Source organism: Salinifilum aidingensis (genome assembly GCF_054782015.1).
Genome location: NZ_BAAGTH010000022.1, coordinates 1 through 46,278, shown reverse-complemented (window position 1 = coordinate 46,278; position 46,278 = coordinate 1). Strand labels below are relative to the sequence as shown.

Sequence of the window (46,278 nt, the reverse complement as noted above, 5' to 3'; positions counted from 1 at the left end):
GCCGCCTGGCCACCCGATGGGAACGCCGCACCGACATCCACCAAGGCTTCCTCGACCTCGCCAACAGCCTCATCAGCTGGCGCCGACTCCCAACCCAAATGCGTTAGGGGCTCTGAGGGACGTTAGGTCACTACTCTGATCCGGTGTTTCTGCATCCCACGCATGGTGCGTTTGTGGATCTTGTCCCTACCGTTCGGCGGGCGGTATATCCACGGCCGCGTTCTTAGGGCCACCGTGATCATGGAGGGATGTTCATGAGTAATCCGGACGGCGATATGAAGGTGGTGCAGCAACCGGAGGGCACGCTGTTGACGGCTGCTGAAGAGGCGCTAGCTGCGGAGTTGGAAGGGACTATGCCGAACCAGGTATCCGAGGGCGCGTAAACGGTGCTGTCGGGTGGGCAGATCGACAGCACCCGCCCGATCTGGCCGGCTGGGGAACCTCGGCGTTCTCCCCGTCGGCCGTCGGCGGTGCTGGACCGGCCACAGCGGCCATCGAGCAGGCCGCCCTGAACTTGGGGCTGCGGCCACGGTGGCGACTGGGGGCAGGCACCGTGTTTCTGTCGGAATGTGAACTGATCGATGATGCCGGTGCTACCGCTCCAGGGGGTCGTGGCGTCGGCAAAGGACGCAGCCAGGACGAAGCCCGGCTTGGTGCGCTGGGCGAGGCGCTGGAGCGGTTCCTTACCGGTCCGGCGAGCCTGGACAGCGAGGCCATCTGCTTCATCCCCGCCGAACAGCTCGCCGGTGGCGTGCTGGCCGGAGAAGCGAGCGTGCCACTGCTCAAGCAGCTTACCGGTAGCGAAATCGCGTGTTATCCGTACGAGGCACTGCATGCTGACCGAGACGACGCGATGATCCCCCTCTATCTCGGCGCCCCTTGGTACGCAGGTGAGGATGGACGAATCCACCGGGATCGCCTCGGCGATCGCACCGACTATCAGGGTTTGTCTCGATACTCCGTGCAGTCCGGCTACGGCCTCGGCCCCGCTCAGGACCAGGCCACCCTTCATGCCTTGCTCGAAACCGTCGAACGGGACGCTTGCTCGCTCCTGAACATCCGTACCTTCATCGCGGGGCGACTACCTACCGTCATCGACCCGCGCACCTTGCCGGATGAGCTCGCCTTGCTGCACGCACAAGCCCAGCGCGACATCGACGCCACCATTCATCTCCTCGACGCCACAAGCGACCTGGGCATCCCCACCGTTCTCGCCTACTGCATCCCCCGCGACGGAGGAGTCCATCTCCGTGGTCAAGCCGCCGCGCTAGCCACTCGCGACGCCGTCACCGACGCGATCACAGAGATCCTCGAATCCCAACTCCCCGATATCTCGCCCCCGGCTGTGGATCTGAGCCTGTTGAAGCCATACCCGGCATTGCACCGCTGTGCCCGCTTCGACCTCACCGACGCTCTGCGCCGTGCGCACACCACAGCGTTCCTAGACCGCCCTGCGCCCCAAACCCCCAGCGCGCAATTGGAAGAACTTCTTGCCCATTTGGCTGTAGCCGGGTTCACCGCCTACCGATATCGCCTAGCTGCACTGCCAGGCGGGGTGAGCAGTGTACACACAGTGGTACCGGGCCTGGAACGGTTCTTCGCCATCGTCAACGGGGCACTCATTGTCCCTGGCCCCCGCGGCCGAGCGTGCTGACGCTAGGGCGACGACGAGGAAGCTTCCAGTGGGCAACGATGCTTGGAGAAGAGGGAAGGGTGCCGTCTTGAGTGCCCGTTCTTAGAGCCCCTAACGCATTGATGATCTTGCCGACCGTGTCGGCACCGCCGAGGACGCCCTGGAGCTCCTCCTGCGTCTGCCCACCCCCGACAGCGACACGACGTGACCGCCGGTGCCCGTGCTGGGCGTACTCGGTGGGTATGATCACGCCGCGGTGCGAACTTGGGGGTGGAGATGCGTTTTGAGGCGTTAGCGCAGCTCGTGGGCCGTCAGGCAGACCTCGGCACCGGGTGGGTGCCGCTGCAGGCGGTGGCGCACCTGCTGGGATGGTCGCCGCAGCAGCTCGGAAGCCATGGCCGGAGTGTACTGCCGAGAACGAGGATTCTCGGCAGTCGCTCAGCCAGCTGGGCAGTCACAACACCTGACCATGTCCTATTTTCGGCGTGTCTGGTCGCTACCCGTCGATTGTTTCTTCTCCGTGTTCGTGGTGGATGCGTCCGGGATGGCGGGGTCGTCTGGACGGGCCCGGGGCTTGAGGAACATCCATGTCGGATCGTGCGCTAAGCGGTGGTCGTGCTGGTGGGCGCCTGTGCGGCGACTGCCGCGAGTTCTGTGGTGGGCGGGTTCCGCAGATAACGCATGGCTATCTGCGGGACCTGCCTCGACGGCCGGAGCAAGAGACACGGCTCAACCACCGACCAGCAACGCTCACGGCTTAGCGCTGTCTGTCGTTCTGATGTTCCTCAACCGCCGGAACAAGCGCTGTGCGCTGGGTGTTCGCGTCTCAGGGGAAATGAGGCGGCAGTGTGGCGGTTGTCGGTTCGCGGCCGGGATCGGTCGCGGACGGTCGCATCAGGAGCGTACAGCCAATCTCAGCGGCCCGGTGTTGAGGTGTCGCCGGCGTGTTCGTGCGTCGTGCTCGGCGGGGGTGAGGTGTCGGTCTGGGGCATGCTCGTGGGCAGGGTGATGCCGGTGTCGGCGATGGCCTCGGCGACGGTGTGTCCTTCGGGGGCTTCTCCGCCGAGTTGCCAGGCCAGCGTGAGGGTGTAGAACTCGGACAGCGGGGCGAGGTCGTCGAGGATCGCGCGGAGCAGCTCGGCGAGGTCCTCGTCGTGGTCTGCGCTGCTGTGGTCCGAGTCGTGCAGGCCCCAGCGCGCGGTCCAGCCGGTGACTTCCGGGTCGTCGGGGTCGGCCAGGTGGTGCAGCTCGATGTCGACGACCTGTGTTGGTTTCGGGGCGAACTGCAAGACCGTAGCGTGGGCGGGCATGTGCTTCGCGCCGCCTCGGTGGCCTCGGGGTCCGATCATGGCACACAGCATGCAACGCTGCCGCCCCCAGTAGGGAGGGTCGGCGAGGAGGATCCACCTGCTTGCGTGACGTCATGCCGTGGCACCGGCCGGGCGCGTGAACGGTGCCCGCATTCCCGAGGGGGTCGGGTTGTCAGGCGAGTCCGTCGCGGTAGCCGTGGGTCAGCTGCTGGGCCCGGGCACGCAGGTCCTCGGCGTGCACGACCGGGCCGGTGCTCGTCGGCGTCGGCGGTGGCCAACCAGGTGAGGTAACCACCGGCTTTGGACAGATACGTCCGCCGTGTCGCCGGGGACAGGGGCGCGGCCGCGAGGGCTGTTCGAGTTCGGCGGCGCCTCCGCCGACGAGACGATCCAGCGGCTGCTCGACGAGCACTGGAAGGCCACCGCCCTGGCCGCGGTGCGCCGCGACCGCGACCGCGACCCCAACGACTGGCAGGCCCACGTCGACCAGGTCGACACGGACGCGCAAGCCGACGCCGCCATCGCCGACGGGTGGAACCGGTGAGCTGCCCCGACCTCGTGCCCGGGACCGTGTGGTTCGCTGACCTCGACCCCACCCAAGGTCACGAGCAAGCCGGCGACCGGCCCGTGCTCATCGTCTCCAGCGCGTTCCACCTCGAGCTGACCGGCGGGGACATGGCCACCGTGCTACCGCTGACCACCACCCGCCGGCCCGGGTGGGTGCACCGCATCCGCCTCGGCCAGACCAGCTGGGTGATCACCGAGCAGGTCCGCACCCTCGCCACCCGACGACTGCGCTGCCGCGCGGCCGAGCTCGACCCGGACGCGGAGGAGTACGCCGAGGTGCGCCGCGCCCTGGCCCACATGCTCGACCTGTAACCCCGGCCCCGGCCGAGAAACTCGATGCTACCCCGAACCGCCTCAACCAACACACAGTCAGAGCTGAGCCTCCGGCCGCCCGCAGCGGCGGCCGCGGCGCTGCTGATACACCATGCCGAGTTTCTACCACCCGTCCCACCCGAGCTAGGTGTCTAGAAACGACCGCTTTCAGGCAGGCGGGGCGGGGTGGGCAGCAGCGCTGCTCGGTGCCGGGGCGGAGTTGTCGGTGTGGGCTCGGGCGTGGCCGCACGCTAGGGCCAGCCCCTGGGGCGGGGCTTTGGCAGGATCCGGCGGGTTCACGGGTTGGACCGTCCCGGCTTTGGTGGAGACGTGAGCGTGTGAGGGTTAGGGGTTCGTCGGTGCCTGAGGCGACGGGTGGCGCAGTGGTGCGCCGACGTCGTGCAGGTGGCGCAGTACCTCGGCGTAGGAGTGCAGGAGGCCGCACTGGCTGTAGGAGATACCGCGCCGGAGGCAGAACTCGCGGACGAGTGGCTGGGCACGGCGCAGGTTGGGGCGCGGCATGCTGGGGAACAGGTGGTGTTCGATCTGGTAGTTCAGGCCGCCGAGCAAAAAGTCCAGCCACCGGCCGCCGAGCACGTTGCGGGAGGTCAGTACCTGCTTGCGCAGATAGTCCAGCTTCTCGCCTGGGGCCATGGTGGGCATGCCCTTGTGGTTCGGTGCGAAAGAGCATCCCAGATACACCCCCATCACTCCCTGGTGCACGGCGATGAACAGGATCGCCTTGAGCGGGGAGAGCACGAAAAACACCACGGCGAGGTAGCCGACGATGTGGACGGTCAACATCCCCGCTTCCAGCACGACGGACTTGACCGCACGTCTGAGTACCGCTTGGACGCTGGTGACGCGCAGCATCACCGCCTCCGCCAGCAGCAGCGGGAAGAACAGGAAAGCCTGGTATTTGCTCACCCACCTGAGCAACCCGCTCTTGTCGCGGGACTGCTCGTCGCTGAACGCGAGGGCGGCGATCGCGATGTCCGGGTCCTCGTCCTCGTGGTTGGGGTTGGCGTGATGCCGGTTGTGTTTGCCGACCCACCACCCATAGCTGATCCCGGTGATGGCGCTGTGCACGCGTCCGACCAGGTCGTTGCCGCGCCGCGAGGCGAGGATCTGCCGGTGCCCGGCTTCGTGGCCGATGAACGCGCACTGGGTGAACATGATCGCGAAGAACACGGCGGTGCACACCTGCCACCAGGAGTCGCCGAGGAGCACGAACGTGACGGTTCCTGCGGCCAGCAGCAGCACGTTGATCGCGATACGCACCGCGTAGTACCCGGGCCGGCGCTGGAGCAGCCCCGCGTGCTTGACCCACCGGGACAACTCCGCGAAGTCGCTGCCGCGCCTGCCGTTCGAGTGTTGTGTCTGGGATGTGGTCATGAGGCGAAAAACTTCCTCGACAAGCGGACTTTCTCGATTCGTGCAGCTGGTGGACTCGGGCCGGGTGAAACGCTAGCCGAGGAGGTTGCTGAACTGCTGTTGCACAGGGCCGAGCAGACTCGAGCTGATCAGCTGCGGCGGCAGACCCTCCTCCACGTCGACTGCCACAGGGGACATGACCGCGGGTGACAGCGGCAGCCCCGTCGGCTGCTGGGCTGAAACCGACAGGACCTGAGCCGGCCACACGCCCGGGTGCGCAGACGACCTACCCAGGATTCCCACCGGCTCTGGCTGTTAATCACGCTGCGGCCGATCACCGCTAGTTGACCACGCGACGAGGGATCTGGCCACCGCGGCGATGGAGGCGGACGAGCCCTGCCCCGCGCAGGTCACTCGTCGACGAGCTGGGCCGGACCGGCTACGGCCAGCAGGACGTGACGCTCGACCAGGTCGCCACCGTCCGAGTCTGACCGCGTTCCTGGAACGGCCCCGCCCGAACGGCCGTTCCCGTCTCGAGTACGCCTGCGTTTTCAGTGCCGACTGAAACTTCCTCGGATGCGCACCGTGCATGCGCGCAACCCGCGGAACCCGCACGCGCCCACGAGAGCGGCCGTTTCGTGGCCTCCGCGCACCATCGCGGCGCGACGCGCGATCGTCCGCGCGCGAGGGTCGGGGTTCCGCAGGGGTGCGGAACCCCGTTCGGAACCCCTGCGGAAGTCGACACACCGTGACCAACACCAGGCGCGCTCGGCCGTCAAAGCCGTCGACATAGACCTACTCGTCACCGACCGCGAGTACTGGACAGCCCTGTGCTGGTAGGTGCAGCACGCGGCCGATGAGCACGCCGCGCTCGTGCGCAGCAACCGCAACGCGGCGCTGTACCGGCTGATCAGCGACCTCCCTCTGTCGTGTCGCAGGCATCCCGCCGCGTGGCTGGCGCGGCAGCTCGACCAGAGCAGCGCCGCCCCGGCACCGGTCGAGTGATCTGTCCGGAAAGGAGTACGAGCATGACCGAAACGATCACGCGAGACACGATCGCGCATCTGCTGCCACCGCCTGAGCAGCACTCCACCGAGGACGGTGACTTGCTACGTGCCGGCCACGCCGGTGCCGGTGCAATCCTGGTGGACCTGGAGTCCGGACGTGCCGTACCTGCTGCGGCTGGACATTGGCCAGGACCTCACCGGTGCCCGCTGGGTCACCTGGCAAATCGCCCGCGCCCTGGTGACGTTCAATCTTTCCCGACTCTTCCCCAGACCCCGACCTTCGGCGGTGGTGGTGTCGATGCCGTGCTCGAGAAACCGGAAGCCCATCCCCGCGCTGGCGGAAGTCCTCCAGCAGTGAGACCAGGTGCGCGGTCGAGCGTCCGACCCGGTCGAGGCGCGTGCAGATCAACGTGTCACCGGCACGCAGCACATGGCACACCACATCCCACTGCGGGCGACTGCTCTTCGCACCGGATGTGTGGTCGACGTAGAGGTTCTCCTCGGTCCCACTCGCGCGGGCCAGCGCGTCGGTCTGCGCCTGCGGGTGTTGCTCGTCGGTGGAGACGCGGGCATAGCCAACCAACATGCGTCTGAAACTACCGCCCCGGTGGGTGTTTCCGTCATTGATTTCCGACACGTGTTTTCGCCGCTCATATCCCGGAGTGTGCCGGCGGTACCGCGAAGTGTCTGCACAAGGCCGTCTGCGTCGCCAGGAACGTGGACCGGCTCAGGTCGCGCCCGTTCTTCAGCGCCCCCAGCAGCTGCAAGCGTGTTTGGCCGAGGCCGGCGTTGGGGCATCTCGGGAGTGTACTTCCGATCTCGAAAGGGGACGTGGTCCTGATGTTCCCGGCACAGCCCCTGAACGGGGGGAGTCTTCTGCAGAGCCTGCAAAACGCGTTTAGCCAGTTCGTGAGCTATCTGCCGCAGCTGTTCGGGGCGCTGCTGATCCTGGTGATCGGCTACCTCATCGCCCGCATCCTGCGCAGCTTGATCACGAAGCTGCTCAACCGGTTCCGCATGGATGAGCGGCTCACCTCCGGTCACGGGGGCAGCTATGTCGTACGCCTGAGCCCGCAGGGCAGCCCCGCTCGGCTGGTGGGCACCGTCGTGTTCGCCGTACTCATGTTGTTCGTGGTGTCCTCAACGATCGGCACGCTCGATATCCCGGCGCTGACCGGCTTCATGAACGTGGTGATGGGCTACCTCCCGCGTGTCCTCGCCGCCTTGTTCATCTTCCTGCTAGCCGCGGCCATCGCCGGCGCTGTCGGTGGGCTGACTCACCGCATGCTGGGAGACACCCCCACCGGCCGGGTCGCGCGCACGGTCGGACCGGCCCTGGTCATGGCCATCGGGGTGTTCATGATCCTGACCCAGTTGCAGATCGCGACGGTGATTGTCACCGCCACCTACATCGCACTGGTCGGTGCGCTGGCGCTGGGCACGGCGCTGGCCTTCGGCCTCGGCGGACGGGAAGCGGCCGCCGACATGATCAACACCGGCTACCGCAAGGCCCAACAGCAGCAGGAGCAGGATCGCCACGACACGCGTGCCGGGCGCGAGCGCGCCGACACCGGCACCCAGCAACCTCAGCAGCCACACGAGCACGCCGTACCTGGCCAAGAACAACGAGGCACCGACGAAACGAACTATCAGCATCAACCCGTCCACACGGAACCACGAACGTGACGCGGGACGAGGCCCCGACGGACGCGTCCATCGGGGCCTCGTGTGCGTTGGGTGTCGGTAAGGAACGCTAAGCCCCTCTTTCTGGGCCTTCCGCGGCTTCCTCCGAGGCGACCGCGGCACGGAACCGCGCCAGCACCTGCTCCGGCGTCTCCGTGTCCCACGCGGCCGCCGGCGCGAGCGCGTGCTGGACCCGACTCGGCAGCACGACACCCTCCCGCTGAGCCTGCTCCAACTCGTCCACCAGCTGTTGCACGATGACCTGCCCCGGCCGAGGTGATACGCCCGCGTCTCGACCCGCTCACCCCGTTCGTCGTCGCTGGCCATACCGGCCAGCCTGACAGGGGTCCCTGATATTGATGAATTTCAGTCAACACTGATGGCATAGCGACATCTATCTTCTTCCTCGCCGGAGCCACTGGTCAGCGATCTGATTCCACCCGTCGGTCCCGTAACGCTCGTCCGCGTACCGGCTGACCACGCTCGCCAACGTCTCGTCGACCTCGGTGTAGCGGGCTGGGTTACTCGTCCAGTGCCTGACGTGCATGGATTGGCGGAGAAATTCCTACCAGGGCTATGAGCCCGTGCCGACAGCGTCACTCCTCGTCGGTGGTCTCCTCGGTCGCGTCGAGTTGGGCAGCGTGGGCTTCGGTGACGTCGCTGAGTGCTTGCCACGCGCGGTCGGAGGCGACCTCGGAGAGCACGGTCGCGGAGGAGCCCGCATTACCTGCTGGTAGACAGCGCACTCCGCCGATCTTGTGAACCGTCGCGATCTCCATGTGGTCGCGACGGTTGGTCAGATACGAATAACGGTATGTTGCAACATCTTTGGTGGGAGCTGGGAGAACGTGCTGGCGGTGCCTGTTTCGAGGTGGAGCTGCGCGGCTCGCCCGCGCGCGTGTGCCTCATGGACGGAGACGAGTACGAGGCCTATTGCCGTGATGACGACTACGAGGCCTACGGTGGCTTCTACAACGTCACACCCGTCGAGCTGGTGGTCCCCTACGACGACTACTGGTTCCTGGTCGTCGACAGCAACAACCAGCGCGTCAAGGTGAACTGGACCGAAATCTTCGAGGAGTGACCGCGCCCAGTGCCAAGCCCGGAAAGCGCGTCACTGCTGGGCGGACTGCGAGGATGGCAGCGACGGCCAGCGCAGGGTGAGTACGGTAGAGGCCTGCTCGGCGTGCCACCGCGCTGATGTCATGTCCACGTTCTAGCAGCCCGCAGCCTCCACGCACAGATCGTGGGCTGCGGGGCAGTGTTCGGGGGTGTTCTCACTCGTGTGCCTGCTATCCCGGTGTTGATCACCTGCGGTGTACTGGCCGGCGAGGTGATCTTGTGGCAGACCACGACCACACCGACCGCCGCGCCGAGATCCACGCGATCGCTCGGGAGCTGGCCCAGCACCACGGCCGATTCGCCGAACCGATCACTGACGTGACGCAGTGGCTGCACACCCACGCGCACCGGCAGACCGGTGCGCTGCTGGTGGTCTGGGACCGCGCAGACGCGGCCGTGCTCGAACGCGAGCACCCGGACGCGGAGGTGTTTCAGGCTGCTCCCCGGATCCGCTACCGCGAGTCCGGCGCGGATCCACCCGACGATCTGCCTCGCAGTCGCCCTCCCAGTGGCTAACGCACCGACCGGCGGTCACAGGAGCACACCTTCCGCGGGAAACAGCACGGACTGGGTCGGGCCGGACTCCTCGAGCTCGGGGCGCAGCCGACGGCACCGGCGGCAGGTCACCGTCCGCTCGGTAGGCAGCAGCTCGGCGTGTGTGCCATGCCCGGAGAAACCCTGGCGACAGGCCGGCCCCGGCAGCTCGTGCCCATCGATCCAATCGAACCAGGCGGTGGCGTGCACGACCGCGGAGCGGCCGACCATGAGCCGGCGGCCGTGGAAGGCGTGCGCCATGCTCGCTGCGATCGCGGCGGGACTGCCCCGGTGCGGGTGCGGGTCGGCCAGCGCATGCTCGGTCATGGCCCTATTCTCGCCGCCGAGCCCCGGCGACACACCCCTCTATGCGACTCCGTCGCGCGTTTCCGCGGCAGCCGGCTGGAATCGAGTCTCTGAGTGGCGCTGTCAGCGCCTGGAGCGATCGCCCTCGACTGATGACCCCGGGGATCGAAGATCGCCACATTGCCGCCTGATGTCGCCACACGATCGAACGTGCAGCGCACAGCACCAGTGCCGGTTACTGCCGTCCGGATTCGTCTTGCGTGCCGCCCCCTTCGGCCTCGACGACGGCGCGCCACCGCTCGTCCGCGTCCGCCGAGGTTTCCTGGACCCACGCGCGCAGCCGCTCGGCCGCGTGCTCGACCTCCGTCGGCAGCTCCCATCCGTTCTTGCGGGCCGCGTCCAGGGTGGCGAGCAGGTGCGCCGCTTCGGCTTTGCCGCGTCCGCGGTCGTAGATCAGTGCCTCGGCGTGGGGGTCCATGCCGCGAGCATCGCACGCGGCACTGACATCGGGGGCGGTTTCAGAGATCGGCCCGGTCGCGAGGCGGGGTGTGCCGACCGAGCGGGCTGTCTCAGAACCATGCTTGTGACACACAGGGCGGAGCGAGGCTCCCCCGGGCCGTTTTCCCTGGATCGGATGTCTCAGATATTCGTCTCGCAACTTGAGTCACAGAACCTTGTGCAACATCAAGTTCTGAGACAAGATCGGAGACATGGAGATCGGATACGCCCGAGTCAGCACCTCCTCGCAGACCTACGACCGCCAAGTCGACGAACTCACCGCCGCCGGCGTCGACCGCAGCTGCGTCTACGCCGACAAGAAGACCGGCAAGGACTTCGACCGGTCCGGACTCGATGCCGCACTCGCCTACGCCCGCCAGGGCGACACGTTGGTCGTCACCAGCCTCGACCGGTTGGGCCGCAGCCTGCCGGGCGTGTTCTCCGTGATCGGCGAACTCGACGAGCGCGGCATCAACCTGAAGTCGCTGAAGGAGTCCATCGACCTGTCTACCAGCGTCGGGCGCATGCTCGCCGGGATCTTCGCCAGCCTCGCCCAATACGAAGTCGACCTCATGCACGAACGCGCCGCCGACGCCCGTGCCGCCCGCGAAGCCCGTGGTGGCAACTCCGGCAGGCCGCGCAAGCTCACCGACGCGCAGGTTCGCCACATCCGGTTCCTGAAGGACCAGGAACAGCGCTCCGCCCGTGAGATCGCGGCCGACATGGGCGTGTCCCGCGCGACCGTGTACCGCGCCCTCGACCTGGGCGAGACGTCGCCCGCAACGACCCGCAACCAGTGACCCCAACACCCGACACAACCGATTCGGAGGAGATCATGACGGGATGAGCAGCAAGCGCGAGCGCCCGCCGATGTTCGACCGGGTCCGTGCGGATGTGCGCCGGGCGATGTCCGGCCGCCGCGCGGGACAGGCCCGGCAGGAGCGGCTGGAGCACCGCCCACCGACGGAGACGGTCATCGACCCCTCGGGCCCGTCCTCGGAGGTCGATCGGCATCAGGCATGAAAACGCCCCGGCCAGGGCGACGACCCTGACCGGGGCGTGGTTTGTTCAGTGCGTGATGCTCGAGGACGGGAGCACCCGTTGCAGGAACTCCTCCAGCACACCCCACAACACGACACAGGCAGGGCGCGAGACCAAACAGCCACAGACAGCAATGCGAGCTTCAGAACAGGCAAGCGTCCGCCGGATCACTGCCCGCTGCACACGGGCTGGATCGCGTCGAGTTGGTCTTTGAGCGCGTCCTTGGCCACTTCACGGTCGTAGTCGGTCTGCAGCCCGGTCCAAAACCCCTCGGACATGCCGAAGTAGCGCGACAACCGCAACCCGGTATCGGCGGTGATGCCGCGCTGGCCCTTGGTGATCGCGCTGATCCGCGTCTGCGGCACCCCGATGTCCTGGGCAAGCCGGTACTCGCTGATGCCCATCGGCTCGAGGAACTCCTCGCGAAGGATCACACCCGGGTGCGTCGGCGTCATGACCACCTCGTCCTCGCCGGCCATGTGTCGGCACCCCCTTTCAGTGGTAGTCCGTGATCTCGACATCTTCCGGACCGGCATCGGTCCAGGTAAAGCAGATCCGCCACTGCTTGTTGATCCGGATACTGTGCTGACCAGCCCGATCCCCGCGCAGCTGCTCCAGGCGATTGCCTGGCGGCACCCGCAGATCCTCGAGCGTTGCCGCCTGGTTGAGCATGGCCAGCTTGTTCCAGGCACGCCGTTGCACATCGACAGGCCACCGGGTGCGCAGGCGATGCCACACACGTTCGGTGTGCTTGTCCGCGAACGACCGAATCACACACCCCATAGTAACGTAGCGCGTTACTAACGTAAAGCGTCACTACAGGCCCGTCCTCGGGGGCGATCGGCATCAGGCATGAAAACGCCCCGGTAGGGAGAGGTTCCCTACCGGGGCGTTCGTGGACCGCGGCGCCGTCATTCGATGCCGGTGCGGTGCTTCATTGCGCCGAGCTTGGTGCCGTACATGTAGAACAGCGTGATGAAGATCTGCATCTCGTCTTCCGAGGACAACGACTCCAGGTACTCGGCGAGATCGTCGGGAGTCAGGTCCGCGCCGTTCTCGACGCGTCGGTTGAAGATGGTCTTGGCGGTCTCGTGCTGCTCGTCGGTGACCTGAAGCGGGTGGATCTCGCGGAGGTCGTACTCCGGCGGGAGGGGGCGTTCGGTGAGCTCGGCGGGGTAGCGGGCCTGGTAGATCCGCATAGCCGTGTTGACCACACGCTCCATCAGCGCCGAGCCCAAGTGGAACGAGTCCACCATGAGCATCAGCTCCCGCGCGGGGATCACGTCCTCCTCGATGCTGACCGGCGTATCGATGTCCGCATCCAGGCGTTCCATTGCGGCCGTGACGTTGTCCAACACCTGGCCCGGATTCAGCATGACCTTCTCGCCATCGGTGATGCTGGCGCGCGAGTGCTGCTGGTCGATGAACTCGCGAGCTACCTCGTCGGGAGTGGGCATGGGCTTCCTTCCGTTGCGTTTCCTTTGACCCGCGTGGACTGACGGCCACGCGGAGAACCTTGCCCCGTCGGGGACGAGCTGATCGACTTCCATTCGTGCGTCACGCTGGTTCGCCGCTGGGCAATGCGCGGTTCCGCAGCGGCCCTCACACCACACCGCCCTTCGGTCGGTGCGGCATGAGCGCGTTCAGAACACCGCGGGTCGCAGCCCGTCGAGGTCGACCAGGCCGAGGCCGGAGGTCGCCAGCAAGGCGACGGCGACGGTCCACGCGGCGCCGGTGATGAGCTTCTCCGCCAGGCCGCCGCCGGTGATCGTGATCAGCGGGATGCGGCACGGGTACCACCGCTCGCCGCGGTACTTCACCGGCCAGATCAGCGGCACGCCGGTGGCGGTGATCGCGTCGCCGCCGATGTGCACGACGATGCCGACCGCCGCGGCCAGGGCGTAGGGCAGCGCCTGGTCCACGCCGAGGTAGCCCAGCAGGGCCCACAGCGCCGCGCCGGTGGCCAGCGCGGCCACGCCGGTGTGCGTCAATCCCCGGTGGCTCCCACCGGCGCCGGGAGTGTCCTTCGAGGTGGCGGTCAGGGTGTACACCCCGAGGGAGACCTTGCGGATGATCCACGACAACGCCGTGCCCACCGGTCCGAGCGCGCGAGTGATCGTCGCCCGGTGGTGGTCGATGTCCGGGGCCAGCGCCGCGACGCCGCCGATGCCAGTGCACACAAGCGCGGCCAGCGGCCCGGACGCGACGAAAACGCCGACGACCGATCCGGAGGCCGCACCGGTGCTGAGATGACCTTTCTTGTTCATCGGCACCCGCCCCCGGTCGCTGCGGCGACAGCGGCCGTGACAGCCGCACCCACGGGGATTTGAAGTCCCTTGTGCGCAGCCTGATCCATGAGCGACCGGCCGTTGATGCCGCCCCCGGCGACGTCGTGGAAGCCGAGCTTTCCGGTGGCCCGGGCGAAGGCCCGCAGGGCGCGGCCGTCGTCGATCGCCGCATGCACGAGCCCCTCGGCGAGGCTGCCGGCGAGGTTCGTCACCGCGGGCACCCGCAGTCCTGCGGCGCGGTAGGCCAGCCGTTTAGTCAGGTGCTGCGTGGCCGCGTAGGACGCAGCATGCACCGCCAGAGCCCGCCGACCCACGGTGGTGCGCTGCTGCTTACGTTGGGCATCGCAGTCCCGTTGCACCAGGTAATCCCCGGTTTCGTGGCCGCCGAGGCTGCCGGCGAACGTCGTGGCGAACACTGCTGCTCGATACATCGGTAATGCGCCTCCAAGCTGAAAAAGCCCCCGCCCAGCGGCTGGGCGGGGGCTGCGGTGGTCGGTTGTCGGGTCCGTCGGGCCGGATTCACCCCAGGTCAGCGACGAACGTGCTGACCGACTCCTTGATCTGCTCGATGCCGTCCGCCGAAGAGTGCGGGAAGGTGACGAACGCGGTGACGAACACCAGCAGCGCGATCGCGACGGGCTTGGTGAAGTTCACGGGCGCTCCTGGATGTTGATGCGGCTGGTGTGCAGCTCCGGCAGGTCACGGTGGGTGAGACGGTCGGGCGCGCCGGCCAGATCCGACCGCTGGCGGCCGGCCTTGTCGGCACGAGCGGTACGAACGACGAGGCCGAGGGCGAGGACGGCTGCGGTAGCCACGACCAGGACGAACACGCCGGCGACGACGAACAGTGCGGTCATGCCGCGGCCTCCTGCTCCTCCGGGAGCAGGTCGCGCCACGGCTCGTCGCAGATCGGGCACCAGCGCTGCGTGGTGGCCCGCGGGGTGGTAGGCACGCAATCCGGACAGCGCTGCTGCCGCATGCCGTCAACGGCAGCGTCAGTACGGACCCGGACGACTTCGGCGAACTTGGCGAGCATGGAGAGCTCCTCTCGGAACGACAGTGCCCCGCCACGCGGGCAGGTGGCGGGGCACGGAGGGTTTCCAGTCAGGTTGGGGCAGGGCTTACGAGAACCCACCCCGTGCGAGCAGGGCAAACATGGAGTTGGTCTGCCCGTCACCGGTGGTGATGCGGTCTTCACGGAGTTGGCGGCGGTGGCGGGTGCGGCCGAGCGCGGCGTGGCAGTAGTAGCACCGGCCCTGGTAGATGCGGACCGGCCGGCCGTCGACGAGGTGGAACGTGCCGCTCCGCGCCCCGCAGGGGCGACCGCCGGTGAGGGTGCCGAGGCAGCGGCCGGAGCCGCATTCGCCGCGGCACCGACACGTCGCACTCATGCCGAGACCTCCGCGCTGTGCAGCCCGAAACGGAACTCGACCAGCTCGCCGCCGGTGGCGAGGTAGCCATGCCCGTGCCGAGCCAGGGAGGTCACATCCACCGGCGCGCCCATCGCATGCTGCGTCTGGCGGTGATGCAGCCAGATGCACCCGCCGGTGGACAGGCGCTGCTGCACCGACTCGGCCAGATACTCGCCGCGGGTCGACAGGGTGGTGGCTACGACAGCGGCGCCGCGCGCGTCAGCCCGGTCGAGCAGCCCATGCAGCGCGTCCTCGTCGTCGACCGCGGCCGGGTTGTCCAGCAGCACCAGCCCATTCGTGGGGGTCGCCAGCGCGTCCAGCGGGTACGGAACGAGCTCGTGGGCGTGCACGAGGGGCATCCTCGTCTCGGCGTGGCGGGCGAGATGCCGCAGCAGCACGGTTTTGCCGGAGGCCGGCCCGCCGACGATGAGTCCGTGGCGGGCCGAGCCGGGACGGTCACCGAGGTGCAGCTGCGCGGGCTCGCCGCTGGTGGTGGTGCCCAGCGGCAGCAGGGTCGGAGAGGTGACGATGCTCGTGGTCACAGGAGCCTCCTCAAGGGGTAAAGCGCAAGGGGTGAGCCGGGTGGCTCCCACAGCGCACCGCACGGATCGAGCGGTGCGCTGCGAGGACACCCGGGTTCAGGGCGTGGCGACCGCGACGGCCGAATAGGCACCGTCAGCGTCCCGACAGGCCCAGCCCTTGCTTGCGAGAGCGGCCAGGTGCTTGCGCGCGGACCGATCGGACAGGCCCAGTGCGCGCCCCGCGGTGGCGGGGGTGTGCTGCGGCTCCTCGGCCAGCAGGTCCAGCACCCGCTGCTCGGCCGCGGTCGGCTCGGCGGCAGCACCGGTGACGGCCGGGGCTATGTCCTCGCCCGATGAAGTCGCCACAGCCGCGGGCTGTTGCCCCGGCATGGCCCGACGTTGCGCGGGCGAGAGCAGCGGATCGTCCAACGAGGCTTCCTCGACGCTGGCGGGCTGGCTGCCCGCCGACGACGGTGCAGACCGCGCGGCGCTCGTGCTCGGTTTCGCTCCCGTGTTGCCGGTCGAGGCCGTGGGGTTGGAGGCCACCGACGGCACCGTGGACCCGTCGTCGGACGCGTCCAACTGGTCCAGGAACGACTGGTTGGCCTCGACCTTCGACTCGGCCTTGGCGAACCGGTCGATGTAGGCCTTGCCGATGCGTTTCTGCACCCGCTGGTCCAGCGTGGCCTTCGGGTAGGCCGCCAAATACGGCTGGAAGTCCGCATCCGCCGGGCAGCGGGCTTGGAACCGGATGTGCGGCCGGCTGCCCTGCAGCGCGTAGCCGAACCCTTTGCCGGGCAACGACCCGGAGGGCTGGCCCTCGTAGCCGGACACGATCGACGCGTTGCCTTCGCCGTAGCGCAGGATGTACGCGTTCGTGCCGCACATGCCGTCGCGCAACACCGTGGCCAGGTTGGTCTTGCCGAAGGTGTTCATCGTGATGGACTGGCTGCCGCCGAGCAGGCCCATCCCATTCTTACGCATCCGCCGGTCGACTTCGGCGAGGTCGTCACCGAAGGTGTTGCCGGTTTTCGGATTCTCGGCGCTGAAGACCTGGTGGCACTCGTCGATGATCACCATGATCGCCGGGCGTTCCGCGGTGTGTTGAAAGCCCAGCTCACCGGCGGCAGCACCTTCGGCCTCGCGCACCTCGCAGGCGGCCCACATGGCCTGCCACAGCTCGACCACGTTGGAATAGGCGCCCTCGGTGCCGTGCACGCCGCGCATGGGCCAGTCCGCCTCGTTGATCAACGCGGGGCTGGACTTGCCTTCCTGCGGGTCGAGATACCAGATCTCGATGCCGAGCTTGCGCAACCCGGCGGCCACCAGCTCGAGGAACCGCGACTTACCCGAGCCGCGGGTGCCGAGCACGAACCCGTCGTGCATCGAGCCGCGCGGCACCTGCCCGGCGGCCAGCTCCTCGGCAGTGAGCTGATCGGAGAGCACGTGGAAGTACTCGTAGCCCATGCCATCCGAGTGCGGGCCGAGCTCGATGAAGACATCGCCGCCGTCGTAGACGATGGTCGGCCCGTCGAAGTCGTTGGAGACCGGGTCGGTGATGATCGTCATCAGCACCGTGGTCTGCAGCGCACCCGGCCGCTGATCCTTGTCGAACTGGATCGACGAGGGGTCGACGTCGAGCGCGTAGCCGATCTCCTCGGCGCAGTTGCGCACGGTCTTGATGGTTTGCTTGCCGCGGTTGAGCTGCAGCTGAAACCGAAACCCGTGCGCGGTGCGCTCGGCCCGCTCGGCAATGGTCGAGCCAGGCAGCAGATCCCGCGTAGCCACATAGCTGCGGTAGTCGGCCACGATGCGCTGCACGAACTGTTGCTCCTCGGTGAGCGACTCGGCCGGGGAGCTGCCCTCGTCAGTGCCCGCGGCCGCCGGCTCAGGCACCTCCGGCAGAGGCAGCGGGTGCTCGTATTCGCGCCACCACGGCAGGGCCATGTAGGCCGTGGCCACGATCAACGAGAGCCACATGCCGCCCTGCCCCGCGTTCGGGATCAGCGGCATCAGCGTGGTCCAGGCCGTCAGCAGCCCCATGGTGGCCGTGATGCGCTGGTGGAACTTCTTCGGTGCCTTGCGGCCGAGCCACCGTCGCCAGGCCAGCATCGACGCGCCCAACGCGGTGCCGCAGAACGCGGCGGCCAGCGCCACCGGATGGCCCGAGCCGACCTCGACCGCGGCCCACCCACCAGCGCCGAGCGCGGCATACGGCGCGGCCAGCGCCCACGGGGCCAGTTGTTTCCGGTTGCGGTACAGCACCGACTTCGCCTCGGCCTTGGTGGTGCGCCCCGCCTGCCGCGCCGTGTCCTTGGCCTGCTGGCGGTACCGCTGTGAGCGCTCGTCCTTGGCGGCCTGGGCGCGGACGGCCTGCCACAGCTGCGTCTCCGAGCGGCGCTCGGCCGGTGGCTTCGTCCGCTCCTGCTGCCGCAGCGTGGTCAGCATCGTCTGCGCCAGCACGTCGATGCGCTGCTGCCGCTGCTCCTCGCGCTGCTGCTTCTTCGCCTTCCGCGACGAGGTCGGCTCGGGCTGGGTCTCCTGCTCCGCCGGCGCCGGCGGGTCCTGCGTGGTCGTACTCAACGGGATCGCCTCCTCATGTTCGGATAATCGCGCCGGTGAGCGGCCCACAGGCACCGCGACGCTCGTTCGCGGTGCCGAGTGCGGCTCACCAGTCGGTGCGGGTCACGCGCCGGTGTAGAAGCCGGTGCGGCTGGAGATGCCGCCGCCCTGGCCGGCAGCGGACAGGGACTCGGAAATCGACCGCTGCTGCGAGAAGAAGCTCGAAGCGGACTTCATCTCGTTCTGGGCGAGGTTCACTTCGTCCTTGGCCGTGTTCAGCGCCTGATCGAGCTGACGCAGCGCGGCCACAGCGTTGGTGAAGGACTCTTGACCACGGTCGAACCGGCCGGTGATGCCCGTGTCGAAGCCCTCACCAGTCAGGCTGGTGCTGCCCTGCTCCTGCTGCGCAGCCTCGGCTTCCATGCCGGCGATGGCCTTCTGAATTCCGGCGATCTGGGTATCCAGCACCGACTGGACGGTGGCCGCGTACTGCGCGGACTCGTCGGACCGCAGCTGCGCGGTTTCCAGGTCGGTGATCTCGACGGAGCTGCTGTTCGGCGTGCTCATCTCGGTACCTCCGGAGTTGTCGGTGGTGTTGGTGGATGGCTGCTGGATCTGGGACAGGCGCTCGCGGTGCTCCCGCTCGGCCTGAGCCTGCTCGGCCTCGTGGGCCCGCTGAGCTTTCTCATCGGCACGGCGCCGGTCCTCGTCCTCGCGCGCCCGGCGCCGATGCAGGTCGGCGACCGAGATCCGGTCCATAGACCGCTTGTCAGGATCGAGCAGGTAGTCCTTCTCAGGATCGGTCTTCTGGTCGGTCAGAGCGTCCTCCCCGTCCTTCTGCGCTGCGGATTCCTCCTCACCGGACCCGGTGGCCTCGGCGTCCCGTTGCCGCTGGGCGTCGAGGACGATTCGCCGTTCCGGGGTCTCGTCCGTGCGGAGCCTGTAGGTGTCGGTGTCGTGCACGACCCCCTCGCTGCCGTCCGGCGCGGTTTCCATCCGGCTGGGCCCGCGGCCGGTTTGGATATCGCGCCCGCGCGAGTCGGTGCCCTGCCAGGTCAGCGGGTCGGCCGGATCGCCGGTGATGGTCGAGTCCCCGTCGCCGCCGGGGTTCACCTCGACCTCCGTGCTGCCGTCCCCCCGGGGGCGCCGCGTGAACGACAGCACCGCCGCATCCTCACCACCGGCGTCGGTGGGCTCGGCGTCAGCGACGTCGACGTCGCCGCGGCGTTCGTTCTCCCGCCACGCCTCGTCTTCGAGCTTGCGCTCGCCGTGGGTGCGTTTCGCCTCAGCGGCCTTCTGCGCTGCGGTTTTCAACGCGTCCCACGACGATCCGCCCGCTTGGGCCATCTTGCCGCCGAGGTACTCACGCCGACGCGCCGCCCGTTCCAACTGCCGCTTCTTGCCCTCGGCGATCTCGTCGCCGTGATCACGCAGGTACTCCAGCTTGCCGCGATGCTTGGCTGCGGACTTCTCCGCAGCAGCCTCGGTGTGCTGCTGCCAGATCCGCCGCAGCCCACCCGGATCCTGGCGGGGCTGCTCACCCCGCTGGCGGCGCCGTTCTTCCTTGGCGCGCCACCGTTCCTGACTCGGGGGCGTCTGCCCGCGGGCCTGGGCGATGCCGTCGGTGGCCGCGGTGCCGGCGGTTTTCACCGTGGCCACGGTCATGAGCCCGATCAGCAGGATCGCGGAGAACGGGTCCACACCACCCACCTCCTTTCTGCGCTGGGGATTCGTGTGGCGTGCCCGCGCCGGGAGTCGAACCCGACAGCCGTCGACCACGATGTCGGCGGCACCGGTAGCGGGCTGGCGAAACCGGCCCCGAGGTGCTCACCGCCGTCAGGCGATAGCGCTGAGCACCTGCGGACCGACACCACTGACGGACTGGACGGCGGTAAGCAGCCAGGGGGCGAACTCCGCGCTCGCGACGAGGGCGAGCGGGGCGATCAGGAACACGGAGAACTTCGCCCACCGATCGGCTTTCCCGTCGATGAGGTCCGCGGTTGTGCCCAGCAGCACCAGGATCAGCACGATGGTGGCGATCACCCCGGCGCTGCCGCCGAGCAGCGCGGCGGCACCGCCGAAGATCCAGTTGAACAACGTGGCAATGCCGGTGGCCACGGTTCCGCCCCAGAACGGGAGGGGCCAGAACAGCAGCGACCAGACCCCCAAGACAAAGAAGGCGAACGGCAGCCACCACATCTTCTTCTCGTGCAGCCACTTCACCCGCTTGCAGAACCAACGCAGGATGAAGAACAACACAGCTGCGAGCAGTTGCATGAGATCCCTCCAGGTCAGGTGAGTAGTCCGTGGGCCCAGGCGGCCGGGGCCAGTGCCCAGCCGAGGACCGTGCGGGTGGGCGGGTACAGCAAGAGCGCGGTCAGCAGCACGGTGGCCACCACCCGGCGGGCCGGGTGATCCAACAGCCAATCGGCACTGCGCAGGACCGCCTTCGTGGTGGCGGCGGCATAGCTGTCGGCGATAGCGGCCGTGCGCAGCGGTCCGGCATCAGCCAGGTGCGATCCGCGGCGAGCGCGGTCCATCACCTCGTCCGGGGCCAACGGGCGCTGGGTCCACATGCCCGACTGCGGCGTGAACGTCACCCGCCCCCACGCGAGCAGCGCGGAGAGGTCCACTCGGAACCGGGACGGGGCTGCCTCGGCACCATCCGGGGCGGTGGCGCTGGCGTCAGGCTCTGCGGACGCAACCTCGTCGAGGCTCTGCGCTGTGGTTTCATCCGGCACCGGCCCGTCGTCGGGGACGGGATGTAGGTGCCGCAGCTCGGCGGCGGAGTCCGGTGTGGACTCCTTAGCGGTCGCGTCGGGGGCAACTTCGGCGGCCATCGGTGTCACCTCCTGTTCTGTCGGTCTCGGGGTGTGCCGTTGCGGTAGATCGCATCGCCGGCGGTCAGCAGCGCCTCGATCACGGGCGCGAGGTCGCCACCCGGCTGGTATTTCCGGGTTGCGCTGCGGACGTAGTCCCGTGCGGCGTCGAGTTGCCGCAGCGGGTCGCGTTCCTGCCGGATGCGGTGGTCGACCTGCGCGCGGGCACCGCGCAACGCCTTCTCGCGGCGATACGGTTCGGCCTCGCCGGCCGGGCGGTGCTGCCGCAGCCGCCGGCGGCCGTCGGTCCGTCCGGTGTCGACGGTGCGGGACCGTCCAGCCACGCACCTCACCTCCTGTGTGGTTGTCTGCGCTGGGGTTTCTGGGGTGTCGGCCGCGGGTTCCAGCGGCCTGCGCAACGCCCCGCACATTCGGTGCGGGGTGCTGCGCCGGTGCTGGACCGAGGTATGGGGTGGGTTCAGGCGGCTTCCTGGTTGGCTTGCCACGCGGCGGCCAGCGCCGTCTCCCACGTGCGGCAAGGCACGAACGAACCGTCGTGGTGGCGGTAGCCGTGCTGCACCCGGCCGGTACGCCGGCCGTGCTCGTCGCGCACGGGCCGCTGCTCAACGCGCGCGACGTACCGACGTTCAGCAATGTCTGCGAGCATGAGGAGACCTGCCTTCCGAGGTTGGTGGATGAATGCGGGGCGCCTGCCGCGTCACTTGCCGGTGTATTGGCAGGCGCTTCGCGAAGCTCTGCGCTGCGTGTTTCAGCGTTCGGAGGCGACCGCGTCGGCCACGGCCCAGCCCATGAGGCACACCCAGTGCCAGGCCTGGTCCAAGGCGGGCTGGCCACCGCGTTGCCAGTACTCGGTCTTGTCCGGCACGCCGGGAATCTTCGAGAGCTTCCGGGGGAGTTCTCCGGATTCCCGGCTGCGGTCCATGACGTAGTGCGCGACGCCGGTGGCGGTGTGGCCGAGGACGAACGGCACCGGCCGGGTGCGGATCCCGAGCGCGGTGTTCGTGGCCAGCTGCGCTGCGGCGACGGTGAGCGTGTAGCTGCGGACGTGCCGCAGGCACCGGTGCCGGCCGTTGGCGCCGGGCTGTCCCTTCTCGAGCGGATCTTTGCCGTCGGGCCCGCCTTGGGCGTACTGGTCTCCCCACTCGTGCCCGCCGATGGCGACGGCGAGGTTGGCGGCCAGCCGCACTCCGCGGCGGATCGTGCGCTCCTGCATGACGCTCTCTCCTTCTCTGCGCTGGGAATTCAGCGTCCGAGGAACGCTCGCGCGGTCTTGTCGGCCTCGGGACGGCCGATGCCGCCGAGCGCTTCACGGAGATGCTTCTCGACGCGGTTCTTCGACGGGTTCGGCTCGAGCTCGCCGTTGGCGATAGCGGTGCGAAGCAACTGGAGCCGCTCGGCCAGCACCGGATCGTGCTTGGCGCGAGCGAACATGTCGGCGACCAGTCCGGCGCACAGGTGCCACAGCACGACCGCGGCGGTCACCAGCAGCGGGACGATGAGGTGCACCAGCGTCGATGCCAGATCCCAGCCATACCGCGTTCCCCACGGCACCACCACGAGCACGATCGACGCAGTGCACAGCGCCACGTCCATCATTACGAGGCTGCGGCCGACGGACACGCCGTTGCGGCGGGCCAGCGTCTGCACCGCCAAGCTGATCACCAACATGGCCGAGGCCATGGGCTCGATCGCGTAGCCCAACCACGACCCCTCGGCGCCGACAACGCCGAGCTTCACGGTCTGGGTCATGTAGGCCAGCGCCCCACCGATCAACGCGATCATCAGCGCAGCGCAGACCGTCCACGTGCGGTGGATACTGCCGATCGCCCGAGCCGAATCATGCAGCCGGGCCCGGGTGCGCTCAGCCCGGTCGTCCCACCACGCCCGCCAACGGGCAGTGCGCTGAGCACGCACCGCGCTTTTCGCGGACCGCTCCCGTTCTTTCCGCTGCTTCCTGCGAATGCGGTCGGCGGCCTTCTGGTCGTCCTCGTCGCGGGGAGCGGCGAACGCGCCGTCGGCCTCAACCTCGGCGAGTTCCTGGTGCAGCGCAATGCGGGTGCGGGTGTCCTCCAGCCGGCTGCGTAGTGCCTCCGTGGACAGCACCTCGCTACCCGGCTGCGGATCGGTGTCGGGAGGGGGCGAGTCGTCCCGTGTGGACGGTACGGAGAGCGTAGCCCCGGTGCGGGGCCGGTCATCGAGCACGGTCATCATCAACTCCAAACGCATGATTCGTGGCTCTGCGCAGTGGTTTCAGCGGGTTCGGCGTATCGAGCGGATGGCGAGCGTGGCGGCGCCGGCGGCGATGAGTCCGGCGCCGATCTGCACAACCAGCGCGGTCGTGGCGTACACGCCGAGCAGCACGGCCAGGACGGTGAGTGCCGCAAACAGCACCACCGGCGCGCGCGAGCTGCCGAGGTCGAGGTCGAAGTCCGTGCCGCGAAAGTCGACGACGTCGTCGTCCTCGTCCTCGACAAGCTCCTCCGCCGACTCCCTTGTGAGGTTCTGCGCTGCGGTTTCGGCATCCTGGGGCAGGTCCTCCGTGGAGGAGGAGCTCGGCGCCAGGGCGGGCAGGTCAATCGGGCGGGCTGTTTCGGTTGTCGGCGTGCTCATCGGGACACCTCCTGGGTGCGCCGCAGGGCACGCCGCTGCTCGGGGGTGTATCCGCCCCAGACGCCGTAGTCGGCGCCGGTGGCCAGCGCCTCGGCCAGGCACTCGGTGGTGACGGGGCAGTCGGCGCAGATCGACTGGGCGTAGCTCCGTGCACTGGGGCTGAGCGGGAAGAACGCCTCGGGTTCGGCCACGTGGCGGCATGCGGCGCGGTCACGCCAGTCCGGGACCGTGGGTACGGTGGTCATCGATCAGACCTCCTGTCTCTGATCTCTCAACCCCGCCGGCGAGGCACCGTCGACGGGGCTTCGTGTGTGTCGTTCCGCCGCTGTGCGCTGCGGCGATGTCGTGCCCGCCCGTGGAGTCGAACCACGACGCCCCGGCCTGCTACGAGGGGCGATCCGATGCGGGCTTAAGTCCGTCGCTGTGTCTGCTGCGCGCGCCCCTCCCGGGGCTGGCCTGGCGCGGTGTCGGCGACGCCCCACCGGTGCCGTCCGGCGGGGAGCGACGGGGACGTTGCACCGCCCTTGCCTCTCGCCCGTTCGCGTGTGCGCAGCGGCGATGGAGTGGGGCGGGCGCTCTCCCTGCGGCAGCAAGGTTCGGGAGAGCGGCACGTCCGGAAAGCCACCCACTATTCGATTCATCAAGCAGCTGTAGGCCCGGTGGCCTGGGAAACCCACGGCGAGGTCGAGGGGCACGCCGTGGGCTCCCCCGGCACCGGGGAGTGCCGGGATCAGGCGGCGCGCACCCCGTCAGGGATCGCGGGGGCGCGGTGGCGCCGGGCAGCGAGGTCGACGACCTCGGCGGGTTCGACGGGAGCGATGAGGACGGACTCGAGCGCGGCTTCGGCGGCGGCTTCGTCCGCGTCGGTACGCAGGCTCGCGAGGATGAACGGGTCGAGATCGACGCTGCGCAGAGTGTTGGTGGGGGTGTCGATGGCCTCGCCAGCCTCGTACGCCTGGGCGAGGGTGAGGCCGATCTCGGTGGCGCACGGGGCGTACGCGTCGCGCGGATCAGGGCGGTCGCCGGTCGTCCACATCGCATCTCCTCGTCGCTGCTGTTTGTCTCGTATAGAGTTGCTAGCTAGCACAACTTCGTGTGCGCTAGCTGGCACAGACCATAGCGTGCCACCTAGCGCAATAGTCAAGTGCTGGCTAGCGAAAAATATGTATCTGCAGCGCAGGAGGTGTAGACATGGGCTTTGAGATCCCTGAGGACGTGCTAAGTGGCGCTGTTCTCGACAGGGCCATAGCTGCCGACCAGCTGCATGCTGAAGTAGCCGAGTTTCAAAGCGAAGTCGCGCGTCACCGGCGCGAGGCGCTGGAGCAAGCGATCAGCGAGGGGTACACCAAGTCTGATCTAGGTCGTGCGCTGGGAAAACATCACTCGCGGATCGGGCGGATCCTCTCGTCTTCCCCCGCCCCGGAGCGCGCCGTGCTCTCCCCGGACGGCAGCGAGGTCACCATTTCGCTCGGCTCCAAGGAGAGCGACGTGGGTGGCAAGCCGTCAGACATGATCAGCAGGGACGCGGCGGAGGCGTACGACATCATCAAAGCTGCGTGCGACGGATTCGGTCTGTCCTGCGCACGAGAGGTTGTGCCCTCTCCTGGCTTGGTGGACCTGAACCGCGGATCGCTGGTGGTCATGGGTTCGCCGAAGGTCCTGCCCATGATTAAGCAGATCCTCGCTAGCGACCAACACGTGCGGTTCGCCGAAGACGAGCGCGGCCGGTTCCTATTCGACCAGTCCACTGGAACGGAGTATCGGTCTCCGCAGGACAACGGGAGGGCGGGCGATTACGCGTACCTCGGTCGCCTTCCTCGTCCGGACGGACAGGGGACCTTCTTGTACCTGGCTGGGATCCACGCCGCTGGAACACACGGCGTTGCGAAGCACCTCGTCGACAACCTGGCCGAGATCTACCACGAGGCACGCGCTAGACCATTCTCAATGGTCGTGCGCTGCGAATACGACGGTGACCGAGACCGCAGCATCACGAACACCGAAGCTGCCACAGAGATGTACGTGCGCTAACCCGCACGCCTTCACCAACCGGCACGTTCAGGAGCCCTGCCATGACGACTCTGACCGGATACACGCTGACCAGCGACGACGATAAGCCGAACGAGGACTGGTGGGTCGCCAGCGAAACCGTCGTGGTTGTGCTCGACGGTGCCACCATCCGCACCGACACCGGATGTGTACACGGACTCCCATGGTTCGTGCGCCAGCTCGGGTCCACGCTTTTTTCTGCAGCGCAGAACGTTGCCACCCCACTTCCGGCGGCGATCAAGCAGGCGATCGAGCACGTCGTCGACCAGCACTCAGACACCTGCGACCTGACTCATCCAGGTACTCCGTCAGCGGCAATCGGCATCGTGCGCGACACCGGCGATCGACTCGATTGGGCAAGCCTCGGCGACGTAACCGTGCTCGTCGACACCATCAACGATGGCGTCTGCGTGACCTCGGATGATCGGGTCAGCTACACAGCACAGGAGGAGCGCGCTGAGTGCGATCGGCATCTCCTCGGCACCGACGGGAAGATGGACGCGATCCACGCGATGAAGCCGAAGGAGCTGGCGGCGCGGAACGTTGAGGGTGGCTATTGGATCGCCAGCGTCGACCCGTCTGCGGCCAAGCACGCACTTACGGGATCTGTGCAGCGCAGAGCAGCGCAAAGCTTCGCCGTGTACTCCGACGGAGTCGGTCGCGCTCTCGATTTCGGACTCGCCTCCGACGCGGGTGACCTGCTCGACCAGCTCCACCGCCACGGGCCAGCACAGACGATCAATGCAGTCCGCGAGGCGGAGCGGGATGACTCTCTTGGCAAGTCCGTGCCCAGGAATAAAAAGACGGATGACGCCACGGCTGTGATCGCGAACTGTTGGAGTTGAACCTCAAGAGAACCGCCCCCGGCTGGACTTCCGGCTGGGGGCGTTCATGTGTGCGCTCGGAGATCAGTTTCGTGTTCAGTTCGGCCCGCGCTGTCACCCAGAGGGATCTGCTCGATGGTGTCCCACCAGAAGTACCCCAGCGCAGAGCCGCGGTGCACGCTCACCAGGTCCAGCGCAGAGATCTCAACTGGAGGCGCTGATGCCGGTGTTGTCGTGTCGAGGGTGTGTTGCAGCGTGTCATCGTCTGCTTCCTCTGGTCCCGTTCCGTAGGCCAGCGTGACGTGCGGGTGTTGCTCCGGCCCTGGCGGGGGCAAAATCTCCGGGCAGGCGTCCGCGATTGCCGCGCGAGTTGCAGCGCACAGCGCCTCCCACGAGGTGCTGGTGCACCAGCATTCAACGGCGCGACGCCCCACCGTGGGCAGCCCCATGGTCAACACCATCGGAGCGAGCGTGGCGTACGCACGCCGCAGGCGGGCTGTCAGGTCCTGCAGAGCACCCGAGTCGAGTTCCTCCGGGACGGCGTTGAGGCGTTGGACGGTGGCATGTGCCCACTGCGGCGGCGACCAGGCCATTCCCCAAGGGGCGGCGTCTCCTATGTGCGCCTGCACCTCCGCGAGGTGGTTCTGCACCGGCGCCCCTGGCACTGCATAGACATGTAGCTGCGGGCCTGACCAGTCTGGACCGGAGAAAAAATCATCCATCACTGATCAGCGTAGCTGGTCACGCGTTCTCTCCGCTCCGGCTGACCGTCTGGAGCCATGCGAATGCCCCGGCCGATTCGGCCGGGGCGTTACTGTTTGTGCAGCGCAGAGCGCGATCATCGTGGTTCCGGCACTCTGGCCGCAGCCGATATGACAAGGTAACTTGGAATGCGGGAACCGCTCCTCCTGCCAAGCGCGCGCAAGCACGGCATCGCAGACGACGACATGCTGCATGCCTACCGCAACTACCTCGACGCCATCGAACAAACCGACGAGATGACCATGCTCATCGGCCCCGACCAGGCCGGACGGCTCCTCGAAGGGGACTGCTCCAGTCCGACCGCGGTCCGGTGATCGCCCACGCCATGCCCGCCCGGCGTAAGTTCCTTCGGAGGTAACCATGCCCCGTACGCTGCAAGAAATCATTGACCATCAAGAAGAGATCGCAGACGCGTTCGAACAGTACGAACCTCGCCCGAGCGACTGGAACGACCCGCAGCCTCTGGACCTGCTGCGTAACGCGGTGCGTCAGCGAGCGACCGCGGAAAGTGCCCTCGTCGACGCCGTCGCCGCAGCCCGTGAAGCTGGATACGCCTGGGGCACGATCGGGAACCTAATCGGCACAACGGGCGAGGCTGCACGCCAGCGCTACGGCAAACTCATCAACCAGTAAAGCTGTGCGCTGGGTATATTTACCACCCGAGCCGACGCCGCAGCTCCTCCCACGTGACCGTGCCAGCCGGCGGCTCGCCGGTGGCGAGCGTGGTGACCACGCGCCCGCGAATGCGCTCGGCCTCGACCAGGGACACGCCGAGGCGCTGGCACAGCTGCTCGGCGGTCGCGCCGCCGGCCGGGATGTCCGGACGGGCCATCCGGTCGGCCACCCGCTGCCACAGGTCGAGCGTGCGCTGCAGGTCGTCATCGCTGCTGGAGTTGCGGGCGCGGGCGAGGTCGCCGTCGAACTGCTCCGCGGTGGCGAGGTCGATCTCGGCGATCTGATCGCGGATCGCCCGCGGGTCATTGGACATGCGCGTGAGCGTAGCGCGGAGCGCCGACACCGCCGAGTGCTTCGATAACAACCTTAGCAACGCGAGGAGTATTGCAGCTCTGCGCAGCGAATAAGGCAGAGACACGCCAACTTGCATATTGCTATTTCGGTGCTATGATCAACCCGCCAGCAAGGAAAGGGGACGTCATGCGGGTCACCGTCAGCGAGCTGAATCAGAACATCAGCGGTGTTCTGCACCAGGCCGCCAAGTCTGGCGAGCCGACGGACGTCGTGAACGGAAAGCGACGCGGCCGCCCCACCGAAGCCGTACTCGTCTCCGCCGAGCTATGGGAGGAGATCCTGCGCGTCCCCAGCGTGCGCAAGCGGATCAAGGAGCACGTTGCCGCCAAACAGGCTGCGAACGAGGACAGCTTGAGCCAAGCGGCATAATGTGATCGAACCACGCTGCACGGTGAGCGGGTGAGGTCGTCGGCCTGCCGATCCACACCGCCGCTGAGCAGCACAAGACATGAAGAAAGCCCCGCCCACTGGGATTTGCTTTGGCCGGCATGACCAGTGGAGCGGGGCCCCAAGCCCAGCGCTGCTGGGTAACGAACGCTTTCAGTGTAAGGCACACCGCTGCGGGTGTTGCAACCGCTAGCGGCGCGCGCCACACGACGTTCACTACCTAGCAGCACGGGGCTCGGGACGGACGCACCGACCGAGAAGGACCCCGACCTTGGTAGTCAACCCCAAAAACTCCAGCGCAGACGACGCGCCCACCCCGATCCGCGGTGCGTGGATGGCCAGCCCGACCGCCGTCACCACCCCCGTATGGGTCGACTGCTCCGGCATCTCCCCTGCAGCGCGCGCCCTGGTCACCCCACTGATCATCGGTGCGCACCGTGTACACGGCGACCAGGCGCCCGTGCTCGACCGCCAATTCCTCGCCTGGTGGGTCGACGGACGCCGCCCCGACAAGCTCCAACCACTACTGAACGAGCTCGTCGCCATTGGGTTTCTGGTGATTTTCGACGGCGGCCCGGACCAGCGCGGGCGCCGTCGTAGGCGCCGTGACCCGAAGACGAACGAGGTCCTTCCGGATGTGTACGCGCTACGGTTCGACCCGCCGACACACTACGTCGGTCCGCGCGACTTGGAGGAGGCGCGACAGCAGTTCTGCGCCGACCGGGACGCAACTCCGAAGGACTCGTCGCGAGGGACTCCGCGGGTACAGCGGAGCTGGACTGGATATCTCGACCCATCTGAGAGTCCCCAGGTCACACCCAGGCCCCCACACGAGGGCCTGGACTCGGACGCCAGGCCCCCACACGAGGGCCTGGAGACGAATCCCCAGGTCACACCCAGGCCCCCACACGAGGGCCTGGACTCGGACGCCAGGCCCCCACACGAGGGCCTGGAGACGAATCCCCAGGTCACACCCAGGCCCCCACACGAGGGCCTGTCGCGCGGGCGCGGAATTGGAATTGAAGGGGAACCCCCTTCGGGGGTTTCCCCTGAAATGAATGCGAACGCGGGCACGCCCGCCGCTGCCGCGGCGGCGGGCGACCCGCTCGAAGACCGCCCCGACCTCGCCGAGCTCGTCACCCGACTGCCGTGGCCGGGTGATTCGCTGGCGCTTGCAGAAGCCCGCCAGGTCGTCGACGCCATGGTTTACGCCGAACAGCAGTTCGGCTGGGATCACGAGCGGCTGCGAACCGAGGGAGTCAATGCCCTGACGCATCGCAAGGGCGATCCGGTGAAGTTCGTGATCACGCGGTTCCGCGAGGGTCACCGGTTGGGCCGGTTCCAGCTGGCTCCCCGGTCCGAGCGGATCTCGGGCGAGCTGTCCGGTGGTGACGAGCAGCACGAGGACGACCAAACGTCCGGTGGCGGGTCCGGGCAAGAGCCGGCGGGTCCCGTGGATCGGCGTACTGGCGAGGTGCTGCCGCCCTGGTGCGGCGAATGCAACGGCGGGCATTCGATGGCGGCGGATCTGAAGCAGTTCCGGCTGGGGCGCGATGGATACCGGTGCTCGGCGTGCCACCCGGACTACAACCCTGCGATGGATGTGGCCGAGGTAGAGGAGCGTCTGGAACTGGAACGGGACGAGCAGGGCCGGCGGATTCCGCCGAAGCCCAAACGCCGGCGCCGGCCGCCCGAGTCAGCCGCGTGATCAGACACCCCGATTGCTGGGGCATGTAGCCGCTGCAGCGGCCGAAATGCTCTTAGGGCCCCCACGGGCCTCGTCAGGGGTTCAGGCAAGCCACAGAAAGCCAATTTCAGCCAGAAATGAAATAGCCCGGTCGGGACTCGCGCCAACGACCCCCCGACCGGGCATCCATCAGACCGGAAAGGACCGGCTATGACCAGCGTAGACGAACGTACCCATGACAACGACACCGCTGTGCCGCCGCACGATCTCGAGGCTGAGCAGATCACGCTCGGCGCGATGATGTGGAGCAGCGAGGCACGCGAAGCCGTGCTCGGCATGCTCACCCCCGCGAGCTTTTACCGCCCGGCTCATCAGGCGATCTACACGGCGATCGCCGACCTCGACGATGCGGCCAGCCCCACCGATCCGGTCAGCGTGGCTCATGAGCTGGAACGGCGGCAGCAGTTGCAGAAGGCCGGCGGTGCGCCCTATCTGCACACGCTGCTGGAGATGGTGCAGGTTGGTACCGATGGGCAGCACCACGCGGGCATCGTCGCCGAGTACGCCGAACGGCGCGTCCTCGGCGAGTTGGGCGAAACGTTCGGCCAGCTCGCCCGCACCGGTGGTGAGTCGCTGTCGGCGATCGTGGATGCGGCCCGCAGCCGGCTCGACCAAATCACCCACCAGCACACCACCACCACGGCCCCGCTGCTGGCGGACGTGCTGCCGAGCGTGTGGACCGGGCTGGAACAGACGCAGGAAGGCCGCGTGGCTCCGGGCCTGCCCAGCGGGTTTGCCGACCTCGATGATGTCACCAACGGCTGGAAACCGGGCCAGCTCATCGTCATCGGCGCCCGCCCCGGCATCGGCAAGTCCACCTTCGCGCTGGACATGGCCCGTGCTGCAGCAATCAAGCACAGCCAGGCCACGCTGATCTTCTCCCTGGAGATGGGCCGCGACGAGCTCGGCAAGCGGCTGCTGTCCGCGGAATCGCGGGTGCGGGCGGCCGACATGGACAGCGAAGGCGGGATGAGCGACGACGACTGGGTGCGGATGGCCCGCACCTACTCCCGTGTCGTCGAGGCGCCGCTGGCCATCGACGACACGGCCAACATCACCGTCGCCGAGATCCGCAGCCGCGCTCGGCAGCAGGCCCGCACGATGAACCTCGGCCTGATCGTGGTCGACTACCTGCAGCTCGTCGGCTCGTCGGGGCGAGCGGAACGGCGCGAACAGGAAGTCGCCAGCATCTCCCGCGGACTGAAGCTGCTGGCCAAAGAGCTGGAGATCCCCATCATTGCGGTCTCGCAGCTCAACCGCGGCGCAGAGAACCGCACCGACACGAAACCCCGGTTGGCGGATCTGCGTGAGTCCGGCGCGGTGGAGCAGGACAGCGACGCGGTGCTCCTGCTGCACCGGCCCGACGCGGCCGAGCGGGATGATCCGCGTATGGGCGAGGTGGATCTCATCCTGGCCAAGCACCGTGGCGGGCCCACCTCGACGGTGACCGTGGCGCACCAGCTGCACTACTCCCGCTTCGTCGACATGGCACCGGAGTAGTTCCGCGCCCACCCGCCGGAAGGGCCGCCCGGATTCCGGGTGGCCCTTTTGCGTGTTTGCCAACGCCGTACACCGGCCGGGGAAAGCGCATGTGCTCAGGGGATTCGGCGGAGTGATCACGAGTGTCGGTGATCGCTGGACACTTCGGGGCGGCACCGAGATCGCTCAGGAGGCCAGCATGGCGTTCACCGCCTACGCGACCCGCCCACCCGACGGGTTCGGTGAGTACCTCGCCGGGGCTGCCGTTGACGACGCGTCGCAGTTCGACACGTTCCACCGCAATGAACTCGTCGACGCGCGTGTGCCCGACTGCGGCCAGCCCGACCGTCCGGAGTTCCACCAGGAGGCGTTGCACGAGAAGTCGCCGAAGAACTCCGACGGCCAGTGGTTCTATCGCGGCCGTCGGGTGGTGTTCTGCCCCGATCAGCACCCGATGAAGCTCGACCGCAACCCGCACGGGCCGGGGTTGCACTTCCGCCATCACCGAGGTGAAGGCGACGGGAGCACGTGCCGCTACGACGAGCCGGCACCCGAATCGGACAAGCACAAGCAGCTCAAGCGCGTGACCGCCGACGCGTACGACCGGGCCGGCATGACCGTGGCCATGGAACGCAAAAGCCGGTCGTTGCGCAGCCAGCCCGACATCACCGCCGACTACGACGGGCGGCGCTACGGGCTGGAGATCCAGCTCTCGTCACTGGCCGCGGGAGCTGCGTCGCGACGCACCCGCCTGTTACGGGAAGACGGCTACACCCCGATCTGGTCCAGCCTGCGCGACAGCGAACGCTGGCAGAAGTTCGTGCCCTACCTGCACGCCCTCGAGCGACGGAAAGGGCTTCGCGGAGACGGCTGGCAGCGCACCCTCGAAGAACGCACCAGCGAGTACGGCTACCACGTCGTGGTCCAGCGCATCGCGTTCCGCACCTGTGACCGCACGCAGTGCTGGTACAAGCGTCTCACGCGAGAGAAGGCGTGCCCTGGGCATTTCCAGAGCGACTTCACGCTCAGTGGCGAAGACGTCCAGCACGGGCGCCAGGAGCGACGCGTCACGATTCCGCTGGAGGAGTTCGCCCGCATGGTCGCCCGCGGCGACGTGCGCGAAACCCGGATCCCCATGCCGAGCGTGCGCTCCAGCGGCATCCCGATCATCACCTGGTCCGACGACGCCGACATCGGCGACGAGCACTTCGCCTGGTTCCAAGAGCTGTACGGCGACCTCTCGGTCGACGACTTCCGCCCCCGAAAGCCGTACTGCACGCAGCGACACCGCCCGGCAGCCGACCCTGCCGACCTGGACTGGCATGGAGAGCTGGACGCTCGCGTGGACCTCGACCGCGATCTGCTCCGCGGGGATCAGATCACGTTCCACGGCGAGAACGACCAACTGCGCACCGGGATGGTCCGGTCGGTCACACGCACCGAGTTCGGCCAGCGTGTCTACGACGTCCGCTACATCGACACCGACGAGCTGGGCCGGACCGTCTACGGCCAGCAGGACGTGACGCTCGACCAGATTGCCACCGTCCGAGTCTGACCGCGCTCCTTGAAAGACCCCCGCCCGAACGGCCGTTCCCATCTCGAGTACGCCTGTGTTTTCAGTGCCGACTGAATCTAACTCGGATGCGCACCGTGCATGCGCAGAACCCGCGGAACCCGCACGCGCCCACGAGAGCGGCCGTTTCGTGGCCCCCGCGCACCATCGCGGCGCGACGCGCGTCGCCCGCGCGCGAGAGCCGGGGTTCCGCAGGGGTCCGGAACCCCGTTCGGAACCCCTGCGGAACCCGCCGCGGAACCCCTGCGGAAGTCGACACAACGTGACCAACACCCGGCGCGCTCGGCCGTCAAGGTATCCGCACTGGGAATCCTTAAGGTATCCTGTGGAGTATGACCACGACGATTAAAGTGCCGCCCCATCTGCGGGACCGTGTGCAGCGGCACGCGCGGCGCGAACACGTCAGCCAAGCCGAAGTGCTCGCCCGCGCCCTCGACGCCCTCGACCGCTCCGAGTTCTTCGAGCAGCTGCGCCGGCAGGTGGCCGCCGAGCCCGAAACCGAAGCGGAGCGAGCCGAGCGGGAGCAGTGGTTGGCCGGACCGTTCGAGGACGACCAGTGAAGCGTGGCGAGGTGTGGTGGGCCGCCCCCGATCCGGGAGTTGGCCGCGAACAGGCCGGCCACCGGCCCGTGCTCATCGTCTCCAGCGATGACGCGATCGCCGCACTGCCGCAGCTGGTGACCACGGTCCCGCTGACGACGCGCCTGCGGGACTGGCCCACGCACATTCCGGTGTCCGGACCGGCTACCGGGCTGAGTGAGCCCACGTGGGCTCTGTGCGAACAGGTTCGCACCATCTCCATCCAGCGGGTACAAACCAAGATCGGCATCTGCGATGCGGACACGCTCGACCAGACTGCCCGCGTGTTGCGCTACCTGCTGGCGCTGTAGCCAAGGAGCCGGCGATGTCTGAGCAGGACGACTACCTCGACGCGGCCTACGTCGCCGCCGTCGTCGACAACCCGCATTACCCCTACGAGGACGCTGCCGAACGCACCGTTGCCCGCGCCCGCCGCAACCGCCGGCAGAGGCAACAACCCCAGTAACCCCGACCGAGAGAGGATCACCATGGCCACCCCCTGGCGCATGAACCCGGACGAGCTGGAACACCGCATGGGCCGGATCTACGACCAGGCCTACAAAGACTGGGACAAGGCCCGGGACGGTTCGGACGAGTGGCACGTGGCGGCGCAGACGATGGCGCTTGTCGCGCAGACCGCGATGCAGGCCCAGGCGATGCAGTCCAAGCGCTGACCGCTCCCGGACACGCAGCGGCCCCTCCCCGAGATCGGGGAGGGGCCGTTTTGCCGTCCAGCGTCGCCACACAGCGACGATCACGGCCGCGCCGCACCCGAGGGTGCCCCGAAACGGCACAAACGATCTCAGCCGTCCAGATCGGCCGGGTCCAGTCCGGCCGCGGCCGCCACCTCCGCGACTGGCATCCCGGTCTGGTCCGCCACCCGTCGGACGATCACCCGCGCCTGATCGCCGGGCACGGCTCCGTCCTCGATGAGTCGCCGCGCTTCCGCCGCCCGGGTGTCGGCCTTCCGTAGCGCGGCGACCCACGCGGTGAGTTCGGCCCGCACCGTTTTCGCGTCCTGCGTCCATTGCACGCGCCTGCCGGCACCCGCCTCTGGGGCGCCCGCCTGACCGGAAGGCGGGACCGGGGAGTCGGGTGCCGCCACCCGGTTCTCGGGTCCCGGATCCGGGGTTTCGCCTTCCGCCTTCCGCCTGCCGGGTGCCGGGTCCCGGTTGTCGCCTGCCGGGTTCCGGTTCCCGGGATCCGACTCCCGGGTCCCGGAGCCCGCGCGCCCGACACCCGGGCGCGCGGAACCCGCGTCCGGACGCGCGGGACCCGCGCGCCCGCGCGAAGAACCGTCATCATTGCTGGTCACGGCCGCGTCAGGCTCGTTCTTCTGCTGGTCCGAGTCAGACTCGGCGGACTCCGGCGCGGCCGGATGCCGCCCGGAAAGTTTGGATTTCCGTCGCGGTTCCAACGCCATCAGCCACGCACCCCCTCACCGACCAGGCGGCGCGCGAACCGGTCGTAGGTCTCCGCGAGGTTCCGCAGCCGCGCTTCCCGGGCGACGTCCAAGCCCACGCCGGCGTTCACGTGATCCGAGATCGGTGCCCACATCGGCACACGCTCACCTTCGGCCAGCCATCCGGACTCGCCGTAGTACTCCGCGAGGTCTGCCGCCACCCGCTTGTTCTGCGCGGTGCCGCGCCAGCCGTTCACCAACGGGCCGGCCACCGTCAGCGCGGAGTTGTGGTGTTTGGCCACCAGGTCGATCGTGTTGTGCAACTCGGCCAGCCCGTCCGCTGACCACTCTTCGGCCTGGGTGACGACGAGTGCCGTGTGCGCTGCGGTCAGCGCCGCAACCAGCAAACATCCCAGGCTCGGCGAGTTGTCGATCAGCACCACGTCGTAGTCCTCAACGGCCGGCGCGAGCGCGTTCGCCACCACCCGTTCACGGCCGAACCGCATCGAATCGATCAGGTCGGCCGCTTCCGTAAGCCGGGACGTGCTCGGCGTCGGCGCCAGCTCCACCCCGTCCCAGATCGTCGCCACAACCGTCTCGGTCAGCGCGACCGCGGAACCGGGGGCGATCGCATCGGCCACACCGGCCGCGTCCTCGGCGAGGTCATCTGCGGAGAGCGCGGATGTGGCGTTGCCCTGCGGGTCCAGGTCGACCACGAGCACGCGCAACGCCAAGCGGGCCAACGCGCGCCCCAGGTTGATCGTGGAGGTCGTTTTCCCGACCCCACCCTTCTGATTACATGTGGCCACGACCAGCGACTGGCCGGGCCGGATCTCGATATCGCTCATGGTCGTGATCCTGCCCGGTCGTAGCGTCGAACATGAAGCGCCCCGGCCGGATCTCGTTCCGGCCGGGGCGCTCTTCGTTGCGCGCGACGGGCTCAGTGCGTGCGGTACAGCCGCGGGCTGCCTTCCCCGAACGCGCTCTGACCGCGCTCGACGGTCAGCACGCCGGCGTCGGTAAGTCGCTGCACCAGTTTGCGCACGGCTTCGGTCTTCTCGTGCGTGGTGAACAGCTCTTCGCGGCGGAGCGGATGGTTTTGGTCGCGGTCGTCGAGCCACCGCGCCATGCCGTAGGCGGCCCATCCGAGCGTGTGGGGATCGCGGTCGGTCATGCCCTGCAGTGTACATGAACCCTAGGGTAGGAAAATTATCTACATATGGGGTTTGACCAACGTTAGGGTATACCCCTACTGTAGGTACTCGAACGCGCCGAGATCGACCAGGAGGACAGCCATGCGCCGCTCCGCACTCCTTGAGCACGTCGCCGACCTCATTCACGGCACCTATGCCGGGCAGCCCGACAGCGACGACGTCGCCCAGGCACTGCTCAATGACCACGACGACCCCTTCGCCGCGTTGGCCCACAACCTGCACAACGCCACCACCGACGGCACCCGCGAGCAGGTCACCGAGCAGTTCCAGAAGCTCGCCCTCGCCCTGAGCGATCCGGAGCTGGACTTCATCGCCGAACGCGCCGAATCGCCGGCCGGCTACCTCGCCTCCCGCGTCGCCAACCTCTGATGCCCCTCTGCAGGCCGAGTCGAAGGGAATCCACCGTGCGCCGCGCCCTCCTCGCCACAGCTGCCGTCGGACTTGCCGCGCTGGTGCTCGTCGGCTGCGAACAGCCCCCGCCCGATAGTGCACCCCAGTTCGAGGTGCCCGAGGTCGACGTACCGGACCCCGCTCCCGCCGACGGGGAGAACCCGGTGGTGCCGATCGTGCCCGACACCCCCGGCGTCGCCCCGGAGCCAGCCCCTGGCCGGGTCACCGCCGTCTGCGACGGCACCACGGTGCTCGATTACAAGCCGCACGACCCGATGGCCTACCCGGATGCGCAGCGGATCTGCTCCGAACTCGCCGGGTCTCCCCAGCGCTGACCCTGTGCGGGTTGGCCGGGCGTGCGGACACCGCGCCGCACGCCCTCCTGCCCAGCACGGGCACAGCAGAAAGGGGAACCGCCGTGACCCAGGAAGAACACGAATTCGAGGTCATCCGCCGGCTGCTGGCCGACGAGCACGTCGCCGAGATCGAGGACGTACTCCGCCGCGACGGGTGGGCCTCCTCGGCCATGATCCGCCCGACCGAGGTGTGGCAGCCCCGCGAGGCGTTCGTCGATTTGGTCGACCGGTGGTATCGCCAACTTTCGTCCACCGGCCGGCTACCCGGCGGGTGCTCCCGCCGCGACGTGGCCCGCGCCGTCATCGAACGACGTATGCACGTCGACTGCGATACGACCCGCGAACGCTGAAACACAAAAGAACCCCGGCCGCGCCGCCGGTTGGTCGCCTACTGGCGCGGCCCGGGGCCACTCCGCAAAGGAGCGAAACCAGTGTCTCAACTCAGTACCTCCCGCGCCACGACCGTGGCCAGCACCGCCCTCGCCGGCGCCGCCCTGCTCGGCTGGGCCGCCCACGCCGTCCACCTGCACGGCGTCGTCGCCGACGCCCAACGCGACCCGCTCACCGGATGTCTGCGCCGCGACGCGTGGGAACGCCGCGCGGACACCGTCCTGCGGCGGCACGGCCGCCGTGCCGCGATCGTGCTCGTCGACCTCGACGGGCTGAAGCAGGCCAACGACACGTTCGGCCACCACGAAGGCGACATGCTCATCCGCAGCATGGGCACCGCACTGCGGGCGACGTTTCCGAACAGCCCGGTGGGCCGGATCGGCGGCGACGAGTTCGTCGTAGCCGTGGCCGGCGGAGTTCCCTCCGACGCGGTCGCGCGCGCCGACGTCTTCGAGGACTGGAGCACGGAGCTGGAACGCCGGTCCGGCGCAGCGTTTTCCATGGGCATCGCGCACCGGCATCGCGGGGCCAGCGCGGTCGAGACCACCCGGTCTGCGCTGATGCACCAGGCGGACCTCGCGATGTATCGCGCCAAGCGCGTGCACCGCGTGCCGTGGCTGTCGTACAGCTACCTGGATGGCAACCCGGTGCCCGTGGACTCGCCGATCGCCCGGGTCCGCGACGCAGCCTGACCCCTCGCCGAGAGCAGGACATTCGATGGGGTCGGTCCCGCGCAGACGTCCGCGCTGCGTGGGGCGGTGCCCACCGGGACGGTCGGTGGGCGGCCCGAGACGGGGCTGCAATGCGACTCGCCGGTCCCGTCTCGGGCCTACTCCTCAATGGAAAGGGAGCACGCGCAATGCTACGCGGATCATCCTCGCTGCTGACAGGGTTCACGGTCGCGCCCGCTCTGATGTTCGTCGCGACCTGTGCGGGATGCGGCACCCCTCTGGCGGATGCGAACCAGATCATGCGCACCGGATGCACCCGGAAGTAAGCCCCCGCCGGCTGCTGGCGGGAGGGTCGTCCCGCCAGCAGCCGGCACCAACCCAGGAAGGAACCCCTCGTGAGCGACGACGCGCACGCCCGCTACACCGACGAGATCAGTGGCATCCCGGATGCCCTGGCCGACGCGGAGTTCCACAGCGACAGCGGCCCGACCGTTGATGACTGCCTGGTGATGCTCTCGACCTGGTGGGCCGCGCTCGAACGACTCGGCGACGCTGTGGACGGCGACACCACCACCGCCCTGCAGGAGCTGTATCAGCAGGAAGTCGGCACGTGGATGCGCTACCGCGATCGCCTCGCCTCTCGCGCGCTCGCCGCGCTTGCCACCGTGAGCCACGACGGCCCCAAGCACGGTAAGTGCAGCATCACCAACGGCCTGCGTCCCATCGGACACCACGGCTACGTGCCCATCGGGCGGACCGACGTCGTGTGGTGATCTCGAACGGTTCGCCGTCGTCAGGAAACAGGTCCCGGGTGCTTACACCTGGAGCCTGTTTCCTGGTCAGGTTCGGTTGGGTGTGCGGGGTTCGTGGTCCCCTGCCGCGCCGTGAGGGTCGCGCTTCCAGCGCGAAGTAAGATAGGGAATAAACCGTGTGGTATTTGCTCGCCGCGTTGCAATTTCGGTGGACTTTGCTCGATTCCCCGGCGCCGAGAGCCGTGCGACATCTGGTGTTCACTCATTGTTGACCGATCCGGTGGCGGAGCGGGCGGTGATCGCCGAGTTCAACGCTGCTCGCGACGGGGAGTACACCGAGGTCGCGACAGTGGAATATACCGGAATTACCAGGTCATCCACGAGAAGATGCTCACATCGCACAACCCACACGTGGCCACGAATGGCGGTTCCACATCACGTCAGGAGCGCGAAAACATTTCCGTGTTGGCAAGATCAACAACCCGGCGAAAACGAGGAACCATGCCGGACACGCCGTGGCTCACTCGCGAACCCAATCCCGAAAGCCCACTACACGTCCTCTGCTTCCCCTACTCAGCAGCACCGGCGAACGTGTTCGACGACTGGCGCATCCCCGGCATCGACCTACTCCCGATACACCTGCCCGGACGCGGCTACCGCAGCCGAGAACCACACATCACCGATATGCACACCCTCGCCACCACCGTGATACGCGAGGTCATCCCCCACATCCCCGGCCGATTCGCGCTCCTTGGCCACTCGATGGGTGCGTGGGTCGCCCACGCCGTCGCCACCGACCTCGCCCCCGACCCGGAAGCTCCGCAACCCGAACGGCTCGTGGTCCTGTCCGCCCCACCACCACGGCTGGAAGGCCGCCGGTTCGCCAGCTTCCACCATGTCTCCGATGAGGAGCTCGTCGACAAGGTCATCGAATTCGGCGGCGCGCCGCCGTCGGACCGCACCAGCATCGCGGCGAACGTGCCCGCGCTCCGCGCAGACCTCGACGTCGTCGGCGACTACACCCCGCGCGAGGTGACGCTCAACCGTCCGATCAGCGTCATCAACGGCACCACCGACCCGCTGGTGGAAACCCACGACCTGCCCGCGTGGCAGGCGGAAACCACCCGCGACGTGTCGATCCGGTTGACCACCGGCGGACACTTCCTGCCCCACCAACCGGCGAACGTGGTCCCCCTGGTCGCGGACGAACTCCGCACCGGCACCACCGCAGGATCCACCCCGGAACCGGTCGCGCTGGTCGGCATGGGCTGCCGCTTCCCCGGCGCTTCCTCGCCCGGCGAGTTCTGGTCGCTGCTGTCCGAGGGACGCGACGCCGTGCGCGCCGTCCCCTCGGAGCGCCCTCGCCGCGCCACACCCGCTATGAGCACTGGCGGATTCCTCGACGCGGTGGACCTGTTCGACGCCGACTTCTTCGGTTTCGCCGCGCACGAAGCACAACGCACCGACCCCCGGTTGCGGCTGCTGCTCATGACCACCCAGGAGGCACTCGACGACGCCGCACTGCATCCTGGCGAGGTCGCCGGCCCCGACACCGGGGTGTGGGTCGCCGAATCCCATTCCGACTACTGGGACCTGTCGCAGCAGGGCATGGGCGCGACGATGCGCAGCCTCTCCGGCGGCGGCCTGAAGAGCTTCCTGTCGGGTCGGTTGGCGTACACCTACGACCTGCGTGGCCCCAACGTCACCCTCGACACCGCGTGCTCCGCGTCGATGGTCGCTGTGCACAACGCGGTCCGCGCGCTCCGCACCGGTGAGGTCGACACCGCCGTGGTCGGGTCGACGCACCTGTTGCTTAACCCCGACGGCAGCCCCTCACCCGGCCTGTCCCGCGCGTTCTCGCTGCACGGCCGGTGCGCGTTCGCCGACGCCAGCGGCGACGGCTACATCCGCGCCGAAGGTGTGGCCGCGTTCGTCCTCAAGAGACTCTCCGACGCGTTCGCCGACGCCGACCCGATCCACGCGGTCCTCGACGGCACAGCCATCAATGCCAACGGGCAAACCAGCAAGAACATGGTCACCACCTCCACGAAGGCGCAGCGGGAAATGGCGTTGCGCGCGCTGGACGACGCCGGATGCCGCCCGGCCGATGTGGGATATGTCGAAGCGCACGGGCCTGGCACCCGCGTGGGCGATGCGGTCGAGCTACAAGCGCTGCACGAGGTGTACGGCACGCACGGCGGCACCTGCTACGTCGGCTCGGTCAAGAGCAACATCGGCCACGCCGAACCCTCCGCCGGCGCGGCCGGGCTGATGAAGACCGTGCTCGCACTGAAGCGCGGCAAGATCCCCCCGTCGCTGCACGTCAACCACCTCAACCCCGTCATCGACTGGAGCACCTCCGGGCTGCGGGTGGCGACCGAACTCGCCGAGTGGCCCGACACCGAACGGCCCCGGGCGGGCGTGTCGAGTTTCGGCCTGTCCGGGGTGAACGGGCACGCCATCGTCTCCCCAGCCCCGCGGCAACGACTCCCGCGAGCCCGGTTCTCCCAGCGCATGTGGCATCTCGCCTCGTACTGGCTGCCGAAAGGGGACCGCTGATGCTCCTCCGCGATTGGCACGGCACCCGACCTCGGGTGTGGGCCGAACTCGACCAACTCCTGTCACATCCGGACTTCCATCACCACGATGGCAGCGCGGGACTGACCTACCGGCGGTTGCAGCACCTCGCCCGCCAGGTCGGCCCGGCGCGGGAGGTGTATCACCAGCCCGAACGGCTACTCGCCGCGATGGAGTGGGCTGGGACGGTCGACCCCGCGCTGATGCACGCGGCGATGGTGCACTACGGCGTGTGCGCCACCGCGCTCGTCGAAGGCGGAGACGAGCACAGCACCACTCTCGACGCGCTCGCCCACGCATTGGACACCGCCGACGCGGTCGGCACCGTGCTGGCCACCGAAGCCGGACGCGGCGGGTCACAGATGGCGATGCGCACCGAAGCGCACTACGACCCCACCTCCGACACGTTCCGCCTGCACACCCCCGAGGACGACGCGGTGAAGGTCATGCCCAACGTCGCCCACACCGGGGTGGTGCATGTGGCCGTGGTCAACGCCCGGTTGATCGCAGGCGGCGTCGACCACGGGGTGCACGCCTTCGCGTTCCGATTCCCCCACCCGCAAGCGCAGGTTCGCGCGGTGCCTGGTGGTGCGCCGGTCCCGTTGGACTACGCGGCGATCCGGTTCCATCACGCCGCAATCCCCCGCGACTACTGGCTCGCCGGCGGGGCACGCATCGACGAAAACGGGGCCGTGGCCGACCCGCTCGACGCGCACCAGCGCCTCGGCCGGTCCCTGTCAGGGGTGGGCACCGCGCTCGTGTCCGCGTCGGTCGCGTTGACCGCCGCGGCCCGCGCCACCGTGGCCACCACGACGCGGTTTCTGCCACGACGACGTCTCGGCGGGGCCGACCGGCCGGTCGGGGAGTTCTCCACCCACCGCTGCGAGCTCGCGACAGTGGTGTCCCGGGTGGCCGTGCTGCACGGGTTCCTCAACCGCGTCCGCGACGACTTCACCGCCGAACGCAGCGGTCGCTCCTCGCACGGCGACGGCGCTGCGGTGGGCTACGCCCCCTGGGTGGCGGCCAACCGCGACCGCACCCTCGTGAAGGTCGCCGCCAGCGAAGCCCTCGAAACGGTCGCCGGCGCATGCCGCCGGCTGTGCGGGGTACACGGGGTGCTGCACGTCAACCGCGTGGCCGTGTTCGAGGACATGGCCCGCTCGTTCCACGCAGCCGGGGGAGACAACCGGCTCCTGTTGTTGGAGGCGGGCAAACAGCTCGCCGCTGATCAGCGTGCTCCCGCGCTGCCCGCGGTGAACGGAGGCGACTGGGGCGAGCCGCACGTCGTGCTGCGGATGCTCGGGCGGAAGGAACGCGCCTTACGCGAACACGTAGCCGAACAAGCACCCGCGGACGCAGGCGACCCGTTCGCCTGGAATTCGCTGCTCGGCGAACTGGAAACGCTCGCCCGCACCCACCTGCACCGTCGCATCCACGAAGAAACCACCACTGCGGATCCGGCTGCGTACACCGCGCTCCGGCTGCACGGGGTGAACCTGCTCCTCGACGACGCGGCCTGGCACCTCAACCACGGCACCATGCGTCCCGGCGACCTCGACGCGCTGCACACCACCCGCGACGACGCCACCACCGAGCTGCACCACCACCTGCCCGCGCTACTCGACGCGATGGCCGCACCCCCGGGGCGTGTCGGCGGGTGGATCGGACGCGGCGACTACATCCGCCACATCACCAGCCTCTTCCCCCAGTGAAACCCGCGCACGGAAAGGAAACTCGGTCATGGGAGACGTCGCCGTCATCACCGGCGGAACCTCCGGTATCGGACTCGCCTGCGCACGACACCTCGCCAACGCCGGACACACGGTCGTCATCTCCGGACGGAACCCCGACCGCGGGCGGAAAGCCATCGCCACCCTCGACGCGGGCGAACGGGCGCGGTTCATCCCCGCCGACGTGACCCGCCGCGACGACGTGCACCGGCTTATCGAGGACACCGTCTCCGACCACGGACGGATCGATGTCCTCATCAACAACGCCGGAGGCGTCACCGACAGCGGAGACCACATCACCGACGCCGCCGACGACGCGCTCGACCGCGCATTCCAGCTGAACGTGAACTCCACGTTCTGGGCGTGCCGCGCCGCGCTCGCCCACATGCTCCCCCGCGACTACGGGCGCATCGTGAACATGTCGTCCATCGCCGGGAAAACCGGAGCGGCCGGACTCGCCGGCTACACCACCACGAAACACGCGATCATCGGGTTCACCAAAACCCTCGCCAAAGAGGTCACCACCCGCGGAGTGACGGTGAACGCGGTGTGCCCCGGCATCACCGACACGGACATGATCCCCCGCGAACTGCAAGGCGCGATCGAGACGAGCGGCGCGGACTTCGGCGCCGCAGCCACGCACTACACGGGTGACCTGGGCCGGATGGTCGAACCGGACGAAGTCGCGGCACTGGTGCACACCCTCGTGTCCCCGCAGGGTGCGGCCGTGTCCGGCACCGCGCTGTCCATCGACGGCGGATTCACCCAGTACTGACCTTCGCCCAACAGCCCTCCGGCAACAGCCGGAGCAGAGGGCACCGGCGCCTCGGGACGCTGCGGAACCCCGCGAGGCACCGGTGCTCTCCCCACCACACGACGACACAGGAGGAGAAGCCGTGTCCGACACGTTCACCACGCTGACCACCATCCTCACCGACCAATTCGAAGTCCTCTCCGACGACATCGCCCCCGACAAGACACTCGAAGACCTCGGTGTCGACTCCGTGGCCACCGTCGAACTCGCCGACATCCTCAAAGAGACATTTGGCGTCACCGTCGGCGAAGACGAACTCACCAGCCGCAACACCCTCGACCAGGTGCTCGCCCTCATCACCACGAAAGCAGGTGCGTGATCCATGAGCAGCGCCGAACCCGCAGCCATCACCGGGATCGGGCTCGTCACCCCCGCCGGGATCGGACGGGCCGCGAACTGGACCACCGTGTGCGCGGGCAACCCCACCACCCGCGAACTCGACGCGTTGACGGGTGCCCCCGTCACGTTCGCCAGCACCGTGCCCGACACGTTCGACGCCGACCGGCTCACCGGCCGCAAGGTGTCCCGGCACTACGACCGCAGCACCCAACTCGCGCTGGTCGCAGCGCACGCCGCGCTGAACGAAGCGAACATCCCCAGCGGTGAGCTCAACGACGCCCGCGTCGCCGTCATCATCGGCACCGCATTCGGCGGACAATCCACCTTCGAGGACAACCACCGACGCCATGCGGCCGGGGACGGGGTCACCGCCCGGTTCCTGCCCAAAGGGCTGGTGAACATGACCGCCGGGGTATTGTCGCTCGAACTCGGCGCGACCGGCCCCAACCTGATCACCTCCACCGCGTGCGCGTCCGGTGCGACCGCCCTCGGCATGGCCTTGGACATGCTGCGCACCGACCGCGCCGACATCGTCATCGCCGGAGGGGCCGACGCGAGCGTCACACCGCTCACGATCTCCGGGTTCGACAAGCTCCGTGCCCTGTCGCGGGCGAAGGGCTACCCGCCCACGTTCGCCTCGAGTCCGTTCGACACGTCGCACGACGGGTTCGTCCTGGCGGAAGGCGCCGGGATCCTCACGATGGAACGAACGCGCGACGCCGCATCCCGCGGCGCCAGACCGTATGCGCACCTCGCAGGCCACGGGGACACGGCCGACGCGTACCACGTCACCGCCCCGGATCCCGACGGACGCGGCGCGAGGATCGCGATCGGCGACGCGTGCCGTGACGCGGGACTCGCTGTCGGGGACGTGGATTACGTGAACGCGCACGCCACCTCCACCCCCACCGGGGACGGTGTCGAGGCCTGGGTCATCGCCGACACCGCGTCGAACGCCGCGGTGTCCTCGACTAAGGGCGTCACGGGGCACACGATGGGCGCCGCAGGAGCGATCGAAGCGGCCTACACCGCGGTGGCGTTGCGATACGGGGCCGTGCCACCGACCGCCAACCTCCGCACGCCGTGCGACGCGGCGAAGGACCTGGACCTGGTTGTTGACCAGGCTCGTCCGAGTACGTGTTCCGCGGCCCTGTCGACGAGTTTCGGGTTCGGGGGGCACAACGCGGTTTTAGCGTTCACCCCGCCATGAAAGCGACGGATAATAACAACACGGTCACGTGTCGTCATGTAGCGTGAGAGCCGACAGAAAACGACTCGTGCCATGTCGGGCGGCCCCGCCGTAAGCCGGAGACCTTGGTCGCCGACCGTGGCTACGACTACGACATCTATCGAGATCGTTTACGAGACCGCGGCATCCGTCCGCTGATCAGCCGCCGCGGAACCCGCGACAACAACCAGCCCGTGCGCTGGGTCGTCGAACAAACCCTCGCGCTACTACACCAATTCCGCCGCCTGGCCACCCGATGGGAACGCCGCACCGACATCCACCAAGGCTTCCTCGACCTCGCCAACAGCCTCATCAGCTGGCGCCGACTCCCAACCCAAATGCGTTAGGGGCTCTGAGGGACGTTAGG

General features: G+C 68.2%; 64 protein-coding genes and 2 pseudogenes. 33 read left to right on the top strand and 33 right to left on the bottom strand.

Annotated elements, in window-relative coordinates; genetic code table 11:
- Positions 1-553: 553 nt before the first annotated feature.
- On the top strand, positions 554-1,654 hold the full coding sequence (locus tag ACYVJE_RS22450; RefSeq protein ID WP_461146035.1) for a YcaO-like family protein: 1,101 nt from the start codon (positions 554-556) through the stop codon (positions 1,652-1,654).
- 893 nt (positions 1,655-2,547) lie between these two features.
- Here the strand turns inward: ACYVJE_RS22450 and ACYVJE_RS22445 are convergent.
- Positions 2,548-2,922, bottom strand: coding sequence for a hypothetical protein (locus ACYVJE_RS22445; protein WP_461146034.1), 375 nt, complete (start codon positions 2,920-2,922; stop codon positions 2,548-2,550).
- A gap of 193 nt (positions 2,923-3,115) precedes the next feature.
- Complete coding sequence (locus ACYVJE_RS22440) at positions 3,116-3,238, bottom strand: hypothetical protein (RefSeq protein WP_461146033.1); 123 nt, start codon at positions 3,236-3,238, stop codon at positions 3,116-3,118.
- 24 nt (positions 3,239-3,262) lie between these two features.
- Between ACYVJE_RS22440 and ACYVJE_RS22435 the strand changes: the two genes are divergently transcribed.
- On the top strand, positions 3,263-3,487 hold the full coding sequence (locus ACYVJE_RS22435; RefSeq protein ID WP_461146032.1) for a hypothetical protein: 225 nt from the start codon (positions 3,263-3,265) through the stop codon (positions 3,485-3,487).
- The gene (locus tag ACYVJE_RS22430) at positions 3,484-3,822 is read left to right on the top strand and encodes a type II toxin-antitoxin system PemK/MazF family toxin (RefSeq protein WP_461146031.1); all 339 of its coding nucleotides are present in this window, start codon (positions 3,484-3,486) and stop codon (positions 3,820-3,822) included. The genes ACYVJE_RS22435 and ACYVJE_RS22430 overlap by 4 nt, the downstream gene beginning before the upstream one ends.
- A gap of 345 nt (positions 3,823-4,167) precedes the next feature.
- Here the strand turns inward: ACYVJE_RS22430 and ACYVJE_RS22425 are convergent, their stop codons facing one another.
- On the bottom strand, positions 4,168-5,217 hold the full coding sequence (locus ACYVJE_RS22425) for a fatty acid desaturase family protein (protein WP_461146030.1): 1,050 nt from the start codon (positions 5,215-5,217) through the stop codon (positions 4,168-4,170).
- Between the two features lie 819 nt (positions 5,218-6,036).
- Here ACYVJE_RS22425 and ACYVJE_RS22420 point away from each other — a divergent pair.
- Together ACYVJE_RS22420 and ACYVJE_RS22415 are read left to right on the top strand one after the other, a co-directional pair.
- Positions 6,037-6,201, top strand: a complete 165-nt coding sequence (locus ACYVJE_RS22420; protein WP_461146029.1) for a hypothetical protein — start codon at positions 6,037-6,039, stop codon at positions 6,199-6,201.
- Positions 6,202-6,360: 159 nt separating this feature from the next.
- Complete coding sequence (locus tag ACYVJE_RS22415; protein WP_461146038.1) at positions 6,361-6,561, top strand: hypothetical protein; 201 nt, start codon at positions 6,361-6,363, stop codon at positions 6,559-6,561.
- A gap of 30 nt (positions 6,562-6,591) precedes the next feature.
- Here ACYVJE_RS22415 and ACYVJE_RS22410 read toward each other — a convergent pair.
- A pseudogene (locus ACYVJE_RS22410) lies at positions 6,592-6,789 on the bottom strand (recombinase family protein); the annotation flags it as partial.
- A gap of 254 nt (positions 6,790-7,043) precedes the next feature.
- Here ACYVJE_RS22410 and ACYVJE_RS22405 point away from each other — a divergent pair.
- Positions 7,044-7,889, top strand: coding sequence for a mechanosensitive ion channel family protein (locus ACYVJE_RS22405; protein ID WP_461146037.1), 846 nt, complete (start codon positions 7,044-7,046; stop codon positions 7,887-7,889).
- A 593-nt stretch (positions 7,890-8,482) separates the two neighbouring features.
- On the opposite strand, the gene ACYVJE_RS22400 is transcribed toward ACYVJE_RS22405, so the two are convergent.
- The gene (locus tag ACYVJE_RS22400) at positions 8,483-8,665 is read right to left on the bottom strand and encodes a hypothetical protein (protein WP_461146028.1); all 183 of its coding nucleotides are present in this window, start codon (positions 8,663-8,665) and stop codon (positions 8,483-8,485) included.
- Between the two features lie 35 nt (positions 8,666-8,700).
- Between ACYVJE_RS22400 and ACYVJE_RS22395 the strand changes: the two genes are divergently transcribed.
- Positions 8,701-8,970 (top strand): DUF1883 domain-containing protein, encoded by a 270-nt coding sequence (locus tag ACYVJE_RS22395; RefSeq protein ID WP_461146027.1) that lies wholly within the window; start codon positions 8,701-8,703, stop codon positions 8,968-8,970.
- A 257-nt stretch (positions 8,971-9,227) separates the two neighbouring features.
- A complete protein-coding gene (locus tag ACYVJE_RS22390; protein ID WP_461146026.1) occupies positions 9,228-9,524 on the top strand; it encodes a hypothetical protein in 297 nt (98 codons plus the stop codon).
- A gap of 15 nt (positions 9,525-9,539) precedes the next feature.
- On the opposite strand, the gene ACYVJE_RS22385 is transcribed toward ACYVJE_RS22390, so the two are convergent.
- Together ACYVJE_RS22385 and ACYVJE_RS22380 are read right to left on the bottom strand one after the other, a co-directional pair.
- Positions 9,540-9,869, bottom strand: coding sequence for a hypothetical protein (locus ACYVJE_RS22385; protein ID WP_461146025.1), 330 nt, complete (start codon positions 9,867-9,869; stop codon positions 9,540-9,542).
- A 214-nt stretch (positions 9,870-10,083) separates the two neighbouring features.
- Complete coding sequence (locus tag ACYVJE_RS22380; protein ID WP_461146024.1) at positions 10,084-10,326, bottom strand: hypothetical protein; 243 nt, start codon at positions 10,324-10,326, stop codon at positions 10,084-10,086.
- A gap of 232 nt (positions 10,327-10,558) precedes the next feature.
- Between ACYVJE_RS22380 and ACYVJE_RS22375 the strand changes: the two genes are divergently transcribed.
- Positions 10,559-11,146: a recombinase family protein gene (locus ACYVJE_RS22375; RefSeq protein ID WP_461146023.1), complete on the top strand. Its 588-nt coding sequence runs from the start codon at positions 10,559-10,561 to the stop codon at positions 11,144-11,146.
- Between the two features lie 43 nt (positions 11,147-11,189).
- Positions 11,190-11,369, top strand: coding sequence for a hypothetical protein (locus ACYVJE_RS22370; RefSeq protein WP_461146022.1), 180 nt, complete (start codon positions 11,190-11,192; stop codon positions 11,367-11,369).
- Between the two features lie 185 nt (positions 11,370-11,554).
- On the opposite strand, the gene ACYVJE_RS22365 is transcribed toward ACYVJE_RS22370, so the two are convergent.
- The 21 genes from ACYVJE_RS22365 to ACYVJE_RS22265 all read right to left on the bottom strand — a co-directional run bounded on the left by ACYVJE_RS22365 (position 11,555) and on the right by ACYVJE_RS22265 (position 24,656).
- Entirely contained in the window at positions 11,555-11,866 is a 312-nt protein-coding gene (locus tag ACYVJE_RS22365) for a HigA family addiction module antitoxin (RefSeq protein ID WP_461146021.1), read from the bottom strand.
- Between the two features lie 16 nt (positions 11,867-11,882).
- Positions 11,883-12,170, bottom strand: a complete 288-nt coding sequence (locus tag ACYVJE_RS22360; RefSeq protein ID WP_461146020.1) for a type II toxin-antitoxin system RelE/ParE family toxin — start codon at positions 12,168-12,170, stop codon at positions 11,883-11,885.
- Between the two features lie 128 nt (positions 12,171-12,298).
- Positions 12,299-12,844 carry a hypothetical protein gene (locus tag ACYVJE_RS22355; RefSeq protein ID WP_461146019.1) on the bottom strand — a complete coding sequence of 182 codons (546 nt, stop codon included), beginning with the start codon at positions 12,842-12,844 and terminating at the stop codon, positions 12,299-12,301.
- Between the two features lie 186 nt (positions 12,845-13,030).
- Entirely contained in the window at positions 13,031-13,654 is a 624-nt protein-coding gene (locus tag ACYVJE_RS22350) for a metal-dependent hydrolase (protein WP_461146018.1), read from the bottom strand.
- Positions 13,651-14,106 carry a hypothetical protein gene (locus ACYVJE_RS22345; protein ID WP_461146017.1) on the bottom strand — a complete coding sequence of 152 codons (456 nt, stop codon included), beginning with the start codon at positions 14,104-14,106 and terminating at the stop codon, positions 13,651-13,653. Before ACYVJE_RS22345 ends, ACYVJE_RS22350 begins: the two co-directional genes overlap by 4 nt.
- 88 nt (positions 14,107-14,194) lie before the next feature.
- Entirely contained in the window at positions 14,195-14,329 is a 135-nt protein-coding gene (locus tag ACYVJE_RS22340) for a hypothetical protein (protein ID WP_461146016.1), read from the bottom strand.
- A complete protein-coding gene (locus ACYVJE_RS22335) occupies positions 14,326-14,532 on the bottom strand; it encodes a hypothetical protein (protein ID WP_461146015.1) in 207 nt (68 codons plus the stop codon). The genes ACYVJE_RS22340 and ACYVJE_RS22335 overlap by 4 nt, the downstream gene beginning before the upstream one ends.
- A complete protein-coding gene (locus ACYVJE_RS22330; protein ID WP_461146014.1) occupies positions 14,529-14,711 on the bottom strand; it encodes a hypothetical protein in 183 nt (60 codons plus the stop codon). Before ACYVJE_RS22330 ends, ACYVJE_RS22335 begins: the two co-directional genes overlap by 4 nt.
- Before the next feature lie 85 nt (positions 14,712-14,796).
- Positions 14,797-15,066, bottom strand: coding sequence for a hypothetical protein (locus ACYVJE_RS22325; RefSeq protein ID WP_461146013.1), 270 nt, complete (start codon positions 15,064-15,066; stop codon positions 14,797-14,799).
- Positions 15,063-15,629, bottom strand: a complete 567-nt coding sequence (locus ACYVJE_RS22320) for an ATP-binding protein (protein ID WP_461146012.1) — start codon at positions 15,627-15,629, stop codon at positions 15,063-15,065. Before ACYVJE_RS22320 ends, ACYVJE_RS22325 begins: the two co-directional genes overlap by 4 nt.
- Before the next feature lie 96 nt (positions 15,630-15,725).
- Positions 15,726-18,191: a hypothetical protein gene (locus ACYVJE_RS22315; RefSeq protein WP_461146011.1), complete on the bottom strand. Its 2,466-nt coding sequence runs from the start codon at positions 18,189-18,191 to the stop codon at positions 15,726-15,728.
- A gap of 102 nt (positions 18,192-18,293) precedes the next feature.
- Positions 18,294-19,880, bottom strand: a complete 1,587-nt coding sequence (locus ACYVJE_RS22310) for a hypothetical protein (protein WP_461146010.1) — start codon at positions 19,878-19,880, stop codon at positions 18,294-18,296.
- Positions 19,881-20,006: 126 nt separating this feature from the next.
- On the bottom strand, positions 20,007-20,447 hold the full coding sequence (locus ACYVJE_RS22305; protein ID WP_461146009.1) for a hypothetical protein: 441 nt from the start codon (positions 20,445-20,447) through the stop codon (positions 20,007-20,009).
- Between the two features lie 14 nt (positions 20,448-20,461).
- Entirely contained in the window at positions 20,462-21,010 is a 549-nt protein-coding gene (locus ACYVJE_RS22300) for a hypothetical protein (RefSeq protein WP_461146008.1), read from the bottom strand.
- Between the two features lie 5 nt (positions 21,011-21,015).
- Positions 21,016-21,333, bottom strand: coding sequence for a hypothetical protein (locus tag ACYVJE_RS22295; protein WP_461146007.1), 318 nt, complete (start codon positions 21,331-21,333; stop codon positions 21,016-21,018).
- A gap of 134 nt (positions 21,334-21,467) precedes the next feature.
- Complete coding sequence (locus tag ACYVJE_RS22290; protein ID WP_461146006.1) at positions 21,468-21,656, bottom strand: hypothetical protein; 189 nt, start codon at positions 21,654-21,656, stop codon at positions 21,468-21,470.
- A 102-nt stretch (positions 21,657-21,758) separates the two neighbouring features.
- Positions 21,759-22,223: a hypothetical protein gene (locus ACYVJE_RS22285; RefSeq protein ID WP_461146005.1), complete on the bottom strand. Its 465-nt coding sequence runs from the start codon at positions 22,221-22,223 to the stop codon at positions 21,759-21,761.
- Positions 22,224-22,252: 29 nt separating this feature from the next.
- Entirely contained in the window at positions 22,253-23,218 is a 966-nt protein-coding gene (locus ACYVJE_RS22280) for a hypothetical protein (protein ID WP_461146004.1), read from the bottom strand.
- 42 nt (positions 23,219-23,260) lie between these two features.
- A complete protein-coding gene (locus tag ACYVJE_RS22275) occupies positions 23,261-23,620 on the bottom strand; it encodes a hypothetical protein (protein ID WP_459160180.1) in 360 nt (119 codons plus the stop codon).
- Complete coding sequence (locus ACYVJE_RS22270; protein WP_461146003.1) at positions 23,617-23,865, bottom strand: WhiB family transcriptional regulator; 249 nt, start codon at positions 23,863-23,865, stop codon at positions 23,617-23,619. Before ACYVJE_RS22270 ends, ACYVJE_RS22275 begins: the two co-directional genes overlap by 4 nt.
- Before the next feature lie 485 nt (positions 23,866-24,350).
- The gene (locus tag ACYVJE_RS22265) at positions 24,351-24,656 is read right to left on the bottom strand and encodes a hypothetical protein (protein WP_461146002.1); all 306 of its coding nucleotides are present in this window, start codon (positions 24,654-24,656) and stop codon (positions 24,351-24,353) included.
- Positions 24,657-24,811: 155 nt separating this feature from the next.
- On the opposite strand from ACYVJE_RS22265, the gene ACYVJE_RS22260 reads away from it, so the two are divergent.
- Together ACYVJE_RS22260 and ACYVJE_RS22255 are read left to right on the top strand one after the other, a co-directional pair.
- Positions 24,812-25,651, top strand: coding sequence for a sigma-70 family RNA polymerase sigma factor (locus ACYVJE_RS22260; RefSeq protein WP_459160177.1), 840 nt, complete (start codon positions 24,812-24,814; stop codon positions 25,649-25,651).
- Between the two features lie 41 nt (positions 25,652-25,692).
- Positions 25,693-26,514 carry a hypothetical protein gene (locus ACYVJE_RS22255; RefSeq protein ID WP_461146001.1) on the top strand — a complete coding sequence of 274 codons (822 nt, stop codon included), beginning with the start codon at positions 25,693-25,695 and terminating at the stop codon, positions 26,512-26,514.
- 44 nt (positions 26,515-26,558) lie between these two features.
- Here the strand turns inward: ACYVJE_RS22255 and ACYVJE_RS22250 are convergent, their stop codons facing one another.
- Positions 26,559-27,215, bottom strand: coding sequence for a 2'-5' RNA ligase family protein (locus ACYVJE_RS22250; protein ID WP_461146000.1), 657 nt, complete (start codon positions 27,213-27,215; stop codon positions 26,559-26,561).
- A gap of 168 nt (positions 27,216-27,383) precedes the next feature.
- Between ACYVJE_RS22250 and ACYVJE_RS22245 the strand changes: the two genes are divergently transcribed.
- Both ACYVJE_RS22245 and ACYVJE_RS22240 read left to right on the top strand, forming a co-directional pair.
- On the top strand, positions 27,384-27,569 hold the full coding sequence (locus ACYVJE_RS22245; RefSeq protein ID WP_461145999.1) for a hypothetical protein: 186 nt from the start codon (positions 27,384-27,386) through the stop codon (positions 27,567-27,569).
- Positions 27,570-27,615: 46 nt separating this feature from the next.
- Positions 27,616-27,888 (top strand): hypothetical protein, encoded by a 273-nt coding sequence (locus ACYVJE_RS22240; RefSeq protein WP_461145998.1) that lies wholly within the window; start codon positions 27,616-27,618, stop codon positions 27,886-27,888.
- A 19-nt stretch (positions 27,889-27,907) separates the two neighbouring features.
- On the opposite strand, the gene ACYVJE_RS22235 is transcribed toward ACYVJE_RS22240, so the two are convergent.
- Positions 27,908-28,243, bottom strand: a complete 336-nt coding sequence (locus ACYVJE_RS22235; RefSeq protein ID WP_461145997.1) for a DUF6247 family protein — start codon at positions 28,241-28,243, stop codon at positions 27,908-27,910.
- Between the two features lie 167 nt (positions 28,244-28,410).
- Between ACYVJE_RS22235 and ACYVJE_RS22230 the strand changes: the two genes are divergently transcribed.
- The 8 genes from ACYVJE_RS22230 (at position 28,411) to ACYVJE_RS22195 (ending at position 34,722) form a co-directional block, all read left to right on the top strand.
- Positions 28,411-28,653, top strand: a complete 243-nt coding sequence (locus tag ACYVJE_RS22230; RefSeq protein WP_461145996.1) for a hypothetical protein — start codon at positions 28,411-28,413, stop codon at positions 28,651-28,653.
- A gap of 1,072 nt (positions 28,654-29,725) precedes the next feature.
- Positions 29,726-30,379: a hypothetical protein gene (locus ACYVJE_RS22225; RefSeq protein WP_461145995.1), complete on the top strand. Its 654-nt coding sequence runs from the start codon at positions 29,726-29,728 to the stop codon at positions 30,377-30,379.
- 189 nt (positions 30,380-30,568) lie between these two features.
- Positions 30,569-31,918: a replicative DNA helicase gene (gene dnaB / locus ACYVJE_RS22220; RefSeq protein ID WP_461145994.1), complete on the top strand. Its 1,350-nt coding sequence runs from the start codon at positions 30,569-30,571 to the stop codon at positions 31,916-31,918.
- Positions 31,919-32,096: 178 nt separating this feature from the next.
- Positions 32,097-33,452, top strand: a complete 1,356-nt coding sequence (locus ACYVJE_RS22215) for a competence protein CoiA family protein (protein ID WP_461145993.1) — start codon at positions 32,097-32,099, stop codon at positions 33,450-33,452.
- Between the two features lie 350 nt (positions 33,453-33,802).
- Positions 33,803-34,030 (top strand): hypothetical protein, encoded by a 228-nt coding sequence (locus ACYVJE_RS22210; RefSeq protein ID WP_461145992.1) that lies wholly within the window; start codon positions 33,803-33,805, stop codon positions 34,028-34,030.
- Positions 34,027-34,359: a type II toxin-antitoxin system PemK/MazF family toxin gene (locus tag ACYVJE_RS22205; protein WP_461145991.1), complete on the top strand. Its 333-nt coding sequence runs from the start codon at positions 34,027-34,029 to the stop codon at positions 34,357-34,359. The genes ACYVJE_RS22210 and ACYVJE_RS22205 overlap by 4 nt, the downstream gene beginning before the upstream one ends.
- Before the next feature lie 14 nt (positions 34,360-34,373).
- The gene (locus ACYVJE_RS22200; RefSeq protein ID WP_461145990.1) at positions 34,374-34,514 is read left to right on the top strand and encodes a hypothetical protein; all 141 of its coding nucleotides are present in this window, start codon (positions 34,374-34,376) and stop codon (positions 34,512-34,514) included.
- Positions 34,515-34,536: 22 nt separating this feature from the next.
- The gene (locus ACYVJE_RS22195; RefSeq protein WP_461145989.1) at positions 34,537-34,722 is read left to right on the top strand and encodes a hypothetical protein; all 186 of its coding nucleotides are present in this window, start codon (positions 34,537-34,539) and stop codon (positions 34,720-34,722) included.
- Positions 34,723-34,850: 128 nt separating this feature from the next.
- Here ACYVJE_RS22195 and ACYVJE_RS22190 read toward each other — a convergent pair whose 3' ends face one another.
- The 3 genes from ACYVJE_RS22190 to ACYVJE_RS22180 all read right to left on the bottom strand — a co-directional run bounded on the left by ACYVJE_RS22190 (position 34,851) and on the right by ACYVJE_RS22180 (position 36,624).
- Entirely contained in the window at positions 34,851-35,471 is a 621-nt protein-coding gene (locus ACYVJE_RS22190; RefSeq protein WP_461145988.1) for a hypothetical protein, read from the bottom strand.
- Positions 35,471-36,298, bottom strand: a complete 828-nt coding sequence (locus ACYVJE_RS22185) for a ParA family protein (RefSeq protein ID WP_461145987.1) — start codon at positions 36,296-36,298, stop codon at positions 35,471-35,473. The genes ACYVJE_RS22190 and ACYVJE_RS22185 overlap by 1 nt, the downstream gene beginning before the upstream one ends.
- 92 nt (positions 36,299-36,390) lie before the next feature.
- On the bottom strand, positions 36,391-36,624 hold the full coding sequence (locus ACYVJE_RS22180) for a hypothetical protein (RefSeq protein WP_459160162.1): 234 nt from the start codon (positions 36,622-36,624) through the stop codon (positions 36,391-36,393).
- A 121-nt stretch (positions 36,625-36,745) separates the two neighbouring features.
- Here ACYVJE_RS22180 and ACYVJE_RS22175 point away from each other — a divergent pair, with 121 nt between their 5' ends.
- The 11 genes and pseudogenes from ACYVJE_RS22175 to ACYVJE_RS22125 form a co-directional block, all read left to right on the top strand.
- On the top strand, positions 36,746-37,033 hold the full coding sequence (locus ACYVJE_RS22175; protein WP_461145986.1) for a hypothetical protein: 288 nt from the start codon (positions 36,746-36,748) through the stop codon (positions 37,031-37,033).
- A gap of 35 nt (positions 37,034-37,068) precedes the next feature.
- Positions 37,069-37,389, top strand: coding sequence for a hypothetical protein (locus tag ACYVJE_RS22170; RefSeq protein WP_461145985.1), 321 nt, complete (start codon positions 37,069-37,071; stop codon positions 37,387-37,389).
- 83 nt (positions 37,390-37,472) lie between these two features.
- The gene (locus tag ACYVJE_RS22165; protein ID WP_459160159.1) at positions 37,473-37,760 is read left to right on the top strand and encodes a hypothetical protein; all 288 of its coding nucleotides are present in this window, start codon (positions 37,473-37,475) and stop codon (positions 37,758-37,760) included.
- 81 nt (positions 37,761-37,841) lie between these two features.
- Positions 37,842-38,492: a GGDEF domain-containing protein gene (locus ACYVJE_RS22160; RefSeq protein ID WP_461145984.1), complete on the top strand. Its 651-nt coding sequence runs from the start codon at positions 37,842-37,844 to the stop codon at positions 38,490-38,492.
- Between the two features lie 374 nt (positions 38,493-38,866).
- Entirely contained in the window at positions 38,867-39,244 is a 378-nt protein-coding gene (locus tag ACYVJE_RS22155; RefSeq protein WP_461145983.1) for a hypothetical protein, read from the top strand.
- A gap of 366 nt (positions 39,245-39,610) precedes the next feature.
- Entirely contained in the window at positions 39,611-41,782 is a 2,172-nt protein-coding gene (locus ACYVJE_RS22150) for a beta-ketoacyl synthase N-terminal-like domain-containing protein (RefSeq protein WP_461146036.1), read from the top strand.
- A complete protein-coding gene (locus tag ACYVJE_RS22145; protein ID WP_461145982.1) occupies positions 41,782-43,512 on the top strand; it encodes an acyl-CoA dehydrogenase family protein in 1,731 nt (576 codons plus the stop codon). The genes ACYVJE_RS22150 and ACYVJE_RS22145 overlap by 1 nt, the downstream gene beginning before the upstream one ends.
- A gap of 28 nt (positions 43,513-43,540) precedes the next feature.
- On the top strand, positions 43,541-44,305 hold the full coding sequence (locus ACYVJE_RS22140) for an SDR family NAD(P)-dependent oxidoreductase (RefSeq protein WP_461145981.1): 765 nt from the start codon (positions 43,541-43,543) through the stop codon (positions 44,303-44,305).
- A gap of 121 nt (positions 44,306-44,426) precedes the next feature.
- A complete protein-coding gene (locus ACYVJE_RS22135; protein WP_461145980.1) occupies positions 44,427-44,663 on the top strand; it encodes an acyl carrier protein in 237 nt (78 codons plus the stop codon).
- Between the two features lie 3 nt (positions 44,664-44,666).
- Positions 44,667-45,893: a beta-ketoacyl-[acyl-carrier-protein] synthase family protein gene (locus tag ACYVJE_RS22130; protein WP_461145979.1), complete on the top strand. Its 1,227-nt coding sequence runs from the start codon at positions 44,667-44,669 to the stop codon at positions 45,891-45,893.
- A gap of 98 nt (positions 45,894-45,991) precedes the next feature.
- Positions 45,992-46,258: pseudogene (locus tag ACYVJE_RS22125) on the top strand (IS5/IS1182 family transposase); the annotation flags it as partial.
- Positions 46,259-46,278 lie beyond the last annotated feature (20 nt).

What these genes read in the sequence shown, in the direction of transcription:
- ACYVJE_RS22425 (WP_461146030.1), bottom strand. Translation starts at nt 5,217, where the DNA reads ATGACCACATCCCAGACACAACACTCGAACGGCAGGCGCGGCAGCGAC.
- ACYVJE_RS22405 (WP_461146037.1), top strand. Translation starts at nt 7,044, where the DNA reads ATGTTCCCGGCACAGCCCCTGAACGGGGGGAGTCTTCTGCAGAGCCTG.
- ACYVJE_RS22400 (WP_461146028.1), bottom strand. Translation starts at nt 8,665, where the DNA reads ATGGAGATCGCGACGGTTCACAAGATCGGCGGAGTGCGCTGTCTACCA.
- ACYVJE_RS22395 (WP_461146027.1), top strand. Translation starts at nt 8,701, where the DNA reads ATGTTGCAACATCTTTGGTGGGAGCTGGGAGAACGTGCTGGCGGTGCC.
- ACYVJE_RS22385 (WP_461146025.1), bottom strand. Translation starts at nt 9,869, where the DNA reads ATGACCGAGCATGCGCTGGCCGACCCGCACCCGCACCGGGGCAGTCCC.
- ACYVJE_RS22380 (WP_461146024.1), bottom strand. Translation starts at nt 10,326, where the DNA reads ATGGACCCCCACGCCGAGGCACTGATCTACGACCGCGGACGCGGCAAA.
- ACYVJE_RS22375 (WP_461146023.1), top strand. Translation starts at nt 10,559, where the DNA reads ATGGAGATCGGATACGCCCGAGTCAGCACCTCCTCGCAGACCTACGAC.
- ACYVJE_RS22370 (WP_461146022.1), top strand. Translation starts at nt 11,190, where the DNA reads ATGAGCAGCAAGCGCGAGCGCCCGCCGATGTTCGACCGGGTCCGTGCG.
- ACYVJE_RS22365 (WP_461146021.1), bottom strand. Translation starts at nt 11,866, where the DNA reads ATGGCCGGCGAGGACGAGGTGGTCATGACGCCGACGCACCCGGGTGTG.
- ACYVJE_RS22360 (WP_461146020.1), bottom strand. Translation starts at nt 12,170, where the DNA reads ATGGGGTGTGTGATTCGGTCGTTCGCGGACAAGCACACCGAACGTGTG.
- ACYVJE_RS22355 (WP_461146019.1), bottom strand. Translation starts at nt 12,844, where the DNA reads ATGCCCACTCCCGACGAGGTAGCTCGCGAGTTCATCGACCAGCAGCAC.
- ACYVJE_RS22350 (WP_461146018.1), bottom strand. Translation starts at nt 13,654, where the DNA reads ATGAACAAGAAAGGTCATCTCAGCACCGGTGCGGCCTCCGGATCGGTC.
- ACYVJE_RS22345 (WP_461146017.1), bottom strand. Translation starts at nt 14,106, where the DNA reads ATGTATCGAGCAGCAGTGTTCGCCACGACGTTCGCCGGCAGCCTCGGC.
- ACYVJE_RS22335 (WP_461146015.1), bottom strand. Translation starts at nt 14,532, where the DNA reads ATGACCGCACTGTTCGTCGTCGCCGGCGTGTTCGTCCTGGTCGTGGCT.
- ACYVJE_RS22330 (WP_461146014.1), bottom strand. Translation starts at nt 14,711, where the DNA reads ATGCTCGCCAAGTTCGCCGAAGTCGTCCGGGTCCGTACTGACGCTGCC.
- ACYVJE_RS22325 (WP_461146013.1), bottom strand. Translation starts at nt 15,066, where the DNA reads ATGAGTGCGACGTGTCGGTGCCGCGGCGAATGCGGCTCCGGCCGCTGC.
- ACYVJE_RS22305 (WP_461146009.1), bottom strand. Translation starts at nt 20,447, where the DNA reads ATGCAACTGCTCGCAGCTGTGTTGTTCTTCATCCTGCGTTGGTTCTGC.
- ACYVJE_RS22300 (WP_461146008.1), bottom strand. Translation starts at nt 21,010, where the DNA reads ATGGCCGCCGAAGTTGCCCCCGACGCGACCGCTAAGGAGTCCACACCG.
- ACYVJE_RS22290 (WP_461146006.1), bottom strand. Translation starts at nt 21,656, where the DNA reads ATGCTCGCAGACATTGCTGAACGTCGGTACGTCGCGCGCGTTGAGCAG.
- ACYVJE_RS22285 (WP_461146005.1), bottom strand. Translation starts at nt 22,223, where the DNA reads ATGCAGGAGCGCACGATCCGCCGCGGAGTGCGGCTGGCCGCCAACCTC.
- ACYVJE_RS22280 (WP_461146004.1), bottom strand. Translation starts at nt 23,218, where the DNA reads ATGACCGTGCTCGATGACCGGCCCCGCACCGGGGCTACGCTCTCCGTA.
- ACYVJE_RS22275 (WP_459160180.1), bottom strand. Translation starts at nt 23,620, where the DNA reads ATGAGCACGCCGACAACCGAAACAGCCCGCCCGATTGACCTGCCCGCC.
- ACYVJE_RS22270 (WP_461146003.1), bottom strand. Translation starts at nt 23,865, where the DNA reads ATGACCACCGTACCCACGGTCCCGGACTGGCGTGACCGCGCCGCATGC.
- ACYVJE_RS22265 (WP_461146002.1), bottom strand. Translation starts at nt 24,656, where the DNA reads ATGTGGACGACCGGCGACCGCCCTGATCCGCGCGACGCGTACGCCCCG.
- ACYVJE_RS22260 (WP_459160177.1), top strand. Translation starts at nt 24,812, where the DNA reads ATGGGCTTTGAGATCCCTGAGGACGTGCTAAGTGGCGCTGTTCTCGAC.
- ACYVJE_RS22255 (WP_461146001.1), top strand. Translation starts at nt 25,693, where the DNA reads ATGACGACTCTGACCGGATACACGCTGACCAGCGACGACGATAAGCCG.
- ACYVJE_RS22250 (WP_461146000.1), bottom strand. Translation starts at nt 27,215, where the DNA reads ATGGATGATTTTTTCTCCGGTCCAGACTGGTCAGGCCCGCAGCTACAT.
- ACYVJE_RS22245 (WP_461145999.1), top strand. Translation starts at nt 27,384, where the DNA reads ATGCGGGAACCGCTCCTCCTGCCAAGCGCGCGCAAGCACGGCATCGCA.
- ACYVJE_RS22240 (WP_461145998.1), top strand. Translation starts at nt 27,616, where the DNA reads ATGCCCCGTACGCTGCAAGAAATCATTGACCATCAAGAAGAGATCGCA.
- ACYVJE_RS22235 (WP_461145997.1), bottom strand. Translation starts at nt 28,243, where the DNA reads ATGTCCAATGACCCGCGGGCGATCCGCGATCAGATCGCCGAGATCGAC.
- ACYVJE_RS22230 (WP_461145996.1), top strand. Translation starts at nt 28,411, where the DNA reads ATGCGGGTCACCGTCAGCGAGCTGAATCAGAACATCAGCGGTGTTCTG.
- ACYVJE_RS22225 (WP_461145995.1), top strand. Translation starts at nt 29,726, where the DNA reads ATGAATGCGAACGCGGGCACGCCCGCCGCTGCCGCGGCGGCGGGCGAC.
- dnaB (WP_461145994.1), top strand. Translation starts at nt 30,569, where the DNA reads ATGACCAGCGTAGACGAACGTACCCATGACAACGACACCGCTGTGCCG.
- ACYVJE_RS22215 (WP_461145993.1), top strand. Translation starts at nt 32,097, where the DNA reads ATGGCGTTCACCGCCTACGCGACCCGCCCACCCGACGGGTTCGGTGAG.
- ACYVJE_RS22210 (WP_461145992.1), top strand. Translation starts at nt 33,803, where the DNA reads ATGACCACGACGATTAAAGTGCCGCCCCATCTGCGGGACCGTGTGCAG.
- ACYVJE_RS22200 (WP_461145990.1), top strand. Translation starts at nt 34,374, where the DNA reads ATGTCTGAGCAGGACGACTACCTCGACGCGGCCTACGTCGCCGCCGTC.
- ACYVJE_RS22195 (WP_461145989.1), top strand. Translation starts at nt 34,537, where the DNA reads ATGGCCACCCCCTGGCGCATGAACCCGGACGAGCTGGAACACCGCATG.
- ACYVJE_RS22190 (WP_461145988.1), bottom strand. Translation starts at nt 35,471, where the DNA reads ATGGCGTTGGAACCGCGACGGAAATCCAAACTTTCCGGGCGGCATCCG.
- ACYVJE_RS22185 (WP_461145987.1), bottom strand. Translation starts at nt 36,298, where the DNA reads ATGAGCGATATCGAGATCCGGCCCGGCCAGTCGCTGGTCGTGGCCACA.
- ACYVJE_RS22180 (WP_459160162.1), bottom strand. Translation starts at nt 36,624, where the DNA reads ATGACCGACCGCGATCCCCACACGCTCGGATGGGCCGCCTACGGCATG.
- ACYVJE_RS22175 (WP_461145986.1), top strand. Translation starts at nt 36,746, where the DNA reads ATGCGCCGCTCCGCACTCCTTGAGCACGTCGCCGACCTCATTCACGGC.
- ACYVJE_RS22150 (WP_461146036.1), top strand. Translation starts at nt 39,611, where the DNA reads ATGCTCACATCGCACAACCCACACGTGGCCACGAATGGCGGTTCCACA.
- ACYVJE_RS22145 (WP_461145982.1), top strand. Translation starts at nt 41,782, where the DNA reads ATGCTCCTCCGCGATTGGCACGGCACCCGACCTCGGGTGTGGGCCGAA.
- ACYVJE_RS22140 (WP_461145981.1), top strand. Translation starts at nt 43,541, where the DNA reads ATGGGAGACGTCGCCGTCATCACCGGCGGAACCTCCGGTATCGGACTC.
- ACYVJE_RS22130 (WP_461145979.1), top strand. Translation starts at nt 44,667, where the DNA reads ATGAGCAGCGCCGAACCCGCAGCCATCACCGGGATCGGGCTCGTCACC.